Source organism: Paraburkholderia sp. BR14312 (assembly GCF_040948675.1).
GTDB classification, from domain to species: domain Bacteria; phylum Pseudomonadota; class Gammaproteobacteria; order Burkholderiales; family Burkholderiaceae; genus Paraburkholderia; species Paraburkholderia nodosa_A.
Genome location: NZ_JBFPKI010000016.1, coordinates 1 through 57,671 on the forward strand (window position 1 = coordinate 1; position 57,671 = coordinate 57,671).

Below are 57,671 nucleotides of genomic sequence, written 5' to 3' on the forward strand. Positions count from 1 at the left end.
GTACTGCGATCCTGTCGGGCTGCAATATCAGGTTGCGCCTCGGTGTAGGCCTCGTCGGTGGGGTGGCGAAGCTCGACGTGCTGTGCGACGACGAGTTTCAACTCGGCGACGATACGCGAACACTGACAGCGCCGAACGGCGTCGAGGTCAGGCTCGTCCCGGCCGAGCCTCGCATGAAGCAGCCTGTCAACAGACAGGAACTGGTGTTGTCTCGTGCGCAGGATGGGGCACCGTGGACCGTCGGTCGTGCGGGCCTGCGTTACCGCGACCTGCTGCCAAACCGGCACGGCGGCGCGTTTATCGCATCACATATTCGGATCCTCGGTGGCGGCCCCGTTCCCGATTACGTGCACTTCCACAAGATCCGCTTTCAGACGATTTTCTGCCGCAAGGGCTGGGTTCGGGTCGTCTACGAGGGGCAAGGCGATCCGTTCATTCTGGAAGCGGGCGATTGCGTGCTTCAGCCGCCGGAGATCCGGCACCGCGTGCTGGAAAGTTCGGCCGGGGCAGAGGTGATCGAAATCGGTAGTCCGGCCGAACATATCACGATGGCCGACCACGATATGGCGCTTCCTTCGGCTGTCTATGATCCCGCCCACGATTTCAACGGTCAGCGCTTTGTCCGGCATGTCGCAAAGAACGCCACGTGGAGTCCGTGGAAATCGCCGGGTTTCGTCGTAACGGACACGGGTATCGGTGCGGCAACGAACGGCCTCGCGGGCGTGCGCGTGGTGCGCCCGCAAGGCGAGGGCAAGCCCGTTTCGCGCATGCACGATACGGAGTTCTGCTTTTTCTTCGTGCTCGCAGGAACCCTCGATGTCGTGCAAGGCGACGACCAATGGCATCTTCGAGCAGACGACAGCATTGCGATCCCCGGCATGCTTCCCTATGCGTTCAAGCACTGCAGCGCCGATCTGGAACTGCTCGAAGTGACCTTGCCAGCCGATTTCTCACTCGCCTGAGCAGTCGCTCATGTTCGAGCACGAGATCGTTGCCTTAGTTTGAGCGCGTGATTCCCGTCGCGCTCGATGTGACCGGGGCGGGGGTGTGGCCACGCTGCGCGTTCCGCCCCGGTCTCGCGTTGCCTGTCACCAATGTGCGCGCATGAACCGCCTGCCGTCGTTTATCGCGGTGCAGAACACTGACGATGCGTGGGCCGATATGGAAGTCAATTACTTCGGCGTTGCGACACCAAACGCTTTCACTGCGCCGCACGCGTTCATGACGGACAAGCTCGCCGCGACGGTGTCCACTTCGCGCGCCTTGGCGCTATTGCGGAGCGTGCCCGATACGAGCGGCCGACCGTCTCTGTATGCGGACGTCGAGGAAGATGATCGATGCAACGCTGCCCTCCGATACATTGATGCACAATTGAGCGTTGAGAGAAGCCACGCCGATCTGAACCGAGGTTCGCGCTGTTTCAGAACGTGCGATGCGCGCGCCTTTTTTCGCGCGCGAAATAGGGATGGCACGGCGTGACGTTCAATTTCATGTGCGCTCGGTGGAAGCGCGCGTTGCCACCGTTGCCGTCAACGTTCGTGGCGGCTTTCAGCAGGTCCTGTACTTCGCTCGTTTCGAACGCCGTTCGCTATCCGCTTTTTCCGGCTCAGTGGCGTCAGAAATCACGGTCGGTGAATTGCCTTAATACGGCGCAGGGCAGCCCTATAGACAGGTTGCGCCGCGGAGCAGAAAAAGCGGATAGCGAACGGCGACCAGGCGGATAGCGCCAGTCTCGCATCGGGTATTCAATGCAGTCCATCAAGCACCTGGTCGCAAGACCGCTGAATGGCAGGAGGAGAATCCATCGTGAGAACAGAGAAAGTCACGTCACAATGGCAGGAATTCATCGGCGGATGCCTCGATTTTCGTCCAGCCGAGGGCGTCTATCGCATCGCACGAGAAATGTTTACCGAGCACCAATTGTTCGACCTGGAGATGGAGCTCATCTTCGAGAAGAACTGGATCTACGCGTGTCACGAGAGCGAGATTTCCCAACCGCACGACTTCGTGACAATACGTGCAGGTCGCCAGCCGATGATCATCTCGCGCGATGGCAACGGTCAACTCAACGCCATGATCAACGCGTGCCAGCACCGCGGTGCAACGCTCACGCGTATGGGCAAGGGCAATCAGTCGACTTTCACATGCCCGTTCCACGCTTGGTGCTACAAGAGTGACGGACGCCTCGTGAAGGTCAAGGCTCCCGGCGAGTACTGCGACGACTTCGACAAGTCGACACGTGGCCTCAAGAAGGCGCGCATCGCGAGCTACTATGGCTTCGTGTTCGTGAGCCTCGACGTGGATGGAACAGACACGCTCGAAGACTACCTGGGCGACGCACGCGTGTTCCTCGACATGATGGTGGCGCAATCTCCCACGGGCGAACTGGAAGTGCTGCCGGGCAAGTCCACGTACACCTACGAAGGAAACTGGAAGCTGCAAAACGAGAACGGTCTCGACGGCTATCACGTGAGCACCGTGCACTACAACTACGTCGCCACGGTACAGCATCGCCAGGAGGCGAACGCGAAGAAGGGCGGCTCGATCAACGGCACGCTCGACTACAGTAAGCTTGGCGCCGGCGATGCGGATACCGACGACGGGTGGTTTGCTTTCAGGAACGGCCATAGCGTGCTGTTCAGCGACATGCCGAACCCCGGCGTGCGCCCGGGCTATGGCACCGTGATGCCGCGCCTCGTCGAGGTGTACGGCCAGCAGAAAGCCGAGTGGATGATGCATCGGCTGCGCAACCTGAACGTCTATCCGAGCCTCTTTTTCATGGATCAGATCAGCTCTCAGTTGCGCATCGTGCGTCCAGTCGCCTGGAACAAGACGGAAGTCATCAGCCAGTGCATCGGCATAAAAGGCGAATCGGATCAGGATCGCGAAAACCGCATTCGTCAGTTCGAAGATTTTTTCAATGTCTCGGGAATGGGCACGCCCGACGATCTCGTGGAATTCCGTGAGCAGCAGCGGGGCTTCCAGGCGCGCCTCGAGCGCTGGAGCGACATCTCGCGCGGCTACCACAAGTGGGTGTCGGGTGAAACGGCGAATACGCGGTTACTCGGCATTGCACCTGTGCTCTGCGGCACGGAGCTGACGCAGGAGGGGCTTTACGTCAATCAACATGGCGCCTGGCAGGCGTTTCTCATGAGTGGCCTCGCACAACAATCGAACGTCGGGAAGGAGGCCTGAATCATGGCCGTCACGCAAACGCTGCAGCAATCGGTCGAACAATTTCTGTATCGCAAGGCCGAGCTTTGCGATGCGCAGAGTTGGGACGAGTACCTCGAACTCTTCGACGAAAACAGCACATTTCACGTGCCTCAATGGGACTCCGAGCACGTGTACACGACCGACCCGAAGCGCAGCATGTCGCTGATCTACTACGCGAACCGAACGGGGCTCGAGGACCGTGTGTTTCGGCTGCGCACTGGCAAGTCTGCGGCCTCCACGCCGCTGCCACGTACACTGCATCAGATCACCAACGTGCGTATCGCCGAATGTGAACACGGGAAACTGGAAGTGAAGGCCAACTGGGCGACCTTTTACACGCGGCACGGCGTAGCTGAACACTTCTTCGGGCGCGCTACCTACCAGCTGCAGCCTGCGGGCGGTAGCTGGAAGATCGCACGCAAGCACGTGCTGCTGCTGAACGACACGATCAACGCCGTGCTCGACTTCTATCATCTGTAGACGGGAGTGCGCACAATGAGCCATAAGGTCGCGTTCAGTTTTGCCGACGGCAAAACTGTGTTCTTCGACGTCCGTTCAGGCGAAATCCTCCTCGACGCCGCCCTCCGTAGCGGCGTGAACATTCCGCTCGACTGCCGCGAAGGTGTGTGCGGGACCTGCCAGGGACGCTGCGAGTCGGGCAGCTACACACAGGATTATGTCGATGAAGAAGCACTGTCTCCGCACGATCTGGCTGCGCGTAAGACCTTGTCCTGTCAGACGCGCGTGCAGTCCGACGCCTCGTTCTACTTCGACTTCGATTCGAGCCTTTGCGGCGCGGGGGGAAAGCGGTTGCTCACGGGCCAGGTTTCTGGCGTCAGGCAGGTATCCGAAACGACGGCGATCCTGGATCTGGACGCAGGCGCTCACGCGGGACGCCTTGATTTTCTGCCGGGGCAGTACGCGCGCCTGAAGGTGCCGGGCACGGACGTGTGGCGTTCATATTCGTTCGCCCGCCGGCCCGGCGACGACAACCAGTTGCAATTCCTGATTCGTCTGCTGCCCGACGGCGCGATGAGCAACTACATGCGTGAGCGCTGCACGCCAGGGCAGACGATTGATTTCGAGGCGCCGCTCGGCACGTTCTATCTTCGGCAGGTGGAGCGGCCGCTCGTGATGGTAGCAGGTGGAACTGGCCTGTCCGCATTTCTCGGTATGCTCGACGGTCTCGCTCACAAGGGTGATTGCGACCAGAAGGTGCATCTCTACTATGGTGTGACGAACGCGCGCGACCTGTGCGAACTCGATCGTTTGGCCTCTTACGCGCAACGCATCGCAAACTTCGCGTGCGACATCGTGGTGACGAATCCTTCTGACGGGTGGCAGGGAAGGACTGGCCTCATTCCGGAGCATTTCGACCGCGGGATGCTCGAATCAAACCCCTTCGACATGTACGTGTGCGGTCCGCCTCCGATGGTGGACGCCATCAGGGCATGGCTTGCGCGCGAAGGCATAGGCGACCACCGCCTCTACTACGAGAAATTCGCGGATAGCAACGGCGCGCAGCAGGTCCGGTGAGGTCGCGGCGCAGCACCCATTCAGGGTCTTTTTGTATTCTTTTCCGCGCCCGGGGTGGTTTACTATCGAGTGACCATCAGCCCTCAGTGACACGCAATGTACGCGCCTGCTCTCAACGACAGCCAAGGTATTGACGCGCTGCGTCACGACCTCGAAGGCGCGCAGGAATGGATGGCGTCGATCTGCGGACCGCATCGGTTGCAGGTACGGAGCCCGAAGAAACTGCAGTTCCACCATTCGGGCACGGTGTTGCGGTCGATGGCGAGCTCGTTGGGGTACGTGGAATACGGCACCGATGTCACCGTTTCCATACATAACGAGGCGCCGCTCAACTGCTATAGCGTGAGTCTGCCGCTTTCCGGGCAGCAGGAACTGGCCGCGCATGGTCGTTTGTGGCTATCGGACCGGGACAACGGCCTCGTGTTGTCGCCGCATGAGAGGCAGGACCTTACGATCATGGGAAACTGCCGGAAGATCATCGTTGCGATCCCGAGCCAGGCCCTGCGTCAGGTGCTTGAAAATCTTCTGCGACGGCCGGTTGGTGTCCCGTTGACGTTCGAGCCGCAAATGAATGCCGCCGACGGCGATCAGGCGGCCTGGTGGCGCATGGTCAAGTTTCTGCTGAACGAGATGGGCCACACCGCGCCGTTGCTCAATCATGAGCAGATGGTCGGAAATCTCGAGGAAGCGTTGATCAAGGGGCTGTTGCTCTCTCAGTCGCACAACTATTCGCAGGCGCTCGCGGGGGCCATGGGCCTCTCATGTCCGCACTATCTGTTGCGAGCGAAGCAGTTCATCCACGACAACGCCCGTGAGGACATTGCGCTCGAAGACATCGAGCGCGCGGCCGGTGTGTCGCGCTACAAGCTGTTTGGTGGCTTCCGGCAACACTTCGGGCATGCGCCCATGGCATATCTGAAGTGGCATCGGCTCGAAGCAGTGCGGCGTGAGATTCTTTCCGACTGCTCCGAGCGTAACGTTTCTTCCATTGCGATGAGCTGGGGTTTTTCGCATCTCGGACGCTTTTCCAACGACTACAAGGCCCGTTTCGGCGAAACACCGTCGCAAACACTCAAGCGGGTGACAAGACGCTAAGTGAATATTAATTGCGTGTAGATTGCCAACTGTGATGACTGAGAGACAGTAGAGACGTCGCTCCGACGTATACAGCGCCGTGGACCGCTCTGGCGTCATCCAGTACTGCTGGCTCGAGGAATTCGAAAATCATCATTGCGATTGATGAGGACAAGGACGAGGAAGCGTCAATTTTTTGGTAGCAGTCGTCGGCCTTTTCGGCGACCTCTTTCAGGCTGTGCCTGAGCTGGGGTAATCGTCCTTTTCGTGCATCTATGGACCCGACGCCTTTTGCAAGCTTCTTGTTCGTGATGCCGAAGCGGTCTGCATGCATGTATCCGGCTTCCCAGATGGGCGGTTGGCGAAGCACGCCCGCAGCCTTGATGAGATCCGCGCGCCCCGTCCTTGGTAAAATCGCGGCTTGCTACGAGTGGCAGCCGGCACGAAAAACAGGCTTAAGGATGCTGGTTCAAGCTATTTCGTCTTCACTTTGAGAAGCTTCGCAAACATGGGTGGGGGCTCCTTACCGGCGGCTTTGGGAGGTTATGTTGCCGCGCTTCTCGTCATAAAGTCGCTTCGCTGCTGAGCAGTGCCTGGATGATCCGCGCGTTCCTGTTGGCCAGTGGGACCGCTGCGCAGTTATGGCCCGCGTCGAGCCATCAGCTCTTGAAGCCAGATGATCAATTTTTTTCCGTGCATAGCGCGGAACAGCCCGAGCACCGTGAATGAGCAAGATCGGCAGGTATGTGTCGCCGCGTCGGCTGATGCCGTGCAGGCGAGGCTTGCCGCCAGACGAATACTGTCGAGGCACGAGGCCGAGCCAGGCGGACAGATGCCGGCCGTTGCGAAACTGCCTGGCATCCCCGACCGCGGCGACAACGGCCGTGGAAGTAATTGGGCCAATACCAGGGATCTCGGCGATCTTCCTGCAGAGCGCGGATTTCTTCATGAACGTCTGGATGGATGCCTCGATGAGATGAACACGTTCCTCTATGGCGCGCATGTGCTGCAGAAGGTCGGTGAGCAGCGTCTGGCAAAAGGAAGTCAGTTCGTCTGCGCTCGTACGTAGCAGTTCCGGTATCGCGCGCGTGAGGTCTTCCGATGAGCGCGAAATGGCCAGCCCGCGCTCGCCGAACAGCCCACGTATCTGGTTGTTCAGCGCGGTACGGGACGCAGCAGGATTGCGCGCATGCGGTGCGCCGCCTGGATGTCCTGTTGCTCAACCGATTTGATCGTCACGAAGCGCATGGTGGGCCGGCTGGCAGCCCCGACGATCGCCTCCGTATCCGTTGCGGTCGCTCTTGTTCGCCTTGACGAACGGTGCGACATATTGCGGGCTGATCAGCCTGACTTGAATACCGATCGACTGGAAACGCCTCCCCCAGTGGTGGGCCGCGCTGCATGCTTCCATGACGACCCACTTCGGGTTCAAGGCGCATACGGCTTCGAAGAACGAGCTGCGCGAGACCTTCGACCGATGCACAACACGACCGCGACGATCAACGCCGTGGAGCTGGAAGATCTGTTTCGCTAGATCAATGCCGAGAACGTCGATTTCCATGATGAACCTCCGCACGTCTGGGTGACTGCGTTAGTGTCTCCCGGTGGGAGGCGCGGGGTCCATCTCGGTAAAATCTGGCGGTTCCTCCTAGACGCCTTTAGCGGCACAACTCAGCCGGCGATCCCGACGGTTATCGGCAGTCCTGGCGGCGACCTGCGGTAACCGCCTGCGAATGGCGCGATTCCCCTCGAAGCGAGAGGCGCTTGACGACTGCGGATTCGGCCCTTCGAGACACGTCCCAACGTGTGGCCGCTAACCTGTGTTCAACGGCCGCCGCGCGTGGCGAGCTGTCAGCGTGCCGGCAATTGCCGTCGCGCAATCTCAGCAAAGTATCGCGATCCGACTGACAGTATGTCGTCGTTGAAATCGTAGGTAGCGTTGTGCAGAGGAACGCCGCCGTTTTGGGGCTCCGTTCCGTTGCCGATAAAGATGAAATTTCCCGGTACAACCTGCAGAAACGCACCGAAGTCCTCCGAGATCATCATAGGCTGAACGTTGGCGTCCACATTATCCGCGCCAACGACATGCGAAGCGGCTGAAACCGCTACATCGACAAGCTCTGGTGTATTCACGGTAGGGACGAACTCATGCGTGTACTGGAAGTCGCACTCGGCTCCGTGTGTCCGGCAGATGCCCTCACTGACTTCCCTCATCCGGATCGTCAGCAGCTTCTGCACTTCTGGGGCGTAGCTGCGCGTGTCGCCTTTGATGATGACATTCGAAGGAATGACGTTTCTAAGACCGTCCGTAACTATCTCAGTACACGAGATGACTGCGGACAGGCTTGGGTCCAAATTGCGCGAAATAATCGTCTGTAGACCGAGCACAATTTGCGAGGCAATGACAATGGGGTCGACGCCCATATGAGGTCGTGCTGCGTGCGTGCCTCTTGCCTTGATGTGAATTACGAAGTTGTCTTCGCTAGCCATTATGCCGTTCGGACGGGTTGCGAAGCTGCCTGCGGGCATCCCGGGCATGTTGTGCGCGCCGAAAATGGCGTCGACAGGAAACCGCTCGAACAACCCGTCTTGCATCATCGCTTTCGCGCCACGTCCGTGTTCTTCGGCGGGCTGGAAGATGAAGCGAACCATGCCGTCAAAGTCTTTTCGCTCCGCGAGAAGTTGCGCTGCGCCGAGAATCATCGCCATGTGTCCGTCGTGACCGCATGCGTGCATTTTCCCCGGAATACACGATGCGTAAGGTCTGCCGGGCGCATTCTCGGTGATGTTTAGCGCATCCATTTCGGCGCGAAGGCCGATAACCCGTGTCCCGTTGCCAATCTTCAAGTTGGCGACCATCCCGGTTCCACCAATGTTGCGATGAACCTCGAGGCCGAGTGTCTTCAGAACACTGGCAACGTAGTCCGACGTCTGTACTTCTTCGAAGCCTGTTTCGGGATTCTTGTGGAACTGATGACGCCAGTTCTTCAGGCGCTCTTGTAGGGACATTTCCATGGTGCGCTCCTCGACTTTGAGGCGGTGATTGGATGTCAGTGCTCGAGCGATTTTTGCCACTCGCTCTGGCGCGCAAGAACGGCTTCCGCCGACTCGCCAACGAGGTCTCGATACACTGCGGGCGCCGTGGCACCCTCGGTATTGATGGCCAGCACGTGTGAGTCGGGTCCAAGTCCTACCTGCTGGGCAAGTGCCGGGTTTTGCATGAGCACGCTCAGGCCCGCGAATCCCGCGGCACCGGACTCTCCAACCACTAAAGGAGCGTCACGGTCGCTGCCAGCGGCAAGTGAACGCATTGCTGCCACCGCGTCATCGTCACTGATGGTCATGAAATGGTCGACGCACCGCTCGAGAATTTTCCAGGCCAAGGGGGATGTCTCTCCGCAGGCGAGGCCGGCCATGACCGAATCAACGGAGCCAGTCGCTTTCGTGGCGTAGCCTGCGATGGCGCTTTGATAAAGACAGTCTGCCTGCTGAGGCTCGACGACAACGAATCGGGGCCGCCGCGCTTCGGCGTGCTCCCAGAGATAACTCGCGACGCCTGCTGCGAGACCACCGACGCCTCCTTGCAGGAATACGTGGGTGATTGGTTGCGAAAGGGTGGAACTGCCGAGCTGCCGTATTGTTTCAGCGGCAATCACGCCATATCCCTGCATCACATCCCGAGGAATCGCTTCGTAGCCTTCGTAGGACGTGTCTGAGACAACGTGCCAACCATTTTGGGCCGCCAGTGCTGCCGCATGCTCAACCGATTCATCGTAGCTACCCGCGATGCGAATATTCTTCGCGCCGTACAAAGCGATGGCCTGCTCCCGTTCTACGCTGACGTTGGCGTGAAGGACGATGACACACCGACAACCGATGTCGCGTGCGGCGGCTGCCAATGACTTTCCGTGATTACCATCGGTGGCGCTGATAACAGTCAGGTTCGAAAACATCCCGGCATATTGCCCGCGAAGAAGACCGGCCGGATTCAGGCTATGAGTGTGCCAGTGCCGAAGAATCAACCGCACGAGTGCGATGGGCGCGCCTAACGCTTTGAAGCTGCCAAGCGGCGAGCGGAAGCCTTCGTCCTTCAGGCTGATACGTGCGACGCCCAATGCTGCCGCGGCGTCCGGGAGGTCCCAGAGCGGCGTCGCTGAACGAGAGATCTGGTCCCAATCGGCTAGCCAGGCGCCGCTTTCGTCTGCTGCCCGAATGTTCAGAATGCTTTTGAGTTCATCTGGGTACGGCCCTTTGGACGCGCGGGAATTTGCAGTCAACATTGAGAAGAGCTCCAGGGAGGCATCCGATATGCCGTATTTCTATTGCCAAAGTCCAAGTGCTGGCTCGGAGGAACAGCAGGAATAATATTGCAATGCTTTGTTTATTTGGGATCTAAAACTCGACGCAAATCGAGAAAATTTCTCGCATGCGGTGCTGGAGGCATTATGGCACCGCCGCACCCAACTGCGCGTTCAGGTCAGCGGACTACCGACTTGTCGCTCCAGACGTTGTTGTCAAACTGCCGTACCGTGATTGCACCGTTGCGGATGTCACCTGCTTCATCGAACCGAATGGGGCCGGTCACCCCGTCAACCTTCACCGACCGCAATTGCGCCACGTAAACTTTCGGGTCAGTAGAGTTGGCTGCTTGCATAGCGGCTGCCATGGTCATGACTGCGTCGTACGCGTAGGGAGCATAAAGCTGAACCGGCGTCTTGAACCTTTGTTCGAACCGTTTGAAGAATGCCGGGCCGTGTGGCATCTGAGAAGGCGGTACGCCGGCGAGTGTGCAATACATATCGTTGGTCATTGATGAGCCGCCGAGGGCAATGAACTGCGGCGTGCACGCTTCGTCGCCAGCAATGAACTTGACTTTCATTCCGAGCCGACGCATTTGTTGTATAAAGGCGGCCGCCTGCGTGTCGCCACCCGTGAAAGCAACGGCATCAGGTCTGCGATTTTTGATCGTCGTGAGAACCGCCATCCAGTTGGTTGTCTTGTCGGTCCCGAATTCGCGGTCGACGACGGTACCGCCCGCGGACTGCACCGCCTTTTCAATCTGGTCAGCGAGGCCCTGGCCGTACGCTGTACGGTCGTCCACGATTGCAACCCTGGGAGCTTTCAGGTCTCGTACCAGATAAGTTCCGATGACCGAGCCTTGGCGGACATCGTTTGCGACCATTCGAAACACCGACTTGAGTCCTTGCTGGGTCAGCAATGGATTAGTAGCCGATTCGGTAATCATCGGAATTCCAGCGCCTGCGTAAATCCTCGAAGCGGGAATCGATGTGCCGGAGTTGGCATGCCCCACGACGCCGGCAACACGGTCGTCTACTAGCTTCTGCGCAACCGTCACTGCGGTCTTCGGATCGGCGGCGTCATCTTGCGAATCTAGCTCGAAGGTGACCGAGTGACCGCCGATTTTCAGCTTCCTGGTATTCAAGTCCTCGATTGCAAGCCGTACTCCGTTCTCGTCATCCTTTCCGATGTGTGCGAGCTCGCCAGTCAGAGGCGAAACCTGGCCTATTTTGACGGTAACGTCTGCGTCGGCCGCCGATGCAGATGCGGCAATTGAGACCGCCATCAACGTGTTGAAAAGTTGTCTGGTTTTCATGATCTTCGGTGGGAATACGAAACGGGGTGGGAGGGTGCCGAAGTCCCCAGCCGTCAGCTGCTCTAGCAGCGGTGACCGAAAGCGCTTGACATGAACAGTTTATTGCGAGTAAACCTTTATTATTTATTCTTTTGCGCCCACGTTTCGAGAAAATTTCTCATGTCGAATCTTCGTGATGTCGAGCTAGACGCTTTCGATTTGCGGATCCTCGCAATCGTGCAACGGAACAACCAGATGCCCCATCGTGAGATCGGGCATGAAGTGAACCTGTCCGTCCCGTCCGTGGCGCGAAGGCTTCAGAAGCTTAGAAGTGCTGGCGTCATTGCTGCGGACCGCAGCCTACTGAATCCCGATACGCTCGGTTCCCGGGTCACGATAATCACTCACGTTTCCGCGGAGAGTGAGGCGATAGAGTTGCTCGATGCGATGAAGGCACGGTTCGATGCCTGCGAGCAAGTCCAGCAGTGCTATTACGTGACCGGCGACGTTGACTTCATCCTTATTTTCTGCGCGCGGGACATGGCGGAGTACACGGCCCTAACGCGGGCGCTGTTCTTCGCGGAGGGCAACGTTCGAAGCTTCCGTACCTTTGTCGCGATGGAGCGGGTCAAAATAACGCTCGATGTGCCACTCGGTCGGGCGAAGTAGGCCTGTCTCCCGATTGGTCAACCGACACCCGGAAGTGCACATCTCTTCTTCAAGGTGAGCCATCTACGCAACGAATAGGCCCGTCAACACGAACTGCACGAGCTTCGGCAACACGACCAACCACTTGGCACACTGAGTTGGCCGATACCCTTAGTCTTGCGTCCGTAGACGGTGTGACGGTGCTTCTGCTCCCGCGTGTACGCGATGTTCAACGCGCTATCCATGCAACCAGATTTCTAAACGCGCTTACGCAGGCGGCCGACGAAGTTTGAAAAAAGATTGATTGAAGAATTAAGTACCCCTCGCTTGGTACGTGCAGCTCAACTACACGCGAGGCGCCAACATATCCCTGCGCTATACGCAGGACTAACTGTTACGTGAGCTACCGGTACGTGGTCTCGTTGAGTGCTCTCGCCAGCATGCGGTTGGCTGCGGAATTATCCGGCTCATTGTAGAAGGTGTGGCCATCGCGCGTGCGCTGGCGATGAATCCGAGCGTGCTGCTGTGCGACGAAATCACGTCGGCGCTCGATCCCGAAATGGTCGGCGAAGTCCTTAGCGTGGTTGAAAGCCCCGGACGCGAACACATGACGCTCATCATAGTGACGCACGAAATGCGCTTTGCGCGCGCGGTCAGCGACAAACTCGTGTTCATGCATCAGGGCCGCGTGTGGGAAAGCGGCACGCCCGAGGAAATTTTCGACCGGCCTTCGACGGTCGAATTGCGCCGCTTCATCCAATAAGGGCTGCCGGCGGCGCGGCGATTGCCCCAAGCCCCCGGGGCCGTCCGAGTTGCTCCGCGCCGCGCGAACACATACAGTATCGCCTCGTCGCGCACCCCGCATCGGCCGGCGCCCAACGGGCCGTGGGCGAACGCGGCTATTGCTGACCGATCACGGTTCTCATTTTTAGGCATAGATATCGGCGAGGGCATCCGCCGCGATGCATACGGGAGAGGGCAGTTGTCCTTGCGCCGCTCGCGAGGCCGATGCTGCGCAGCCTCGGCCGAAAGACGGCAGGCGCAGGGGTAGACGTGCGGGTAGGCGTGCGAACGTCTTCGGCGCTCGTTGCCCGGTTCGAGATCCTGGGCGAATCCGGTGCGGGTGCGCAAGCCGGATAGGGATTCCCTGACATAAAATTCAGCATTTCCCTTTCGTGTTTACCGTCGAAGATGACTGCAGGGTAGCGTCCGCCGGTACATGATGAAAGGTCAGCGGTCAAAGCTGAAGAGGCTGTACGCGATGAATGGCGGATAGCTGGACATGGGACGCGTTGAGGAAGTGAACACCGTCTGCGATGGACTGCTCGTCCTCGCGCCGCACTGGACTGACCGGTGCACTGCGGGGGCGGGCACGAGGTCGCAAGACGCCGCCTGCAGAAACTGATAAAGGTATTGCGTTTACATGCGGGCGAGTTTGACCTCCAGACTTTATCGACGACTGGCGCACCCGTGCACAGCTTCGATGAACGGATCGACCGGGCGGAAATGCCAGCGAGACGCCCGCTTGCCGGATTGAGGGAATCGCAGGTCGCGGGGATGACTGGAGCCAGCGACAGCTGATGTCGCCTTGCCACGGGACGGCTGAACGCCACGCAGGACCTGCGCGCTTGAGGCATCCGCTGATCTCTGGCTGGCAGATTGAAAAACGCTTGCGCGTTTGGCAAGAGTGCAGAACAAGAAATCCAGAACTGGAGCACTCATGGACATGCTGACTTCCAGCAGGATCGGGGCATGGCGGGGACCGTGCTATTGCCCGCGTCACGGTATTGTCGTCGGAATGCGGGCAGTCACGCATGCTATGGGCGGGACATCCCCATGAGCGACCACCCAGGCGAGGCAATTGGGCCGGACGATCCCTGCACGATCCTGGTCGCCGACGGTCCCCCGTCCGATATCAGCGTGATCGCGGAGCATCTTGCAAAGGAGGGGTTCCGGGTGCTGGCCGTGCACGACAGCGTTGAGGTGCTGGTATGCGCAAGTCAATCGCAGCCTGACCTGATTCTCCTCGATCAGGATATATCGTGCATTGATGGTCTTGCGACCTGCCGTCGCCTGAAGCGTGATGAGCGCACATGCAGTATCCCGGTGATCGTCATGACCCTGGCGCACGGCGGCCATGAACTTGCGGCGGGAATCGGCGCGGGTGCGGCCGACTACGTGCACAAGCCAGTGCGCATCGACGAGTTGATGGTCCGGGTGCGGACGCACATCGAATTGCACCTGACTCGCCAGCGGTGCATTTCCCAGCAGCATCAGTTGTTCAACGATGCGCGCACGCATCGTCTTGTGCAGGCCGAGCACGCGCGTGTGCATGCGGAACTCGAGCAGCGCGTTGCGCGGTGTGCCGACGAGCTGGCCGGTGTGCAGGCGAAGCTTGCAGCGCAGATCGACGAACGGCGGCATAGCGATGCACGCCTGCTGGCCTGCGAAGCACAGTTTCGAGCGATCGTCGATTCGGGCCCTGTCCCGATGTGCATCACCTCGATGCCCGACGGGCATCTGCTCTATGCGAATGCACGGCTGCGCGAGTTGTTGCGTCTCGACGAGCAGGCGTGCGGTACCATCGACATGGCTGAATTTTACGTTGTTCCAGCGGAGCGCGAACAGTTGATTCGCTGTCTCGCTGCAGAGCGCAGCTTCAGTGATGCCGAGGTCCGGCTGCGCCGTGCGGACGGGACACAGTTTTGGGCAATGGCGACCGCACGCCTGGCGAACTACGACGACAGGCCGGCAATCTATGTTGGCCTGCACGACATATCCGCGCGCAAGCGCAGCGAAGAGGAGCTCCTTCGTTCGCGCGAGCAGCAGCGCGAACTGTCGGCATACCTGGACGGTGTTCGGGAAGATGAGCGCAAACGGAGCGCACTCGAGATTCAGAACGATCTGGGCCAGTTGCTGGCCGCGCTGAAGATGGACGTGTCGTTGCTGAGGATGCGGCTCTCGGACGATTCCGAGGCCCTCGGGCGGGCCGATGACATGCGCGAGCTCGTAGAGGGCACGATCTGGATGGTCCGCAACGTAGCCAGCCGGCTGCGACCCGTGGCACTCGACTTTGGCCTGCTGTCGGCCCTCGAGTGGCTGACTGGCCAATCGGGCCAGCACGACGCAATCCAGTGCGAGTTGCACGTCGAAGGTAGCGAACCAGCACTGTCGGACATGCAGGCCACGGTGTTGTTCCGGATCGTGGAGGCTGCACTCACGAACGTTGCGCGCCACGCCGCTGCGCGGCGCGTCGACGTCACGCTCGCGACGCGCACGGGTTCACTTCATCTGAGCGTGCGCGACGACGGTCGCGGGTTCGATTTGAAGGCCGCGTATGCAGGCAGAGCGTATGGTCTGCTAGGTATGGCGGAGCGCGCACGGTTGATCGGCGGGACCCTGCGAATCGACAGCGAGCCAGGGAAGGGCACTACGGTGTCAATACATGTTCCAGAGGAAGTCGGTTGCAGTTCATGATCAGGATACTTATCGCCGATGACCATGCCATCGTGCGTGGTGGACTCAGGCAGATTCTCGCGACGACGTCCGACATTGTCGTGACGACCGAAGCAGGGGAGGGCCCGGAGGTAATCGAGAAACTGAGGACCAGCGAAATCGACCTGCTTCTTCTGGACATGAAGATGCCGGGCCTAAGCGGCGTCGATCTCATACGCCGCGTGCGTTCGGACCGGCCCACGCTGCCGGTGCTCGTGCTCAGTATCTACAACGAGGCGCAGGTGGCATCACGGGCGCTGCGCGCCGGCGCCACGGGATATGTGACGAAGGACAGCGATCCCCAAGTCCTGCTCGCGGCGATCCGCAAGCTCGCTGACGGCGGACGCTTTATCGACCCGAAGCTCGTCGACCCCATGGTGTTCGAGAAGTATGGGGTCGACGCGCCACCGCACGAAATTCTTTCGGATCGCGAGTTTCAGGTGCTTCAGATGCTTTCCGGTGGCAGGACCATCAAGAACATTGCCGATGCGTGTGCACTCAGCGCCAAGACTATCAGCACACACAAGATGCGGCTGATGCAGAAGCTCGGTCTTGCGAACAACGCCGAGCTAATCCGCTACGCGATCCGCCATCGCCTGATTACTGAATAAGCTGTGCAGGTCCTCGAGGGTCGATCACATGCAGGAAATCCTGACACGGGAATCAGCGATCCCTTGTGGAACTATCGGCCGTTCCCGATGGAGGCGTCCGTGAGAGCCGCCTACGATAGGATCAACGGGTGGGAGCGCAGCAATGGTGGTAGAGCAGTCCTTACGCATGGCGGTCGGTAAGTGGCTTGGCAGAGACACAAGCGGACTGCCCGGGTACGGGCGGTGCGTCGTTAGCGTTCGGTCCGGATTGTCAGCGTGTGCGTCGAGGCGCCGGGTCTGAATGGTCCCTGCGCGCTGTTTTTCTTCCAATGCGGAGCCACGGTTGGCACGTTCCCTCCCCCGAAGCGCGTGCGTCCTGCGGTGAGCGTCGAACGGCAAGCCGCATGAATGTGCGCCAACGAGGACGTAACGCCGCAAGAGGTGGAGGAACTGGCGTGCGTGGATGAGCAAGTGAGCCACCGATACAACCATGCCGTCGCGGCGGCCGTCATCGGGTGGCTTTTTTCTCGACGAAACAAAGGTCGAGCGCGTTGATAGTTGACGTTGGCTGGATGCCAGCGGAAGCTGTGCCAACGTTTTTTTTGGCACGCCCCACTGTTTCTGGCGTCACCTCGTGGCCCGGAAACGGAGAGGAGTTTTAGGACCGGAGGCCCGACGTGGCTGTCATATTCAACGATGTCTTCTGGGGGGTGTGGGGCAATCACCGGCCAGTGCAACAATGCAGTTCGCGACGCTTGCTGTCCAATTTCTCATGTTTTGGCACTTCCCTCGAGTGGCCAGAACCTTCGAGCCGTCTCCCTGGAGACGGCTTTTTTTCTATGGGCGGCGAGCTGCGCGTTTGCTCCTCTGCTGATCTGCGATCGCTGCCCCACGCTAAGCTCCATGCAATGACCGGTAATCAAAACGGATAGCCCGTTCTGCCGCGCATTATTGCGCCAGATTTCCGAACCGGCTCTCGAGGGTGATTGGGCATGAACAGGAACCTGGGTGCCCCGTTACCCGGCACGCGTATAGCGCGCCGAGTACAGCGGTGCAGGCGACAGCGCCGTCAATCATCTTGATGGTGATGGCGGTTTTTCCGGGGATGATAGCCGCGATCACAGCCAGTATGATTGAGTGCTCGCAGCGAGATAGCGCAAACTGGATCAAAGTAAGCGGCGTCACAGACGTAGATCCGTGGCCGCGTTTCCGACGCTCGAACTTTGCCCTCCCTGACATTCTCCTGCCGAGTGTTTCGGTAGAATAGGACCATTAAATTCGGGGCAGACGATCAGCGAAGAAACGTACCCACCGGCTCGCGATCAGCTGGACGGGGGGATGGTGCTCTCTTCCTTGAGGCAGTAGTCCTGATCTTTTGCGATACGACTCGCCGCGTTGGGTAGTTTAACGCTGTGTCACTTGCGTGGCGGCGTCAATATAGCATGGGGATATATAAAAGCTAACGCAAAGCGCAAAGTTCACGCTAATGTAAGTACTAGAAAATAATATAGAACAATTCGGACATCGAGAAGAATCCAATCGTGTTGAAAGTTTGCATTGAGAGCAACGAGCATGAGAGAGGGACCGGAATCGTGTCTGTTTGCCTGACAGTGGCGGCGTGACTGGGTTCGCGATGGCCCGTGCGCGGATGACATTGATGTGGCGACACCGCGGGCGCTGGACGTGGCCAAGGAGGGGCGCCATCAATACGTTACTCGATTATCCGCCGCCGGCCCAGCGAACGTGGCGTCAGTCAATTCCGACGGCGATCATGTGAAAGCCAGCAAGGTCAGCACCACGCCGTTCGACCGTAGCGACGAGAGTAAGGCGCTGCACATGGATCTGTCCTTTGCGCAGGACGGTGACGGCCATGGCACGCGTTGGGTATCGACCAGGCGCCTGCGGTCGGTGCCGTCGCGAAGTCGCTGATCCATGAGGTCAATCAGTGGCTCCCTGGGTCACTCTGCATCGCAGTCTTCGTGATCGCGATCCAATGGAGCTCAGGGCATCGCGCGACGCCTGCGAATCATCGACCCTGGTCACGAAGCGTATAACGCAGCTTCACCTGCATTTCCGTGACTGGTGAAGGCCCTCTCGTCAATGCAGCGACGAGCTTAAATGGCCGGAAGTCGACTCGGAAAACTCGACATAACGCTTTGATAATCTGCAGAAGTGCTGGGGAATAGATGGCGAAGTGGAAACCGTACAGGGACGTGACCGATGAAGAATGGGCGTTCGTAAGAGGCATGATTCCGGAAATGCGTCCGCGTGAGGACAAGCGCGGGCGAAAGGGCGCGGATGCGCGGGCGGTGTTCAACGGTGCGTTGTGGGTGTTTGCGAACGACATGCCATGGTCGGCGTTACCCTCGAGGTTCCCCCCGTATAAGACGTGTCATCGTCGATGGAGGCTGTGGAGCGAGTGTGGCGCATTCGAGCGAATGGCAAAGTTGCTGTTTGGTGCAGCAGCGGACGATCTATTGGCGACAGTCCGTCGACGACGCCGACAACTGGACGGTGATTCAATCGTGTGGCGCAGCGTAGGCGTAGACTGGAGGCGTTAGTGGGAAGGCGTCGTCGAATGCGATGGAGACGACAAAAGGGCCACTTGAAGAACGCCACAGACGGACGTGGACCGCATTCCTGCCATCACGGCCAATGTGAAATTCCCTGCGGCAACTGCACCGCAGGCTGGTCGCGGCAGAGTTCAATGGCTTTGCCGCTGCACTTGTCGACGTTCGTCCGTCACGCTAACCATAGGAAGATGCGCATTCGCCGAAATTCGTATTGGAGAGAAAAATCGCGGGCACGAAACACGCTGTCCATCGTGTGGTGCGACCTCTATGGCGCGTCCGTCGTCGAGAGGTCGGATCGGTGCTGAATGGGACGCCGCGATTGCCCACCCCTGCGCGGACGGCAGGAACATCGCCGTGCGGTTAGTGCAAAGTTTCGGTAGCGAAGGCAGATAGCAATCGATTGGGACCGCGCCTCCGAGGGGCTGCTCATGTTGGGTGACGAGGCGACGAGAGGCGCGAACGGCGCAATCTTACGAAAGATCCGAAGGCGATGCCTTGCGCGGTGTGTTCTCCCACAAAGCAACGGCGCAGGAAGCCCCTTGCTCCGATTTGGGCGAAGCCGCTGCGACCCAGTCAAAAATCGTCACGGTAATTCCCGCGGAGCCTCTTCCTAACGGGCAGCCCCTGTTTGCCGTTCTGCTCGGCACCAGTACTATCATTCGCCGGGCGCGATGGCTGACGGTCCGTCCGCATGTTGTTGGCGGCGTTCCGATGGACAATCACGAACGCCACACATATCGCACCGCCCGCCAGTACGTACCGGATCGCCTGCAGATGGTGCATCACGACTCCGGTTGATCACACGCGGCGATCGGATGCGCACATAGATTTGGAGACGAAAGCCCAAGAATTCGCGCGGTCCGGGCTCCCCGGGTTACTGCGCGGCTCACCTGGTAACGACGAGCAGCGCAAAAACGTGATTGAAAATGTAATCGGGCGACGAAGCGATGTTCTTCAAGCATTGCACATGAAACTCGGTCGAGGTGTTCCGCTGCGTGTCGTGACCAGTTGCCTCAGCAATTTTCCCCCCGTCTCGACGAGACCTTTGCAGTGAGAACGGGCGGCACGGTCGCAATTCCCCATGCCGTGAGGAGTGCATCAAAGCAGGGCTCAGTGGATCGCTGTTTCACGGCCGGTAGTGGCCGGCCAGTGAGTACGTACAGATGCAGCCCGGCAGAATTGCTTCCTCTAGCATTGACGCGTTTGAATACGCCGTGACGCTCGCAGTATGCGATGGCGTCCGCAGCCTCCCTGCGACTCATCATCCCTGTGGATGCGAGCTGGCCCGCGCTCGCGGGTTGATGCTCATTGAGCCAGTGCAGCGCCTTGTTGGCGTTAACGTGTACCTTCATTGCGCCTGCGACCGGTAGAGTGAGCTCATACCAGCAAATACAGGTTCAGCGCAATCGGAGGCGAAGGCACGCAGTACTCGACCTGTGACCGCTATCGCGGGCGTACCAGTCCGGCACGGTGTCATGTTGAAGGGCGAGACCGCTTCGCTCCAGTGAGCCCCACGCTTCGCAACGAAAGTCACCAGTGCGATGCTGAAAAGCGCAAGCACGATTGGCGAACAGGCGTAGAACAAACGGATGTCCATAAACCCTGACCGTCCAGGCAGACGACCAAACAAAAAAGAATGCCACGCCCGACGGGGCGGCGCTGAAGAGAGCGTGAGTTGACTCAAGCCCACGCCGACAGGATCAGTCATATTGAGTGCGGGCGCAACAAGGACGGACGGAATCATCGCCGACGAGCAACGTTTCTGTCATGAATCGTCAAATCTGACACTCCCTGAGAATTGCCCTGGATCGACCATGTCCTCAATCATGTAGCCTCGCCAGTTCTACGCGCTACTGAAACTCAAGTAGCGGGGAGCGCCCTGCAATCGGCTCGGCTTTATCTGGTATCGTCGGGCGCAGAGCAATGAACAATCGCTGTCGTTGGCTTCTCGTACGCAAGCTTTGGGAAATGCTCGTCGCCGTCATGGAGGTGGCCATCGCAGATGGCGAGACCCGGGGGGACGCAAGCGCGCCGTCTGAACAGCGCTGTATTACCCTGCTCGCCATCCGTCACGCCGCCTTTGCCGCGATGGGCTTTTTTGGTCTCACAAAGACGCTTTCCAGTGCGTAGATCGCGCCTTCGGGCGCACAGGCGCCGAACTTCGGCATCACTGCAAGCGGTTTGCCGTGGGAGCATGGTCAAACCGTGTCGCGCTGGCGTGTCACTTAACACTTATTCGCCCGTTATGAAAACCCTTCTTCTCATCGTCCTCTGTCTCTCGACGACCTCCAGCTTCGCTGCAAGCCAGGTTCTACTGGAGACTCCGGTGACCTATGCGCCGGACGCTAGCGTAGTTGAACAGATCCGGAACGAATGCCACATCGAAGACATGCTGACGCGCCACATCAGCATGGCGCTGCGCAAGATCAACAGAACCGGCGACGGTACCGTCGCATCGCAGACCGACGCGGGCGATGCAAAGGTTCTCCGATTGCAGATCACCCACGTGCTGGGCGTCGGCGGCGGCATGTGGAGCGGCCCCAAGGCTACGACGGTGACGGCGGATCTGATTGAAGACGGCAAGGTCACTCGTCATACGAAGATTAACCGCTGGTCGGTCGGCGGCGTATGGGGCGGGTTCAAGGGGAGCTGTTCGATTCTCGACCGCACGACAATTGCGATTAGCAAGGACCTGAGCCGTTGGGTGCGCGATCCATCCTACGAGATCAAGGAAGAGGCGCCTCCTAAAGAAGCTTCCGGGCCGGCGGATCAAGCTGATCCTGAGTAGACCGAATAAAGTGCAGATGAAGCTGTGACCGGCGAAGACACATGACGAACGAGGGGATGCCGGGTAAACAACGGGATGACCGACTTTGAATCGACTTTTCTGGTCCACTAATTCGTCCAGAACAGCGGGGCAGGTGGGCTCCATGCGCGCATCGATGATGGTCATCTGTGGGGTCTGTCTAGCGGGCAGATCGCGGGCACCAGCCAAGGGCTCGATTCCGTGGCGGTTGTGCACCCTCGTTTGGCCGTCCAACGATCACGTATGTGACGACGGGCATCAATTCCACGTGGGCAACTGCGACGCGCGAGCGCTCAGGTCAAATCCCGGGTCTCACGTCCGAACATCGCTAATCCGGTGGCGAATCTGGTTGGTCTTGAGATCATTAAGCGCGTGACACGGAAAGACGAAAGCCCCGGGCCGTGCGTGGGGAATCCCGGGGCTTTCTGGGTTCCGGTCGATGCGCTTTCGGAGAGTAACCGGAACTTGTCCACGATTCTATAGGGCTACCGCGGAACGCGATGTCAGACATTGTCAGAAAAAAACGCCGCGCTGGCAGCGGGCATACGCGACACTGTCGCTGATTTGTTCCAAGGCAGGCGCGGCACGTGCAATTTGCCGGCGGCTCGGCGAATGCGTATCCCGATTCAAATAACGTTGACTGCGGGCTCACCGATTTCGGCGAACGGGACTGCAGGCGCTGGACGTGACGGCTGAGCAGAGCGAGGGCGCAGCGCCGGCGATCGTGCGCTCGCCGCGGCGCTGTATGAGGCGGCCCGGCGGGCAGCCTTGACGGATTGAAGACGGCCTCTCGGCCATGCATCTGCGGCTCGCGGGCGCGCAGGTTGAAAACCTGCAGTGGCATGAGTGCATGACGCGCTATGTCCGTCCCTATACGTTCTTCCGCGGTGATGCCGTACCGCTAGATCGAGGGCTATTACTTGACTTTTCCTTCCAACGAATACGAGCGCATGGCGGCTTTTATGCGAAGGTGCCAGGGCAGGGTGATGCTCAGCATCGAGGATCACCTCGATATTCGACCGTGATAAATAGCAAGGGGTGGCCCGTCGACCAGCCTGACCTGGGTCATCACTAACCTCGAGCCAAGGACATGGACAGGCGGGCTTTTCTGAACGCGTTATCCGTCGCGACTGCCCGCAGGTCGTTAGCCTGGCGCGCCAGGGCGCTTTTCGCCTCGGGTTTGCCTGCCGCATTGCGCGCGACGCGCAGCCGCACCACCTCGTCGAACTCCCTCGCGTCCTTCTCGATCAACTCCCGCAGCCGGGATTCGAGGGCGTCCCTCTGGCCGAGGATGTGCCGCAGGAGCCGTTTCGACCGGCCGGCATTCGTCCTTTTCCAGACTTTTGAGGTACACGGTGCGGCTGAGCCGGGCAGCCAGCAATCCCATGCGCCGCCGCGCTGCCGGAGCCAGGCGAGGCGCGGCTGGCGCAGGACGACGGAACGCTGTTCCTGGCGCTGACGGGCGAGCCGAGCGGTCCGCAACTTGGGGAGCTGGTGCGGGATTACAGGGTCAACTCCAGGTTCCTGCCACCTGTTTCGTCACGCGATGGCGACGCTGATGCTGGAGAACGGGGCGGACGTGCGCTTCGTGCAGGTAATGCTGGGCCACGCTCAGCTCACGAGCACGTAGCAGCATACGCAGGTAGCGATCCGTGTGCCGAAGGACATCCATACGGCGAGACACCCGGTGCCGCTGGAGCGGCAGGAGGACACCGCGCGGATGAACGGGGAGCCGCAATGGCTGCAGCGGCGGATTTAGTGAAAACCGCGTTGCGCGCGAGACGAACGGCAAGTCAGCCTTCGGGCTGGCCTTTTTATGTCTTGGGCCTGACAAAGATTGACAGTGTGATGGTCTGAGCTTGCCTAGAATCAGCACGTCGAGCGCATGGTGGCGCGCTCGCGCTAATTAGCCTCGTCTCTGGTATAGACAATGTCCGCCGAACATCGAGCGACGTCTATGAAATTCAATGAGATAGGAAACACCATCCCGAATTTCACATCAGCCGACATGCTGAAAATATTAGTTGAAGCGGGCGGCGGTAAATAATTTACTCCGATGAAGAAGAATAAGAAGATGCTGGTACTGCTGCCGGTCGCAGACTTTGCGTCGCTCGCCTCGAACGCCCAGACCCCGCCCGACGTAGCGGCAGCGGCGCGCGCCAATGCCGAACAACAACAGCAGGTCCAGCAGCAGCGCGACGCGCACCAACGCGCGTCGAGCGTCGCTGCGGCGACTGTGCGTTCGACTGCGCCGATGGCGGGCGAATGGCCGGTTTTGCCCGTCGACACGCCATGCTTCCGTATCGACAAGTTTGACGTCGAGGTGCCCGACACGCTGCCCGAAATGAACCGCGAGATCCAGCGCGTGATCCGCCGCAGCCAGGGCGATATCCTGGGCCTCGAATTCCAGCTTATCAAGCGCTGGGGCGCGAGCTTCATCGCGGATACCGCGATTGCGCAGCAGGCCCGCAACAACACGTTCATTGAGGGCGGCCTGACCGATCGGCATTACCTCGGCGCTGCGCAGTTCAACGGCACGCTCGCCTATCGCCAGGGCGTTGGCGGGCTGGGCGCAACGGCTGACCCATACCCCACCGGACCGACCTATCGCCTCCACATGGCAACGCTCGACGCGAACCTTTCGGTGCCGTTCGCGATCGGCAAGCAGGCCCTGCGCTACGTGACGAGGCTGCACGGCCAGTACAAGGGTGACTCGCTTTTCTATCTGGATGATCTCACGATCGGCGGCCGCTACACAGTACGCGGGTTTGACGGCGAGAAGATGCTCGCTGCCGAGCACGGATTCTACTGGCGCAACGAACTGCAGTTGCCTCTCGGGCAGACGGGGCAAACTCTCTACGCGGGCATCGACTACGGCCATGTGTTCGTTCCAGGAACGGCGGTCCTCGCCAGCACGCAACGGGCCGGTGCGGTCATCGGCATCCGTGTCGGCATGCCCGCGAAGCATGCGGGCTTCTCATGACTTCTTCGCTGGCATGCCGGTCTACAAGCCGGCCGAATTCCATACGGCCCGCGTCACGCTGGGATTCCAGTTGACGGGACAGTTCTAAAACGCCCGATGCCGGGGCCAACATCGAGAACCCAACTATGCAATCATCGTTTCATCGGCCCTTTCTTTTCGCTGTTACCCTGATCATGGCGATCCTGTTCGCCTGTGGCGGGAGCGGCGATGGCGGGGCGCCGGCATGAGCACATCTGCTTCGTCGTCCTCCTCACCTTCTTCAACTTCCACGCCCTCGACGGCCGCTGGCCAGCCGCCGTCCGCCCAGGCAGCATGCAGGCAGGCGGGCAGCTTTACCTATTCCGGGTCGGCCGCGCAAGTGGCGTCGAACAATGGTGAGCTTGCCGTAGTGGTCGTACCCAGCTTGCCCGCCGCCTACCAGAAGAACCGGAATTTCAGGGCTCCTGCTGCGCCCGCGTCGCGTCAAGTGCAGCAAACGGGGGGTGGGTTTACAACGCTGGCGTCATCGGCTGCGGCGACTGACCGTCTGGGGCTCGCGCACGGCACGGTAACCGACATTCAGGGGGTTGGCAGCGATGTCGCGATTGGCCGTTGGATTCAGGCCGAGGACACAGACGGCAATACCTATACCAGTCAGCAGGGTCTTCACTATGCTGTCGGCACGCCCCTGTCGCTTTCGGCGACGAGCGGTGCGCTAGTCTGTACCCAGTCGATTGCAGACACGGTTGCGAACACTGAGAGCGGTCCCACCGGCACGCTCAGTGCGACCTCCCACGCTCGACCTGGGTGCGCGAACGCTGAACAATCTGAGCATGTCGATCAATGGGACCAGCCTCAACACCCTGACGAAATCGCAAATGCCGCTGAACGCCACTGCGACCGACGGGCAGCTGTCCATCCAGTCGGTGGTCGTGGGGCACGACGCAACTCACCCGCTGGTTGCTCTCGGCTACTCGGCCAACTTGCCGAATGGAGAAGGGATCGGCGGAGTCGTGGTGCTCTCGTGTCGCTGATGAACTACGTGGCGCATGACTTGTTCTTATCTCGACACGCGGTTTCTAGCGCGTTCGGGGCCGGCCCTCCAGGCAATGTCCGGCGATCTGCGTCAATCGTCACGCTGGGCTTCCAGATGAGGGCGCAATTTTGAGGATTTCCTTCGTGGTTGACCGCCACTGCGCTCGCAGCGTTGGCTCAAGTAGCGCCGGCCGTGAGGTTGACGTTTTGGGGGGGCACCAATGAGCAAGGCTCGACGGGGCAAAAGGGGGAAGGGCCGGCGCCCGTTGATGCGCGACATGCTGCTGCCGCTTCCCGTTCAGAAGGCGCGGGCGCTCTCGCTCGAATACCATCTTGCACTGTCGGTGCTAGCTGCGCGGCGGGGTGGCCAGGACGAGGCCATCAGACTCATGCAGGCGGTCTACCATGCACGCTTCATGCAAGGCTCCGGATCCGGGGATGCCGCTCTGCTCGGTATGGCGGAAACGGCGCTCGATGACATGGTGGCGCGTGTGGATGCTGGCGGAGCCTGGGTGGTTTCGGATGCCGAGCAGGTAGCCATCGCAAACGCGATCGCGATACACGACCGGCTGACTAACACCGTGCCCTATCATCGTTTTGCTGCAGCCTGGGAGCGGATGCAGTACTTCGGACGCCAGCTGCAGGAAGCTCAGGAAGCTGCGGCATGAAGCAGGGACTTGCTTTGGACCAACGGGGCCTGTGCCGCTTTGTCATAGACGGTTGGGCCGAGCCATACGGAATGGCGCGATCGTTCTAGGATCGCGTGGTTCAATTGATAGAGAGATGGATGAACAAAGGAAAATTGCTGGGTGTCATCGTTGCATGCCTGTCAGTGACGGCATGCGACTGGTTTCACAATGGACCGGGCGCAGGTGACATCGATGCCGCAGTGCGTCGCGCGCTGGACGCAATCAACAAAGGCGGTGTCAATGCGCTGATCGGCAATCCGTTGCCGACATCAGCGACCGTTGCGTCGGTCAAGCCCGATGGCGATTGCGTGAAAATAAGCAACATTGGCACCGAGACGTTCGACTGTAGAGTCAGCATATCCATGCAGGCAGTGGACGCGAACGATGTGGGCAAGGCCCTGCACGTCGATTTGCTGTTTTCGAAGGATAGCGGCGGCCAGTGGCAGACGTCGGATATCGACCAGGCGCTCGCAGTGGGGGCGGCAAAGTCACTGTTCGATCACGTAAACCACTCGCTACCGGGTCACGCGGCATCGCAGCCTTCATGACCACGACCTGATGAACAAGGGTACGTGCTGCCGCACCAGTTCGAAACCCCTGCAGGTAAAGGTCTGCATCGGGCGCGCGCACGGCGATCAACAAGTCCTCACGTCTGATGCATTGCCTTGGGTTATGCATTACGCACTGACATTGCCTGACAGTTTTTTCTGCCTGGTTACCTTAGCCTAGCGATGGCGGCTGCATCCGGTCCTTGCAAGTCGCCAAAGTGGGTGGAACTCTCGTTTGCGCGCCGGTGGCATGGCGCGCTTTTTTTCACATCCAGTGCATGAGCGACAAAGTCTGGATCCCCTTTGTGTGCATCGTTTATGTCAGGTAAATAGAGACAGCCTAACCCGTGAGCTACGACAGCAGTCACGTCCTGCGAGTTACCGGACGGGGCAACGCGCGCATGGGCCCTCGAAGGCGTTCTGCAAGGCTGGAGAAACTGTCGGGCGGCAGGCCGGTTCGCGCATAGCGAGAGACTGGCATGCTATTCGGGGGAGGGCGGACAGCTTGAGTGTAGTTCTACTGCATCTTTGACATTTTTTGACGATGTCAGATCCGGCGACCAGTAAGGTGCATCGCGGCACTTGACGACGCTTTGCACACAGTGCCTGGAGTGGAAAACGACGCGAGGAGGAGGGACGCAGTGGTTGGCGGACAGCAACCCCCTGGATGAGAGCCGCGCGCCCTAAATGATCCGCATAGCATGTTGTTTAAGGATAAACGAGTGCTTTGCCCAGAAAATTTACGGGCCGAGGAAGAATAAACACACGCCGTCCGGGGTCGAGAGCCCGCACGCTGCGGCCGCCGTTATCGTCAACCCCTATGCCTGATTTGTCGTGGACCATGCCCGTGGCGCGCTGGTCCTTCTGGTCTTCCGCATCGGAAAGTGTGCCTGAGGTTGCGTTCGTCGATCCGATGATGCGCCGCCGCCTGAGCGCGCTTTCGCGGATGGCGCTGAAGGTGGCGGGCGACTGCGTCGATGCGCAAACCAGGACGCGCGTGGTTTTCGCATCGCGGCACGGCGAGTTGCGCCGCACAACGGACATTCTGCGCGACATCGAGGCAAACAAGCCTGTTTCGCCGAACGCCTTCAGCCTTTCCGTGCTCAATGCGATGACGGGGCTGTTCGGCATCGTGCGCGGCGACCGTTCGCCGGCTACGGCCCTCTCGGCAGGGGCACAGACGCTGGGCTACGCGCTGCTCGAAGGCCATGCGCTGCATACGGAAGACCCCGAAAGCCCGGTCCTGATCGTCTACGCCGACGAACCCGCCGACGCGCGCTACGGCACGGTCGAGCAGGAGGTGCAGCGCGGCGCGTTCGCGTTGCTGCTCGATGCGAGCGAGGCGCCGCAAGGCCGGCTCGCCTGCTCCATCACAGAAAACAAGCAGGGCCCGGCAGCACAGGCGCGCGAATTCGCTACGCAAAGCGAAGCGCTGCATCACTGCCTGAGCGGCGGCGAAAGCGCCGCGTGGCAGGGCAGGGGCGGCACATGGCAATGGAGCTGGCATGTCGGCTCGGCTTGATCACGGCTGGCGGCTCTTCGCCACCGGCTTCTGTCTCGCGTTGTTCGGCGCGTGCGGGCTGCTCTTCTCGGTGATCTTATTTCCGCTCGCAGCGGTCTGGCCGCATCGCGCTTCGCGGCAGCGCGCGGTTACCACCGTCATTCACTGGTTTTTCCGCTCGCTCGTGGCCGCCTTGCAGCGCGCGGGCGTCATGAAGCTCGACGTGGCCGGCGCGAACGCGCTGCGCTCGGGCGCACCCGCCATCGTTGTCGCGAACCATCCCACCTATCTCGACGTGGTGGTGCTGCTCGCGCTCACGCCTTCGGCCTGTTGCGTCGTGAAGAATGCGCACTGGCGCAACCCGTGCTTCTGGGGCATCGTGCGCGCTGCCGAGTACGTGAGCAACGCCGATCCCGCAGGCTTTGTGCAGGACTGCGCGCGCCAGATCGCGAACGGCTACAGCATGATCATTTTTCCCGAAGGCTCGCGCAGCCCCGCGCCGAATCGCCTGCACGCGTTCTCGCGCGGCTTCGCGCATACGGCGCTCGAGGCCGGCGCGCCGGTTCTGCCCGTGCTCATGCACTGCGATCCGCCCGCCTTCACCAAGCAGATGCGCTGGTATCACGTTCCGCAGCGACCCTTCCGCATGAGCGTGAACGTGCTGGCGCCCATCGGCGTGCAGCCGCTCGCGCCGCGCGACATGCCTTCCGCACTCGCCGCGCGCAACGTCACGCGCACCATCGAGGCGCAAATCACACAGCACCTGTTTGACTATGGATACTTTAAAACTGGAAATTAAGCGGCTCCTGATCGAGGCGCTCGATCTCGAGCATCTCACGCCCGCCGATATCGACGACGACGCGCCGCTGTTCGACACCGACGGCGTGGGACTCGACTCGATCGACGCGCTGGAGATCGGCATTGTGCTGCGCCAGCACTATCAACTGACCATCAACGCCGACGACGAAAACGTGCGCGGCTACTTCCGGTCGATCAACACGCTCGCGGCGCTCGTCGCGGGCCAGGCAAACAAAAACGAGGCGCTGGAAGCCACTGCAGGGAAAGGGGATTGAATCATGAACGAAGCTGAAATTCTCGACCGTATTCGCGAGATCTTTCACGAGAACTTCGATATCGATCCGGCGCGCGTCACGCCGGAGGCGCATCTGTTCGAGGAACTGGATCTGGACAGTATCGACGCCGTCGATCTGGCCATCAAGCTCCAGGAAATGACGGGCCGCCGCATCAAGCCGGAAGAGTTCAAACAGGTGCGCACGGTGGGCGACGTGATCGCCGCGGTCGAGTCGCTGCTCGTGACCCAGGCTTGAGGCCATTCGTGACGGTTCTTCGCGAGCACGCCTCGGCTGAGCCTGACGCTGCGGGTGAAAGCAACGTGGCAGACAGCCGGGCGCGCAGCAAGTGGAAGCTGCTGGCGGGTCTCGCCTACCCGGTCGTGATTCTCTGCGCGTGGCGCTGGGATTCGCCGCGCTTCGTGGGCTTGTTGCTGCTGGTGCTGCTCTGGATGCAGCGCGTGGCCGGCACGGGCGCGCTCGCGGCAACGCTGCGCAAGCTCACGCCGGTGGACTGGGCCGTGGCCGTCATGCTCAATGTCGCCTCGGTGGCCATCGTCATCACCAATAGCGAACGGCTCATGCGCCTGTATCCTTCACTCGTGAATCTCGGGCTGCTCGTCGCATGCGGCGCGACCCTGGTAAAGGGGCCGTCGATGGTCGAAAAATTCGCACGTTTGACCTATGCCGATCCGCCCGTGCACATCGTGCGCTATACGCGCCGCGTCACGCAGCTCTGGTGTGTTTTCTTCGCTTTGAATAGTGTGTTTTCAGCCTGGACGGCGCTTGCCTGGCCCACTCGCGCCTGGTCGCTCTACAACGGCATGCTCGCCTATGTGATCATCGGCGCGCTGCTCGCCGGCGAGTTCGTCTGGCGTAAATGGATCATGCTGCCGCGTGGTGCGCGACGGGAGGCGGCGTGATTGCGTTGCACGAGCTTCTCGCGACGCGCTGCCGCGAGCCGCGCAGCGTGGTTTGCGTCGATGGCGCCAACGTGACGGCCTTCGCTACGTTCCGTGCGCATGCACTGGCCATTGCGACGCGCCTGCGCACGCGGCCGGGCCTGCGCTTCGCGCTCTGGAGCGACGACCCGTATCTGTTCGCCTGCGCTTTGTTCGGACTGCTTGCGGCCGGCAAGGTGCCCGTGATTCCGGCGAACGCGACGCCGGGCTATCTCGCCGAACTGAGCGACGCGTACGACGCGGTGCTCGACGAAAACGAGCTTGCGGCGTGGTGCGCCGACACGGCTGCGGTTCAACCCGTCGAACCCGGCATGGCGATCGACGCGAATGCGATGCTCACGCTCTTCACGTCGGGCAGCAGCGGCACGCCGAAGCCCGTACACAAGACGCTCGCGCAGTTCGACGCCGAAGTGCATACGCTGGAAGCCGCATGGGGCGCGCTGCTGGGCGACGCGGCCGTGCTCGCGAGCGTGCCGCATCATCACATTTACGGGCTGCTGTTCCGCGTCTTCTGGCCACTGGCCGCGGGAAGGCCGTTTGGCCGCGCGACCTGTGCCGACCCGGCGCAATTGCAGGGGCGTATCGCCGAATGTTCGGCGCAGTGTGACGCGACCGTCGTTGTTTCGACGCCTGCGCAGCTCTCGCGCTGGCCCGATCTGCCGGGATTCGCGACACTCGGTCCGCAGCCGCGCGCGTTTTTCTCGTCGGGCGGCCCGCTGCCGCTCGACACGGCGAAGCAATATGCCGCCACGTTCGGCGCCGCGCCACTGGAGATTTATGGCAGCACGGAGACGGGTGGCATCGCCTGGCGCAGACAAACCGAAGCGCAAGCGTGGACGCCCATGCCGGGCATCGCCGTGCGCGCAGGCGCAGCGGAAGAGGGCGGCGCGCTCGAAGTGCGCTCGCCGCATCTGAGCCACGACGGCTGGCATCGCACCGACGACAAGGCCGCGTTCGACGAGCACGGCCGCTTCGTGCTGCAAGGGCGTCTCGACCGCGTGGTCAAGCTCGACGGCAAGCGTGTGTCGCTCGGCGAGATGGAGAGCAAGCTGCTGCTGCATCCTGGCATTGCCGAAGTGAGAACGGTGCTGCTCGAAGGCGGCTCGCGCGAGCGCATCGGCGCGCTCGTGGTGCTCACCGCAGAGGGCCGCGAAACGCTGCGTCGCGACGGCCGCGTTCTGCTCCTGAAAGCATTGCGCCGCCATCTCGCCGCCTGGTTCGACACTGTCGTTCTGCCGCGCCACTGGCGCATTCATCGCGCGCTGCCAGCCGACTCGCGCGGCAAGGTTCAGGCACAAGCGGTTGCCCGCGCGTTCGCGGCCAGCGAAGAAGGGTTCGAGCTGCTCGCTCAATGGGACGACGCAGAAGGGCGGGCATTCGAATTACGCGTGCCGCACACGCTCGTTCATTTCGCGGGCCACTTTCCGGGCCTGCCGATTCTGCCGGGTGTCGTGCAGGTGGACTGGGCGATGCGTTTCGCACGCGATTGGGTGCCCGGCGTGCGCGCGCTCGCCTCGATCGATCAACTGAAATTCACCATGCCGGTGCCGCCGGGCGTGCTGCTCAAGCTCGTGCTCAAGCACGACGCCGCGCGCCGGCGCATAGCGTTCGCGTGGCGCGTCGGCGAGCGTGACTGCGCGTCCGGCGCTTTCGTATACAGGGAATGAAATGAACGCGTCCCACCCCGTGACCGAGTAGGAAGAAAAGGCAGGTGGATCCTCACGGGCCAACGGCATCGAAGTGCCCAAAGTGGAAAATACGAAGTTTTCCAAGGCAACCGGAGGATCCACTGGTTAATCGTACAGCAGTGGGGGTGGATATAGCGAAAAACGTGTTCCAGGTGCATTACGTCGATCAGGAAACTGGCGAAATCGTGAACAAGCCGGTCAAGCGGGCGAAGTTCCTCGAGCATTTCGCGAACCGCACTCCTTGCCTGGTCGGAATGGAGGCGTGCGGTGGGGCGCACCATTGGGCCCGACAACTGACGAAGATGGGCCACGAGGTGAAACTGATGCCGGCGGAGTTCGTGAAGGCATTCAACATCAGGAACAAGAACGATGCAGCGGACGCGAAAGCAATCTGGCTGGCCGTGCAGCAGCCGGGTAAGCCGGTCGCGGTAAAGACCGAGATGCAGCAGGCGATGCTCGCACTGCACCGGATGAGGCAGCAGCTTGTGAAGTTCCGCACGATGCAGGTCAACAACCTTCGAGGACTTCTGACGGAATGCGGCGAGGTGATGAGCAAGGGGCGGGCGAAGCTGGACAAGGAAATACCGGGTGTGCTCGAACGAATCGCAGAGCGCCTGCCTGCTGTGCTCATCGACACGTTACGCGAACAATGGAACGGGCTGGCGAAGCTGGACGAGCAAGTTGCGGAGATCGAGCGGCGCATGCGTGAGTGGAAGAAGGAAGATAAGGCGGTGAAAGCGATCAGCGAAATTCCCGGCGTCGGGCTGCTGACCGCGACGGCGGCAGTCGCGATGATGGGCGACGCGAAAGCGTTCAGTTCGGGGCGCGAATTTGCTGCGTGGGTTGGGATCGTACCGAAACAGACGGGTTCGGGCGGTAAGGTGAACCTGCACGGCATATCGAAGCGCGGCGATACGTATCTGCGCACGCTGCTGATTCACGGTGCGCGTAGCGTGATCGAGAACGCAAAGGAGCCCGGTGAATGGGTCGAGCAGATGCTCAAGCGCAGGCCAAAAAACGTCGTGATCGTCGCATTGGCCAACAAGATGGCGCGAACGATCTGGGCGGTATTGGCCCATGACCGGTCGTACCAGAAGGGTTACGTGGGCACAAAGCCGGTTTGATCGGTAAATGCCACGCTGAAGATTAACGTTTAACACAGGGTGAACGTCGAAAGGTTGCGCAGCAATCGAGTGTGATGACAAACCAGGTAGGACCGGGACTCGCTAAACCTGCATGCGATCTGGAGCTTCGAGCACGACCAGGGAATGAGGTGCGAGTCAGCGTATTTCATAGGGGGCCGTGGCAGTAATATTCGCCACAAGAAGCCCGGATATAGAGATGCAGCCCATCCTGTCAGTCGGAACACACGAGAACTGTTGCAAACGGGACGCGTTCATATAGAGCCCGCATGAGCCTCGCGGCCTGTATCGTCATTCCGATCTACAACCACAAGGACGCGATCGGCGGCACCGTGGCGAATCTGATGGTCCACGGCCTGCCGCTCATCGTCGTGGACGACGGCAGCGACGAAGCCACCCAGCAGGTGCTGGCGGACCTCGCGCGCCGCTACGCCGGCAAGCTCACGCTGCAGCGCCTGGCCGTGAACGGCGGCAAGGGCGCGGCGGTGATGGAGGGGCTGCGCGTCGCGCGCGACGCCGGCTATACGCACGCGCTGCAGATCGACGCCGACGGCCAGCACGACGCCGCGGACGTCCCGCGCTTTCTCGCGGCAGCGCAGGCCAATGCGCGCGCGGTCGTGATCGGCCAGCCCGTGTACGACGAGAGTGTGCCGAAAGCGCGCCTCTATGGGCGCTATCTGACCCACGTGTGGGTGTGGATCGAGACGCTCTCGTTCACGATTCGCGATTCGATGTGCGGCTTTCGCCTCTATCCGCTCGACCTCGCGTGCGCGCTGATCGACAGCGTGAAGCTGCCCGAGCGCATGGACTTCGACATCGAGATTCTCGTGCGCCTGCACTGGCGGCGCGTGGCGTTCGTCTCGATTCCGACCGCCGTCACCTACGCGGCCGATGGCGTCTCGCATTTCGACGTGCTGTGGGACAACGTGCGTATCAGCCGCAGCCATACGCGGCTCGTCGCAGGCATGCTCGCGCGTCTGCCGCTGCTCCTCGTGCATAAGGTCCTGCCGCAGGTTCTGGCACGGACGGCGGCTGCGGGCGACGGCAACGACCCGTGGTGGCGCACTGCCGAACGCGGCAGCCGGCTCGGCATGGCGCTGCTCGCCTGGAGTTGCGGCCTGTTCGGGCGGCGCTTCACCGCGCTTTGGCTGCATCCGATCGTCGCGTACTTCCTCGTGACGGGCCGCCCCGCGCGGGACGCCTCGCGGCGCTATTTCGACCGGCTGCAGCAGTGTTCGCCGGAGCGCGAGACGCCGCGCCCCGGCTGGTTCACGGCCTACCGCCATATGCTCTCGTTCGCGCAATCGGGCTTCGACAAGCTGGCCGCCTGGACGGGCCGCGTCGGTCCGGCCGACGTGGAGATCGACGACCCACGCGCGTTCGACGCGTTGATCGCGAGCGGCCGCGGCGCGCTCGTGATCGGCTCGCACCACGGCAACCTCGAGATGGCGCGGGCGCTGGCCGTGCGCGGCGCGCAGACGAAGGTGACGGCCATCGTCTACACGGAGCACGCGAAACGCTTCAACAGCGTGCTGGCTACCGCCCATCACGATTTCGCGCAGCATCTCGTGCCGGTGAGCGACTTCGGCCCGCAAACGGCGCTGATGATGCAGGAGCGCATCGAGCGCGGCGAGCTGCTCGTCATCGTCGGCGACCGCACGCCCGCGCGCGAAACGGGCCGTACCACCGAGGCGCAATTCCTCGGCGAGACCGCCGCGTTTGCTCAGGGACCCTATGTATTGGCGCATGCGCTCGCGTGCCCCGTTTATCTGTTGTTCTGCCTGAAAGAGCGCACGGGCTACCGGCTTTACTTCGAGCCGTTCGCCGAGCGTATCGAGCTGCCGCGGCGGGGCCGCGCCGAGCATATTGCGGCATGGGCGCAGCGCTTCGCGTCGCGCCTCGAACACTATTGCCGCAAGGCGCCTTACCAATGGTTCAACTTCTACGATTTCTGGGCGCGCCCCAGTGAGGACCGTGCGCTCGAACACGAACTGCGCGCCATGACGGAGCGAATCGCAACCGGCGAATTCCTCGGGCCGAACGCGGAGGGCACGCCATGAGCGAATCACGCAAGGTTGCGCCGATGTTGAGCGCGAGCGCGAATGTGGAAGTGCCGTTCCATGACGTGGACGCGATGAATGTCTGCTGGCACGGCCACTATCTGAAGTATTTCGAGTTCGGCCGCGCGGCGCTGCTGCGCAAGTTCGACTACGACTATCGCGAGATGCAGGCGTCCGGCTACGTGTGGCCCGTCGTCGAAGCGCATTTGAAGTATGTTCGGCCCGCCGTTTATGGGCAGCAGCTCGAAGTCTGCGCACATCTGCTCGAGTACGAAAATCGCCTGAAAATCGGCTACGAAGTCTACGATCGCGAATCGCGCACGCGGCTCACGAAGGGCTACACGATCCAGGTCGCCGTGAGCGCCGCCACGCAGGAGCTGCAGTTCGTCTCGCCGCCTGTCGTGTTCGAAAAGCTGGAGCGTGCATGGGCGCGTTGAAACGATGCGCGGCGGGGGCCGCACTGCTTGCGCTTCAGTCGATGTGGATGCCGGCGCAGGCCGCGACGGTACCTGCGAACGTGAGCACGGACGCCGGCGACGCGGCACTCGTCTCGCAGATCGCGTCGCGGCTTGCGCGCGCGAACGGCGTGCGTGCGCATTTCACGCAAACGCAGACGCTTGCCGCGATGAAAGCCCCGCTCGTCAGCACGGGCTCGCTGCTGTTCTTTCGCGAGCGCGGCGTGATCTGGCAGGTCGAAACGCCGTACAGGAAAACGTGGGTCATGCGCGACAGCGGTGTCACCGCGATCGATGCCAACGGTCAACCCGATCAGCGCACCCGGAACGGCGGCGCGCAGGGCGCGCGCGGTGCGGCAGAGATTGCGAAGATGATGCGGGCGATGCTCGGCGGCGACCTGAGCGGGCTGTACTCGCAATTCGACGTAGCGGCGCGCGGCACGCCTTCGCAATGGCAGATGCGCCTCGTGCCGCGCCAGCCGCAGATCGCGCAGGCGCTGCGCGGCATCGAGATGGAAGGCGGCGACTTCCTGCGCAGCTTGCGCATCACGTTCGCCAACGGCGACGTCACGCAGTATGACTTTAGCGGCAGCGCGCAGGTGTCCGAACTCTTGCCCGCCGACCAGAAACTTTTCGGAACGCCATAGTGAGTTCCTCGGAGCTTCGCACCGCAACCCAGCCGTGGCGGCAGTGGACGCTGCGCGCCATGTGGCTGCTGCTCGCGCTCGCGGCGGCGCTGTATTGCGCCTGGCGCTTTGCGGGGCCGACGCCCCTGCAGACGAACCTGCTCGCACTGCTGCCGGCAACCGAGGCCGACCCCGTGGCCGAAGAGGCCGTGGACCAACTCGCGAGCGCGCTCGGCAACCGCGCCGTGCTGCTCGTGTCGAGCAGCGACGCGGCGCACGCGAAAGCGGCAGCGGGCCAACTGGGCGCGGTGCTGAGCGCGAGTCACGCGTTCGCTTCGGTGACGGCGCAAGTCCCGCCGTTCGACTTCGGCCGCATCGCGCGTTTCTACCTGCCATACCGCTTTGGCCTGCTCACGGCGCAAGACCGTGTGCTTGCGTCCGGGAGCACCGAAACGCTGCGCGGCGCGCTCGCCGAGCGCCTCTATGGCCTGCCGAACGCGGGTCTCGCAACGTCGCTCGCCGACGATCCGTTCGGCTGGCTTCAGCAATGGCTCGCAGGGCTGCCGCTCGCGGCATCGAATCTCAGCATCGAGGACGGTTTCCTCGTTGCGCACCACGGCAACACCACGAGCGTGCTCTTGATCGGCACGCTGCCTGGGTCAGCCTACGAATCCGACGTTCAGCGAGGCGTGCTGCTTGCCGTCGCAAACGGCGAAGCGGCGCTCAAGACGTCGTGGCCCGACGTCACGGTCGCGCGCACGGGCGCCGTGTTCTATGCCGAGTCTGCGCGGCGCGCCTCGGAGCGCGACGTCCATGTGATCGGCATCGTTTCGGCGGTGGGCATCGCGCTGCTCATGCTCTGGATCTTCCGCTCGCCTCGGCTGATCCTGCTCGGTTTCGTTTCCACCGCGCTCGGCATCGTGTGCGCGCTCGCGGCCACGATGCTCGTCTTCGGCAAGCTGCATCTGCTGACGCTCGTGTTCGGCGCGAGCCTGATCGGCGAGGCGGTCGATTACTCCATTCAGTACTTCGTCGTCTACCTCGGCACGCGGCACGGCTGGGATTCGCGGCGCGGCGCGCGGGAGGTGCTGCCCGCGCTCACGGTGGCGCTCAGCACGAGCCTGCTTGGCTACGCCATTCTGACGTTCGCGCCGTTTCCGGCGCTCAGGCAGATCGCGTGCTTCGCCATCGTCGGCATCTTCACGGCTTTCGCTTCTGTTGTCTGGCTGCTGCCGAGCCTCATGACGCAGCCCGCGCGCCGCAGTCCGCATACGCTCTTCGCGGTGGCCGCGGCCTCGCTCGCGAAATGGCAGGCGCTGATCGGCGGCCGTCGCGCGTGGGGCGTCGCGCTGGCGCTCGTTGTCATCGCCGTGCCGGGCTGGCTGCAACTGCGAAGCGATGACGACATTCATCTACTGATCCAACGGGACCCGGCGCTCGTCGCGCAGGAGCGCGTGGTGTCGAGCGCGGTGGGGGCCGACAACAGCGCGCAGTTCTTCGTCGTGCGCGGCGCGTCGCCCGAGGCCGTGCTCGAGCGCACCGAGGCGTTGTGCGCGCGGCTCGGCACGCTCACGGGCGCGTCCGCGCTGTGCGGCTGGCAATCGGTGACGTCGTTCGTGCCGTCCGAAGCGCGGCAGCGGGCCGATCGCGCGCTGCTCGGCGCGCATGTGTTCGCCGATCCCGCCGCCTTGCGCTCGCTGCTGGGCGCAGCGGGCTTTCGTGACGAGGTGGCGCAAACGTGGCTCGATGCCTGGGCGCACTCGCGCGCTTCCATGCTGCACGTGGACGACTGGCTTGCCGAACCCTGGTCGCAGCCGTTCCGCCACTTGTGGCTCGGCCGTTCCGCGAGCACGCCCGGTGCATTCGCGGCGATCGTGATTCCGCAGGGCGTGTCCGCTGCGAATGCGCACGCGCTGCTCGACGTCGCGCACGCGTTGCCCGGCGTGAGCTTCGTCGACAAGGCGGCGAGCATGTCGCGGCTCTTCGGCGTGTATCGACAGGACGGCGCGATCTGGCTCGCGGGCGCGCTCACGCTCGTGTTCGCGCTGCTGATGTTCCGCTATGGCTGGCGCGGGGCGATCGCGGTCGCGCTTCCGGTATGGCTCGCCATCGGCGTCACGCTCGCAGCGTTCGGCTATGCGCACGTGCGCATCAATCTCTTCAACATGCTGGCGCTGATGCTCGTGCTCGGCGTGGGTGCGAACTATGCCGTCTTTCTGCGCGAAGGCGCGATGCGCGCTGCCACCGATCGCGGCGCCGTATGGACGGGCGTGCTGCTGTCCGCCGCGACCACGCTGCTCTCGTTCGGCATGCTCGGCATGAGTTCGATGCCCGCGCTCAAGAGCTTCGGCGCCACCCTGTCGCTCGGCATCATGGTGTCCGTCATGCTCGCGCCTATCGGCATAAGCGGAACAAGCGGCATGCCCACGAATCAACGGAGAAAGGCCTGATGGCGCTCCCTGTCTATTTGCATGCGCTCGGCATGGTCAACGCGCTCGGCGACGACGTCCCTGCGATCGTCGGTGCACTCACACGCGGCGAGGCGCCCGGCATGGGGCCGATCGCGACACGCACCGGTACGGCGTTCGCGGGCAGCGTGAAGGCGCCGCTCGACGTCGCGCCGCCCGCATCGCTCGCCTGCTACGACTGCCGCAACAACCGGCTTCTGCTCGCTGCACTGGCACAGATCCGCAGCGCCATCGAAGCCGCGCGCGAACGCTTTGGCGCGGGCCGTATCGGCGTCGTGCTGGGTACGAGCACGTCGGGCATCAGCGCCGCGGAAATGACGTTCACCCAGCCTGCGCAGCAAGAAGCCGCTTCGACGTTCGACTACCGCCAGATGGAGATCGGCACGGCCGCGCCGTTCGCCGCCGCGGCGCTCGATCTGCGCGGCCCGGCGTACACGATCTCCACGGCGTGCACGTCGAGCGCGAAGGCATTCGTCGCAGCGCGCCGTCTGCTGCGGGCGAACCTGTGCGATGCCGTCGTCGTGGGCGGCGTCGATTCGCTTTGCGAGCTCACGCTGCAAGGCTTCGCCTCGCTCGAATCGACGAGCCCCGTGCGAACCAATCCGATGAGCGCGCAGCGTCGCGGCATCAACATCGGCGAAGGCGCGGCGGTGTTCCTGATGACCCGCGAGGAAGGGCCGGTGATGCTCGCGGGCGCGGGCGAGTCGAGCGACGCCCACCATATTTCCGCGCCCGACCCGCAGGGCACGGGCGGCGAACTTGCATTGCGCGCGGCCCTCGCCGACGCGGGCATCGGCGCGGCCGCGATCGGCTACGTCAACCTGCACGCAACGGCCACGATCAAGAACGACCAGATGGAAGCGCATCTGATGGCGCGCGTGTTCCCCGACGGCGTGGCCGCGAGCGGCACGAAGCCGCTCACGGGCCATACGCTCGGCGCGGCGGGCGCGAGCGAACTGGGCCTGGCATGGCTCGCGCTCGCTCGCGACGACGTCGCGCTGCCGCGCCATCTGTGGGACGGACAAGCCGACCCGGCGCTGCCCGCGCTCGACCTGATCGAAGGCGTGCGGCATTTGCCGCGCAACGGCGTGCGCCAATACGTGATGAGCAACTCTTTCGCGTTTGGCGGCAGCAACGTGTCACTCATACTCGGACGGTGATCGAGGCCATGAATTCCGCTCTTTCCTCCCCGACGGATGCGTTCCCGCCGATCGAGACGATCATCCCGCACCGCGGCACGATGCTGCTGCTCGACTCGGTCGCCGCATGCAGCGACGAATCGCTCACGGCGCTTGCCGGCGTGCGCGCCGATGCGTGGTACGCCGACGAGCAGGGCGCGATGCCCGCATGGATCGGCATCGAACTGATGGCGCAGGCGATCGCCGCCCACGTCGGCCTGCTGTCGATGCGCGAAGGCAAGCCCGCGCGCCCAGGCGTGCTGCCCGGCACGCGCCGCTATGAGGCGGCTCAAGCTGCGTTCGCAGGCGGCGCGCCACTCAGCGTGACGGTTAGCGAACTGCTGCGCAGCGAAGAAGGCCACGGCGCATACGGCTGCACCATCAATCAGGAAGACAAACTATTGGCCGAGGCCACCGTGAAGGTGTATCAGCCGCGCGATTTCCAGACTTTCATCGAGGAGAATTCCAGATCATGAGCCGGCGTGTTCTCGTTACCGGCGCGAGCCGCGGCATTGGTCGCGCGATCGCCTACCATCTTGCCGCGGACGGCTTTGCCGTCACCGTGCATTGCCGCACGGGACGCAACGAAGCGGATGCCGTCACGGCAGGCATCGTCGCACAGGGCGGCACGGCCAGCGTGCTGCAGTTCGACGTGCGCGAGCGCGCCGCATGCCGCGCGGCGCTGGAAGACGACGTGGCGGCGCACGGCGCCTACTACGGCATCGTCTGCTGCGCGGGCGTGACGCGCGACGCCGCGTTCCCCGCACTGACCGACGAAGACTGGGACATCGTGCTCGAAACTGGCCTCGACGCGTTCTACAACGTCGTCCATCCGCTCGTCATGCCGATGGTGCGTGCGCGCAAGGGCGGCCGGATCGTAACGGTGGCCTCGGTGTCGGGCGTCACGGGCAATCGCGGGCAGGTCAACTACAGTGCCGCCAAGGCGGGGCTGATCGGCGCGACGAAAGCGCTCGCGGTGGAACTGGCCACGCGCAACATCACAGTCAACAGCGTCGCGCCCGGGCTCGTCGATACGGGCATGCTCGACGACGTGCCGCTCGAACACGCGCTCAAGGCCGTGCCGATGAATCGCGTGGGGCAGCCCGCCGAAGTCGCGGCCGTGGTCGGCTTCCTGATGTCCGACGCGGCGTCTTATGTCACGCGCCAGGTCATCGGCGTCAACGGCGGGATGGTCTGATGAAGCGCGTCGTCATTACCGGCATGGGCGGCGCGACCGCGCTCGGCGATCAGTGGGCGCAGGTCGAAGCCGCGCTCAAGGGCGGCGTCAACGCCGTCAAGCGCGTGCACGACTGGGACTATATCGAGGCGCTGCATACGCGCCTCGCGTGCCCGCTGCCGGCGTTCACTGCGCCTGACTATTACCCGCGCAAGAAAACGCGTTCGATGGGCCCGGTCTCGCTCTACGCCGTGCGTGCGAGCGAGCACGCGCTGGCCGACGCGGGCCTGCTCGACGATGCGTCGATCAAGGACGGCCGCATGGGGGTGGCGTACGGGTCCTCGGCGGGCTCGGTCGAGCCGGTGCGCGCGTTCGGCAAGATGCTCGAAACGGGCTCGATGAGCGATGTGACGTCGAACAGCTACGTGCAGATGATGCCGCACACCACGGCCGTGAACGTGAGCCTCTTCTGGGACCTCAAGGGGCGCATCGTGCCGACGTCGTGCGCGTGCGCTTCGGGCAGCCAGGCAATCGGCTACGCCTACGAGATGATCGCGAACGGCAAACAGACGCTGATGCTCGCGGGCGGCGCCGAGGAACTCTCGGGGCCCGGCGTGGCGGTGTTCGACATGCTCTATGCCACGAGCACGCGCAACGACGAGCCGCAACTCACGCCACGTCCGTTCGATGCCGCGCGCGACGGGCTCGTGGTGGGCGAGGGCGCGGCGACGCTCGTGCTCGAGGAATACGAGCATGCCGTGGCGCGCGGCGCGCGCATTCATGCGGAAGTGGTGGGCTTCGGCTGCAATTCGGATGGCGCGCATATCACGCAGCCCACGGCGGCGACGATGGCGGTCGCGATGCGCCAGGCGCTGGCCGACGCGCATTTGGCCCCCGAAGCGATCGCGTATGTGAATGCGCACGGCACCTCCACGGATCGCGGCGACGTGGCCGAAAGCCAGGCCACGGCGGAGACCTTCGGTGCACGCATGCCGATCAGCTCGCTCAAGAGCTATATCGGCCACACGCTCGGCGCCTGCGGCGCGATCGAGGCCTGGTGGACGATCGAGATGATGAAGCGCAACTGGTACGCGCCCACGCTCAACCTGACCCAGGTCGATCCGGCCTGCGCGCCGCTCGACTACATCCGGGGCGAGCCGCGCACGATAGACGCCGAACACGTCATGAGCAACAACTTCGCGTTTGGCGGCGTGAACACGTCGCTGATCTTCCGGCGCGCGCGTTGAGCATGCGGACATCGCTATCAGCGCGCAGCTTGCAGCGCGTCGTCGTGACGGGCATGGGCATCGTCTCGTGCCTCGGCAATACGCTCGACGGCGTTTCTTCGCGCTTGCGCGACGGACGCGGCGGCATCACGCGCGTTCAGGCGTGGCGCGAACGTGGTTTCGCGAGCCAGGTGGCGGCCGTGGCTTCGGTTGCGGGCGAAACACCGTTCGAGCGCAAGGCCGAACGCTTCATGGGCGACACGGCGCGCTTCGCTTGCCACGCCGCACACAGCGCCATCGCCGATGCCGCTCTCGACGCACACGCGCTGCTCAGCCCTCGGGCCGGCGCGGTGGTGGGCTCGGGCGTCGGAACGATGTCCGCGTACGACGCGGCCATGGAAAGCGCGAACACCCGAGGGGTCGACCGCGTGCCGCCCTATACGGTGCCGCAGGCGATGAGCAGCACGACATCGGCGAATCTTGCGCACGTGTTCGGAATGCAAGGCGTCACGTATTCGCCTTCGTCGGCGTGCACGACTTCCGCGCTCGCGATCGGCCAGGCCATGCAGCTGATCCAGACGGGCCGCCAGGACATCGTGCTCGCGGGCGGCGCCGAAGGCCTGCACGACAACATGACGCTGATGTTCGACGCGATGGGCGCACTCTCGCGCGGCTTCAACGACACGCCCGAACGGGCGTCGAGGCCCTATGACGCGCAGCGTGACGGCTTTGTGATCGGCTCGGGCGCTGGCATCCTCGTGCTCGAATCGCTCGCGCATGCGCAGGCGCGCAACGCGCGCATCTACGCGGAGCTGACCGGCTACGGCCAGTGCACCGACGGTGCGCAGATGGTCGCGCCGCAGGCGGGCGGCATTGCGCGCGCAATGCGCGAGGCGCTCGCCGAGGCCGGCTGCCGCCCGGACTACATCAACACCCATGCGCCTTCGACGCCATCTGGCGATGTCGAGGAGCTGCTCGCGTTGCGCGCCGTGTTTGGCGGCGAGGTGCCTGCGTTCTCGTCGACGAAGGCGCTCAGCGGCCATCCGCTCGGCGCGTGCGGTGCGCACGAAGCCATTTACACGCTGCTGATGATGCGCGATCGCCGGATTGCGGGTGCCGTGGGCATCGAGGCACTCGATGCGGCTGCCGCCGGCATGCCGCTCGTGCGTGAAACGCGCGACGCACGCATCGATACGGCGATGTCGGTTTCATTCGGGTTCGGCGGCAGTTGCGTCAGCCTGGTGTTTCGCGCCTGGAATGCAGTCTGAAGTTTCGGGCAACCCTGAAGATAATGAGGATTCCAATGAAAAAGACTTGCCTCACGCTGAGCACCGCCGCGATCGTCAGCCTGACGTTGGCCGCTTGCGGATCGCAGCGCCTCACGCTGCCGATCCAGCCCGCAGCTTCGCTCTCGACGGCGAAAGCCGCGTCCAGCGCGGACCCCGCCGCAAAGATCGCCGTGTATTTCGGTGCGCAGCCGCATCCGGAAGTGGTGCGCCACGTCGGTGATACCTCGCATCCCTTGCGTGTCGCCCGCGCGACCGACGGCGCCGAGGCCAGCTGCAACAAGGTGCTCGCCATGGCACTCGACAAGCTGCGCGCGGACGCCCACAACAAGGGCGCCAACGCCGTCATCAACGTGACCACGCGCTTTCACGGCAGCGAAACCGGGTCGGCCACCGAATACACCTGCGGCGTGAGCCAGAGTGCAGCGGCCATCGCCGTCACAGGCGATCTCGTGATCCTGGCAAACTGAAGTGACGGGGATCGCCAAACAGTACGAAAAACGGCGCGAAGCACGGTGCAGGGCGGCTCAGGCCGCCTCGAGCAGCTCAGGTCAACTTCGACGTTGACCAGCGTTTCACGCTTGCCGGGCTTCAGACGATGCAGCCCCTCACCCAGGTGTGAATCCAGGCCCCGGTGGTCTGGTGGGAGCAGAGAATGTCCGCGCTGGCCGTGGGTAGCGGGAGACTCGCGCAGTCGCCGTGCAGCAACTGGAACCCGGTGTGATCCGACGTAGCGCGGCGTACACATTGGGCTTACTGAACGCGCAAGACGCAGAGAAATAATGGACAGGAACTCTATGGTAAAGAGCCTCGGAGAAACAGTGACGAACGAACCAACCCAGTATGAAGCCGTCGACGTGGCGATCATCGGCGCAGGCCCGTCGGGCGCGGTTGCGGCGGCCCTTTTGCGCCGGGCCGGGCGTTCGGTGCTCGTGCTGGAGCGCCAGCACTTCCCGCGCTTTTCGATTGGCGAGAGCCTTCTGCCGCAAAGCATGGCGTACCTCGAAGAGGCCGGCATGTTGCAGGCGGTGGTGGAGGGCGGCTTTCAGTACAAAAATGGGGCTCACTTCGTGTGGCGCGATCACGCTTCGACGTACGACTTCCGCGACAAGCACTCGCCGGGCTGGGGCACGACGTATCAGGTGGAGCGCGCGAAGTTCGACGATCTGTTGATCGGCTGCGCCGCACAGCAGGGCGCCGAAGTGCGCTTCGGCCACACGGTGACCGGCATGCGCGCGGGCGACGCGCCGGTGCTGGAGGTGATCGACGAAAACCAGGCGCGCTATGAAGTGCACGCGCGTTTCGTGCTCGACGCGAGCGGATTTGGCCGCGTGCTGCCGCGCCTCCTGAATCTTGAGGCGCCCACCGGCATGCCGACCCGTGCCGCGATCTTCAGCCACGTGCGCGACGGGTTGCCGCTTGACGCCTTCGACCGCAACAAGATTTGCGTGGCGACCCACCCCGAGCACCGCGACGTCTGGTTCTGGATGATCCCGCTCGCGGGCGGGCGCTCGTCGGTGGGCTGTGTTGCCGATGCCGCTTTCCTCGATGTGGCGGAAGCCGGGCGCGAAGCGCTGCTGCACGCGCTGATTCGCGAAGAGCCGACGTTGAACCGTCTGATCGGCGACGCGCCGTTCCTCATGCCCGTGAACCGGATCGCCGGCTATTCGGCCAACGTCGAACGCTTGCATGGGCCAGGCTACGCGCTGCTCGGCAATGCGGGCGAGTTTCTCGACCCGGTGTTTTCATCGGGCGTCACCATCGCGCTGCGTTCGGCGCAACTCGCCGCGAAGGTGCTCGAGCGGGCACTCAATGGCGCGGAGGTGAACTGGCACGCCGACTACGACATGCCGTTGCGCAAGGGCATCGACGTGTTCCGCGCTTTTGTCGAGCGCTGGTACACGGGCGAGTTGCAGAACATCATTTACTACCCGCGACAGACACCCATGATCCGGCGCATGGTCAGTGCGGTTCTGGCAGGGTACGCGTGGGATGAGAGCAACCCGTTTGTGGCGGATCCGGTGCGCAGGCTCAATACGCTATATGAGGCGTGCAAGGGATAGGCGCGCAATAATCGCCCTTTTGATCGGGGCGGCGCCTTCTCCTCCGGCGCCACGGCAATTCCGCAGGCGCTGCCTCGCGGATTCGACAGCCTCAAAGCCTGGACCCACATGTCCCATCGGCCTCGAGATCGCTCAGGGATAAAAAGAATGCATGAGGATCGGTTACTGATTGAGCAGCCTCGATCAGACGATCGTTCCGGATTCCGGTAGCACGACATCCAGGACGCTCCTCCTCGCTACGTGAAGTACCTTGCGACAACGGAACCTGGGTTGCTGACGAACTCAAGCGCCGCGCGGATTCTCTGGTTGACGTCCGTGCGTCGCGGTAACGATCCGGAGATCCGCACCGTGCATTCGCCTGCGATATCAGCTGAAACTACGCATCTGGCGTTTGCCCGAAACTTGTTTCATACGGGCTGTTCATCAGGAAGGGTTACCTTGATCACAGTGCCCCTTCCCGGCGAACTGGCGATTTCAATGTGACCACCCAGCATTTGAACGCGCTCTTCCATTCCAGCCAGCCCGAACGACCTTTTTCTGGTGGGCAGTGGATCGAACCCCAGTCCGTCGTCGCGAATTTCGAGCACGCAGGCACCGTGCATTTGCTTCAGCGTGATGATTGCCTGCGTGGCTTCTGCATGACGGGCGACATTGGTCAACGCCTCCTGAGCTATGCGAAACAGCACGATCGCGCGCTGCTCGCTCACAACGATATTCTCATCATGTACGTTCAGCCGGCACACCGTGCGGTTGCTACGATTGAAGCCGGCAGTGAGCCACTCCAGCGCCGCCACGATGCCCGCGTCCAGCGCTGCAGGGCGCAGTGACGCGATGACGCCGCGAACCACCTGCATGGTTTCGTCCACGAGCGTTATCATTGCCTCCGACTGGTCGACCAATTGCGGGTTGTCCTTGCCAAGATGCATGCGCAGTAGCGACGCCCTCAGCCGAAGCGCTGTGAGATGTTGTCCGAGCTCGTCATGCATTTCCCGCGCGATGTGTTTGCGCTCCTCCTCGCGGGCCGTCTCACGACGGGAAGTCAGTTCCCTAAGTGTTTCGTAGGACTCGCACAGGCGGCGCTCAGCTTCCTTGCGCTCGCTCAGATCGACCACGAAGGCGACGCCGTCCTCTCCGCTCGCGTCGAAAGCAGCCCGACCGACGACAACGGGCACGCGAGTGCCGTCCTTTCTGATGTATTCCTTCTCGGCGGCCTGCACCCGCCCGGTCTGCGCCATCTGTACCAGCGCCCGTTCGGTGCTTTCGCGCCATTCCGGGGGCGTTAGATCTCGCCAGCGTACGCGACCTGAGACAAGATCCTCACGCTCGTATCCCACAATCTGCAGAAATGCGTCATTGGCCTCGAGAATGTCGCCATCGGCGTTCCACACAATGATGCCTATGATGTTTGCGTCAACGAGCCGTCGAATCCTCGCTTCGCGTTTTGCCAGATCGCGGTAGAGACGGGTGTTTTCGAGTGAGGTCGCCGCCTGTGAAGCAAGCAGCTGGAGCACGGCCATCCGGGCGGGCACAAACGCGCGGGCAGTCAGATTGTTTTCGAGGTAGAGTGCGCCAATGAGCTTGGCCTGATTCATCAATGGCAGGCAGAGAATGGAACGGGTCCGGTGGTGACAGATATAAGGGTCCATAGCATATGCCGGTACGCCCGCAGCATCATCGAGGATGACGGCTTCCCCCGTGCGCAGCACATGATAGAGCACCGACTCGGGCAGCAACGCTGAGTTCACTGGCACTTCGCGCAATCGTACGTTCGGCCTGTCTGCACCCGTCGTGGCTTCTGCTGCGATCCGTTGTTCGCCGCCGTCCGGAAGAATCAGCAAGCCTCGCTCGGCGCCCGCCTGTTCAATTGCCGTGCGCATGACGGTCTCGATCAACCTGTCAAGCACGATTTCACCTGAGATCGCCTGCGACACCTTGATCACGGTAACGAGGTCCAGGTGTTCGACCGGCGCTCCGATCGTATCCGTTGACCTGGTCGCGATCTCCTCACCGCTGAGATACGGGTATATCTCCTCCAGTTGCCGTGCCTTTCCGTAGGCGCCCCAACGGCGATAGCCTTGTCGTGCGTCATGCAGATACACGCGGGCAATCTTCTCGAATCCACGCGCCATATAGAATCGGCCCGCGAGTTCGTTGGCAAGCGCCTCGGTGTTAACGAAGGCGTTTGTGCGTGTCGAACGGATAGCTTCGTCATAGAGACGCATCGCGTCGATCTCGCGACCCTCGAGACGGGCTATCTCGGCGCCGACCAGTGTGGCGCGATTCTCGAAGTTTTCCGGGCAGGCGTGGGCTCGAAGTTGCAGATACCTGTGGTGAGCGCCGACAGTGTCTATGACCTTCTGGCGCTCACGTCTCGAAACTGGATCGTCGCACGCGGCTAACGACAAAGCGCTAAAAAAGTGATATTCCGTTTCCTCCAGATAGGACGCCGATGCCCACAAAAGGCCCTGTGCTCTCAACGATGCGTCTGCGGCCGCCGCATAGTCTCCCGAAAAGAAGCGCGCCTGCATTTTGCGAATCCAGTACCAGCAATGGGCAATTACCAGGTCCGGGTTTTCGAGGAAGTGGCGCTCGATATGCATCTCATCGAACGCTCCATCGTTAAATGAGCCGAATGCGGGCGTCAGACCGCGCAGCGTTCGCACCAGTGCAAGCTGAGTCGCGCTGACGTCGATGGCGAATCCGAAATGCGATTTTTTGGCGAACATGAGGCTGGACTCGGCCTCGCGTTGCACGTCTGCAAGCGGATCTCCACCGCTGAGAAGATTGGTCGTCATATGCGTATAGCAGTAGGCTTCGCAGACAAGGTCACCGGTATCTGTTGCTGCATCGCGCGCGCGGCGCATGAGTTCCCGGCCTTCCCGCAGATGTCTGGCCATGGGCAAAATGACATTGCCGAAATGCATATGGGTCCTCGCGCGGAACCGCATCAGCCCGCGCCGCTCGACAAGAGCGTAACCGAGTTGGCCGAATTGAAATGCAATCTCGTAGTGGCTGAAGCGCGCGCCGGCCATCATGCCGAGCCGGACATAGGCGGACGCGGAAGCGTCGCAATTGCCGCGTTCGAGGCTGAGATTGACGGCTTTCGAGACGACCAGGGACCACAGGTTGCCATCGGTGGCTAACGCCGCGGGCATAACCTTCGTCAGGACATCCATCGTCGCGAGCGATTCCATATCGGTCATGAGCGGCAGGTCGATGAGCGTGTCGATCGCGCGGCTTCCAAGCCGGGCCCAGATGCGCTCGTATTCCTCCCGCGCCGTTTCCGCTGCAGGATGCGGCGACCAGTCAAGGTCCAGATGTTGGAAATAGTCGAGTGTGACTGCAACGGCGCGGCTCGCCTGATCGAGTGTCGTGTGCAGATCGACATGCAGGCATGTCACACTCGCGCGTTCGGGCATGCTCGCAGCGTGACGCGAGAGCACGTTCAACCGCTCTTCTGCCGCGGATAGTCTACCCGTCAGGAATTCGCACTCGGCCCGGTTCAACTCGAGCTCGAAGAACAATTCACGCTCGTACTCCCAGCCTTCGTGCTTGATGAGTTCCGCCCCGGCGGTAAGGTAGGTAAGTGCCGATTGATAGGCGGTCGCCGCCTTCGCGCGCTGGCCGGCGATAAGATTGAAACTGGCCAGTTGCACCCGTTCCTCCCGTGAGGTCACCAATGCAGCGCCACGGTTGAGTTGATTGACGATCTCGAAGATCGCCTCGGCTCGTTGTGCGGCAGGGGTCCGCGCTGCAAGCGTGCGCCCGATACGAAGATGAGCCTCAACGCGAGAGCTTTCCGCGATCAGCGAATAGGCGGCTTCCTGTACCCGATCGTGCGCGAATCTGTACGCTCCTCCCGTGTCCTGGACCAGTTCCAGACGGATTGCGGACCGTAACATAGCGCGGACCTGCTGCTTCGGGCGCCGCAATACCTTCGACAGCATCCCAATCTCTGCCGAGTTACCAAGGCAGGCGAGCTGTTGCAGCGCCCGCTGCGTGTCGGCGGGCAGGCGGGCGAGCTTCGCGATCATCAGGTCCGCCACATTGTCGGTATAACCTTTGCTCTGAATGCGACGAAGATCCCACGTCCAGCGAACCGTCTTGTGATCGAACGTGAGCAAGCTTTCGTCTGCGAGCGCATGAAGGAACTGGACGACGAAGAAGGGATTGCCGCCAGTCTTTTCATGCACAAGCTGTGCGAGCGGTAAGGCACGTTGCGGTTGGTCGTGGAGGGCGTCCGCAATCAGTTGATTTACGTTTTCGCGATCGAGCGGCGCGAGCGCGATTTCATCGATCCTGACACCCGTTTTCCTGATCGCCTGAAGCTTGCGCATTAACGGATGGATGTCATCGACCTCGTTGTGACGATAGGCGCCGACCAGCACCACGTGTCGCAGATCCGGGCGGGTAAGAAGATCCTCCAGCAGGTCAAGCGTCGCGGTGTCGAGCCACTGCAGATCATCGAGAAACAGCGCAAGCGGATGTTCGCGTCGGGCAAATACCCCCATCAAGCGCCTGAAAACTAGCTGGAAGCGGCGTTGTGCCTGATTCGGCTCGAGCGCCGGAACAGCCGGCTGATCGCCGATGATGTGTTTGAGCTCCGGGATCAAGTCGGTCATGAGCCGTGCGTTCGGCGCCAGTGCCTCCATCAATGCGTCGCGCCAGATCGCGAGTTCTGCCTCACACATGCCGAGAAGCGGCCGGACCAGGCACTGAAACGACTGCACCAGCGTTGCGTAAGGTATATCGCGTCTGTGCTGGTCAAACTTGCCTGAAGCAAAGAGTCCTCGGGATGGAACCAGCACCTTGTGCAATTCATTGACGACGGCGGACTTGCCAATACCGGAATAGCCTGAAACCAGGACCAGTTCTGGCGTGCCGTTCCTGACAACTCGGTCGAATGCAGCGACCAGCGTCCCGACCTCCTGCTCCCTTCCGTAGAGCTTCTCGGGAACAAGCAGGCGATCGGGCGTGTCGTGCTCACCTGGAAGGAAGTCATCGATGCGGTGCTGACGCTGCCATTCGGCAAGACAGTGACGCAGGTCCCACTCGACGCCAGCCGCAGTCTGGTAGCGTTCCTCAGGTGTCTTGGCAAGCAGTTTCATGACGAGTTCCGATAGCGCAGGCGGGACCGTCGCTACCCGCGTGTTGGGCGGTATCGGTTTTCGGGCGACATGGCAGTGCACCCACTCCATGGGGGCGGCGGCAATGAATGGCAGCACGCCGGTCATCATCTGATACAGCACGACACCGAACGCATAGAGGTCGCTGCGTGAATCGATTGTCCGATTCATCCGCCCCGTCTGCTCGGGCGACATGTAAGCCAGCGTGCCAGCGATCGTATCCGGCGGCTCGGCGGGTTGACGCTCACGCGGCAGCCGTGAGGCGATGCCGAAGCCGGTGAGCCGCACCTGGCCATCCACGCAGTTCACGAGGATATGCGCCGGCTTGAGATCCCTGTGGACCATGCCGCACTGGTGGAGCTTGCCTAATGCTGCCGCAATGCCCACGGCGAGGCGCAGGACGCTTTCCACCTCCATCGGAGTGCCAATCTGCCACTCGAGCAGCTCGCCACCTGGATCTTCGAACACGAGTACGGTCCGGCCGTCCGCACACACCAACTCCCTTGGCACGACTGCCCACGTGCCGTGTAGTTGGTCCTTCAGCGCGAATTCGTGCGTGAGGCGCTCGAGGCAGGGGAGCGCTGGGTGGTCGCTGGCGGTCCTCGCAATCAGCACGCTATCACTGCTGCCTGGCGGCCGAACCCGACAGAACACGCGCTCTGCATCTTCCCAAAGGATCTGGAGGCTGCGACTCGAGTCGAAACCTTGTGTAGCACTCATCTGACGCACTCTGCCATCCGCGTTCTGTTTGCCGTTCGGTGAAAGGGGGCACCCGCATTTGTTCTGTCCCAAGTGCCCCCCCGGCGCGCATGCATTGTCGGTACGAGGCAAGCTTCTCGCAGTTGACAACGAGTGCAGCAAGCAGTAGCCGCTACCACGATACACCTCTTCAGCCGCGACGAGATAATGGTCTGGGTGGGCCAGATAACGCGCTTGGCGTTCCGGCTTTGATCACTGTCCGCTCCACGCGTCGCCGGGGAAGGGCCCGGCTGTCCTGGCAAGTCGCAGCTGCCGCCTGAGCCGCACGCGAACATGGCAACGGCATTGACGCTCTGTCTTGACCGTGGTCGGCGAGAGCGGTGGAAAAGAAGCTTGAATGCGTGTGCCTGCTGTCTCAGCGCATCGTCTGAACAATGATCGTGGCTGTGAAATAGAGCAGCATGGACCTAGCGCTTTTTGCGGGAAAGGTGTGACTACCCCGGAGCAGTTCCCGGCGGATTCGCCGGTGAGCGCAGGCACTCCCAGAAAATCGTACCCGTGAGGACCGGATCATACTGACGCTGGAATTCGGTCGGGGCGCGAGATCGTCGGGTGGGGTGCGCTCCGCTGGCTACGACGACTCCTGACACGGGGCGTCCGCCTCGCCGCAAGTTCGGTCGTTCCCATATAAGGCGCGAGATCCCAACTGTCAAATCTTGTCAGATGTACTGATCGGCAATCCACGTTGCTAGCCGGTCGCGCTATCGTGCGGGTTAACCGTCGGATGGTCCGTTCGCTAAACATCAGGAGCCACCTTATATGAAAAGCCATATGGGCAGGACCTCGCGCTTTGCATTGAACCGTTTCCTGAGCGCGTGCGCGTTCATGAGCGCCGCGACCAGCTTTTCGGGCGGGGCGCACGCGGTCAATCTGGACGTCCATATCGGCACGCCGGCGCCAGTCGTTGTCACACCAGCAACGGTGGTCGTGAGACAAGGCTGGCAGGGCGACCGCTACTGGGACGGTCATCGCTATTGGGAGCGGCGTGAATGGGAAGAGCACGAACGCTATGTCGAGCGGGACCCTGACCGTGAGCATCGATTTTACCATTGCCCTCCCGGACATGCGAAGAAGGGCGAATGTTGACCAACTTCAGTTTTGCTTGCGCTGGACAGCTTGAGTGTTTCACGGCGGTCACTATTTGCACGCGGGTGGATCGCCCTGATCTGATCTGCAGCGAGAGGCATCGGTAAGCGGGCCATCGACACAGCCTTCCCTTCGAGATTCCTATGAAAATGTCGTACTTGCGCCAGAAATCTGCGTGGCAGATTTTTATGGCTTGCGTCGTCGCGAATGCGCTCGTCGGGTGCGCGTCCTTTTCAACGGCAAGGTCGCCATCCTGTACAGACAATGCAACTGCATTTGCATCCGGAACGCAGTCGGTGCGAGGGGGTTATTACCGCGTTAACCCGGGCGACACGCTGACGGGCATCGCAACCTCGTTCGGAAGAGATGTCGCGTCGGTGGCACGATGGAATCATATATTGCCCTCGGACACGGTCCTGGCCGGACAGGTTCTGCGTGTAGCTCCTGTTGCGGAAACTTCGGTTACGGGCGACGATGCTTCCACGCGCGGTTTGGCCGTCCACGACGGAGTCGGGTTCCAATGGCCGGCGCGCGGGCCAATCATAACGCCGTTTGCGGGCGGGCGTTCGAAGGGCATTGACATCGGTGGCACTGCCGGCGAGCCTGTCAAGGCAGCGCAAAGCGGGCGTGTTGTCTACGCGGGCGAGGGCATCAAGGCTTATGGCCTTCTGGTTATCATCAAACACAACGCTCATCTCCTGACGGCCTATGGAAACAACCGCCGATTACTTATCAGCGAGGGTGCAGTTGTGAACGCTGGGCAGGTCATCTCGGAAATGGGCGCAGGTGCAGACGGAGAGGGTTCCCTCAGATTTGAAATTCGGAAGGATGGCCGAGCCGTTGATCCGCGGGATTATCTGCCAAAGCAGTAAGGGAAATCGTCACGATGGACCGCGTCGGTTGAGGCAAAATTCGCATACTCAACGCCACTGTCCGATTGAAAGCCGAGAATCCGGAGTGGGAGGAGCGTCAGCATCGCGCCCAGCACAGGTGGCATGTGCTCGCGCGCGACGAATTCGACGCTGGCCGCCCGTCACTGCCTGACGCCTCCGGCGCGGATGCTCGACGCATGGCAATAGTCGAGCCTTTTCGGATCGGTTCGCGTTGTGCCGAGCCCCGTACTCAGCCGAGCGGCGCAGGTTATAGAGGTGCGAACGTGACAGGCGGTGCAGATTTACGGGGCGCTCATCGCGATAGTCGCGGTACACGCGCCTGAGCGCGGCCACGGTAGCAGGCTCAAAGAGGCGGCCATCCTCGCGCTCGGCCTCGCCCAGCACATCAAGATCAGCGTCCCTGTAGCGCCGGGCAAAGGCATTCGACGGCGTGCCAAAGATACAACAAACGCATGCCGTCCAGCCACCTCGGCGCGAGTCTCGTGACGTGCGCGCGACTGAAGCCACTGAAGCGGCGCAGACAGCTCAATACGAGGCCCCTTTCAGTGCGCTTGGCGCAGCCTGCAGCGGACCCGGTTGAGCATCGATTCAATCTGCCGCAACGGGCACGCGACTCCCCCGCAGGTACAAACGCCAGAGCCTCTATGCCATCAAGGATGGCGCGCACCTGCTCCAGCTGCGGATCCTGGTTTTGTTCAGGTCAATGATCAGCCGTGGATCATCGACCACCGCGACGCGTTTGCCGCCTATGGGCAAACCGCCTATCCGAGCCGCATCGCTGCTTCAGGCACTTGTTTCGCTGGAAATGCGCCTCGAATTGGCGTCAAGGCCGCCGCCCGCTCAGGTGTCGGTGGACAACGCGAATTGTCAGATCTTGTCAAATGAAGCGCTTCAGGCTCCTCAACGTGGTCCGCGTTGCTGATAATCGCGTTGGATTAACCGTGGGACAACGCCCTGGATGGTCTGCAGGTTGTCGCACGTAGAAGTCCGTGTCCTGGCGCTTGGGCGGAGGATGATGAAGCAGTGGGGCGAGGCCTGCTTTCGCTTTGCGTGCGGTTCTCGCAGAGGCGTGTGCCTCTCGACATTAACGATGCAGCAGTTCCTGCGGCAGATTCCTAAAGGAATGAGCAACGTGACGGCGAAGTTCTTCGATGAAATGCTCGAGCAGGAGGCTTGGGGCATCCACCCGCTGATCGAGGCAGGGCGAGTAACAGTTGGCGATGTGCGCAGCCACTACTGGCAGTTTGCGGACTGGCTCGCACGGCAGCCCGAAAGCGCGATGAACAACAAGCGCGCCGAAGCAGACCTCATGTTTCGCCGCGTCGGCATCACATTCGCCGTGTACGGCGAAAACGATGAGTCAAATACTGGCACGGAACGCACTATTCCGTTCGACGTCATACCACGCATTTTTCCTACAAGGGAATGGGCCACGCTCGAGCGTGGTCTGCGCCAGCGCGTGACAGCGCTCAACCGGTTTGTCCACGATGTATACCACGACCAGGACATCGTTCGCGCCGGCGTCATTCCTGCCGAACAGATCGTCAACAATGCCCAGTATCGCCCCGAAATGCGGGGCATAGACGTACCAGGTGATGTATACGCGCATATCGCCGGTATCGACGTGGTGCGCGCGGGCGCGGGCGAGTTCTATGTACTCGAAGACAACCTGCGTGTGCCTTCCGGCGTGTCATATATGCTGGAAAACCGCAAGATGATGATGCGCCTGTTTCCCGAGTTGTTCGCGCGCAACCGTGTTGCACCCGTTGCACACTATCCGGATGTGCTACTCGAAACGCTGCGCGGCATGTCGCCCCAGTCTGCGGTCGATCCCACAGTTGTGGTGCTCACGCCGGGCATGTACAACTCCGCCTATTTCGAGCACGCGTTCCTCGCGCAACAGATGGGTGTGGAACTGGTTGAAGGCAGTGACCTGTTCGTCGAAGATGCCTATGTCTACATGCGCACCACACAAGGGCCGCAGCGTGTGGACGTGATCTACCGACGTGTTGATGACGATTACCTCGATCCGCTGGCGTTTCGTCCGGACTCCACACTCGGAGCAGCGGGGCTGCTGTCGGCCTACCGGGCCGGCAATGTCAACATCTGCAACGCGATCGGCACGGGCGTGGCCGACGACAAGTCGATCTATCCGTATGTGCCCGACATGATCCGCTTCTATCTCGGCGAGGAACCGATCCTTTCGAACGTGCCGACCTACTTGTGTCGACGTCCTGATGACCTGCAGTACGTCCTCGACAACATGGAGCACCTGGTGGTGAAGGAGACCCACGGTGCAGGGGGCTACGGGATGCTGGTCGGGCCGGCATCGACGCGAGCGGAGATTGAGACTTTTCGCGAGGTCGTGCGGTCGCGACCCAGCCAGTACATCGCCCAGCCTACGCTTGCCCTGTCGACCTGCCCTACGTATGTGGAAGCAGGCATCGCCCCGCGCCACATCGACCTGCGTCCCTTTGTGCTGTCAGGCAAGGAGGTGCGAATGGTTCCGGGAGGTCTCACACGCGTGGCGCTGCGCGAAGGGTCGCTTGTGGTCAACTCATCGCAGGGCGGCGGGACGAAGGACACCTGGGTACTGGAGGACCATCTGTGCACCGGGGACACGCTGAGCTGACCCATACCAGCTCTCGCCAGCCGAAATCGCTCCAGCGCCTTGCGCGCAGAACTGAAGGAGATCACCATGCTGAGCCGTACCGCAGACCATCTGTTCTGGATGGCACGCTATACCGAGCGCGCGGAAAACACCGCGCGCATGCTTGACGTCAACTACCAGACGTCCCTGTTGCCACAATCGGTGGCGGAAGCCCAACAGGGGTGGCGTGCAATGCTGGACATTTGCGAATTGACGATTGCGTTCGGCTGCAAGCACGCGTCATTCGCCGCCGGAGACGTGATCGATTTCATGGTTTGTGACCTCGGCAATCCATCGTCGATACTTAGCGCATTCAGCGCTGCGCGTGAGAACGCACGTGCGGTACGCGGCTCACTGACCACTGAGGTGTGGGAAACCGTCAACACGACCTGGCTCGAGACCCAACGTCTGATCGCCAGCGGTATGCTGCGGGACGAACCATCGAAGTTCTTCGAATGGGTCAAGTTTCGTTCGCACCTGATGCGTGGGGTGCAACTCGGAACCATGCTCAGGGATGAATCCTTCTATTTCATGCGACTGGGGACTTTCGTTGAGCGTGCTGACAATACGGCGCGTATCCTGGATGTAAAGTCTCGCCTGGTCGAGACGGACGAAGGAGACTTCAATCGCAGCCACAACGACTTTTACTACTGGGCGGCCGTACTGCGCTCCGTATCCGGCTTCGAGGTTTTTCGCAAGATTTACCGCAGCATGGTGTCGCCTCAAAGTGTGGCCGAGTTGCTCATTCTTCGCCCTGACATGCCGCGTTCGCTGGTCGCAAGCCTGAGCGAGGTCGTGTCCATCCTCGGCAAGGTCGGAAACCAGCATTCCGAACAGACTGAGCGTCTGGCTGGCAAGCTCCAGGCGGACCTGAAATATGCGCGAATTGACGAACTGTTTGCTGTCGGTCTGCACGTCTGGCTCACGACCTTCCTGCAGAGCATCGGCGATCTGGGTAACGGGATCAGCCGGGACTTCCTGGTGCCACTGCTAAATGCAGCCTGACCGAGCAAACATCGGACGAGATAACGATGACCTACTGTATAGCCGCCCGACTCGATACCGGTCTGGTATTCCTGTCCGACACGCGCACCAATGCCGGTGTCGACGCCATTGCAACTGCACGCAAGATGATCGTGTTCGAAGAGCCGGGCGATCGCATGATGGTGCTGCTCACAGCGGGCAACCTCTCGATCAGCCAGTCCGTGCGACAGGTTCTGGACCATGGAGGGGAAGGGACGCGCTCCCTGTGGGCGGCTCGCGACATGTTCGACGCGGCCACAATCGTGGGCGACGCCGTGCGTCAGGTGTATATGCGCGACGCGCCGGCGCTGCGTGAGGCGGGAATCGACTTTAACGTGAGCATTATTTTTGGCGGTCAGATCCGCGGAGAGCCCGTGCGGCTGTTCAACGTGTACGCAGCCGGCAATTTTATCGAGGCCACACCTGAGAACTGCTACTTCCAGATCGGTGAAGCCAGATATGGCAAA

Annotated in this window: 45 protein-coding genes and 3 pseudogenes (1 of these 48 running past the window's edge); 42 read left to right on the top strand and 6 right to left on the bottom strand. The window is 61.8% G+C overall.

Going from position 1 to position 57,671, the window contains the following annotated elements; translation table 11 throughout:
• The 7 genes from AB3X98_RS35270 to AB3X98_RS35300 form a co-directional block, all read left to right on the top strand.
• Nucleotides 1–962: cupin domain-containing protein (locus AB3X98_RS35270; RefSeq protein WP_368610387.1), on the top strand; the 962-nt coding region annotated here is incomplete at its 5' end.
• A gap of 142 nt (nucleotides 963–1,104) precedes the next feature.
• Entirely contained in the window at nucleotides 1,105–1,479 is a 375-nt protein-coding gene (locus tag AB3X98_RS35275; RefSeq protein WP_368606818.1) for a hypothetical protein, read from the top strand.
• Nucleotides 1,466–1,645 carry a hypothetical protein gene (locus AB3X98_RS35280; RefSeq protein ID WP_368606819.1) on the top strand — a complete coding sequence of 60 codons (180 nt, stop codon included), beginning with the start codon at nucleotides 1,466–1,468 and terminating at the stop codon, nucleotides 1,643–1,645. The genes AB3X98_RS35275 and AB3X98_RS35280 overlap by 14 nt, the downstream gene beginning before the upstream one ends.
• Before the next feature lie 140 nt (nucleotides 1,646–1,785).
• Nucleotides 1,786–3,195, top strand: coding sequence for an anthranilate 1,2-dioxygenase large subunit (antA, locus tag AB3X98_RS35285; protein ID WP_368606820.1), 1,410 nt, complete (start codon nucleotides 1,786–1,788; stop codon nucleotides 3,193–3,195).
• Between the two features lie 3 nt (nucleotides 3,196–3,198).
• On the top strand, nucleotides 3,199–3,696 hold the full coding sequence (gene antB, locus AB3X98_RS35290) for an anthranilate 1,2-dioxygenase small subunit (RefSeq protein WP_368606821.1): 498 nt from the start codon (nucleotides 3,199–3,201) through the stop codon (nucleotides 3,694–3,696).
• A gap of 15 nt (nucleotides 3,697–3,711) precedes the next feature.
• Complete coding sequence (gene antC, locus AB3X98_RS35295) at nucleotides 3,712–4,752, top strand: anthranilate 1,2-dioxygenase electron transfer component AntC (RefSeq protein WP_368606822.1); 1,041 nt, start codon at nucleotides 3,712–3,714, stop codon at nucleotides 4,750–4,752.
• 171 nt (nucleotides 4,753–4,923) lie between these two features.
• Nucleotides 4,924–5,847: an AraC family transcriptional regulator gene (locus tag AB3X98_RS35300; protein WP_368606823.1), complete on the top strand. Its 924-nt coding sequence runs from the start codon at nucleotides 4,924–4,926 to the stop codon at nucleotides 5,845–5,847.
• 542 nt (nucleotides 5,848–6,389) lie between these two features.
• Here AB3X98_RS35300 and AB3X98_RS35305 read toward each other — a convergent pair.
• From AB3X98_RS35305 to AB3X98_RS35320, 4 genes and pseudogenes are all read right to left on the bottom strand, one after another.
• Nucleotides 6,390–7,387, bottom strand: a pseudogene (locus AB3X98_RS35305) (IS110 family transposase).
• 290 nt (nucleotides 7,388–7,677) lie between these two features.
• Nucleotides 7,678–8,841, bottom strand: a complete 1,164-nt coding sequence (locus AB3X98_RS35310; protein WP_368606824.1) for a M20 aminoacylase family protein — start codon at nucleotides 8,839–8,841, stop codon at nucleotides 7,678–7,680.
• 35 nt (nucleotides 8,842–8,876) lie between these two features.
• Nucleotides 8,877–10,106: a diaminopropionate ammonia-lyase gene (locus AB3X98_RS35315; RefSeq protein ID WP_368606825.1), complete on the bottom strand. Its 1,230-nt coding sequence runs from the start codon at nucleotides 10,104–10,106 to the stop codon at nucleotides 8,877–8,879.
• A gap of 197 nt (nucleotides 10,107–10,303) precedes the next feature.
• Nucleotides 10,304–11,440 carry a branched-chain amino acid ABC transporter substrate-binding protein gene (locus AB3X98_RS35320; RefSeq protein ID WP_368606826.1) on the bottom strand — a complete coding sequence of 379 codons (1,137 nt, stop codon included), beginning with the start codon at nucleotides 11,438–11,440 and terminating at the stop codon, nucleotides 10,304–10,306.
• 159 nt (nucleotides 11,441–11,599) lie between these two features.
• On the opposite strand from AB3X98_RS35320, the gene AB3X98_RS35325 reads away from it, so the two are divergent.
• From AB3X98_RS35325 to AB3X98_RS35355, 7 genes and pseudogenes are all read left to right on the top strand, one after another.
• On the top strand, nucleotides 11,600–12,088 hold the full coding sequence (locus AB3X98_RS35325; protein WP_368606827.1) for an Lrp/AsnC family transcriptional regulator: 489 nt from the start codon (nucleotides 11,600–11,602) through the stop codon (nucleotides 12,086–12,088).
• A 454-nt stretch (nucleotides 12,089–12,542) separates the two neighbouring features.
• Nucleotides 12,543–12,830: pseudogene (locus AB3X98_RS35330) on the top strand (amino acid ABC transporter ATP-binding protein); the annotation flags it as partial.
• 1,073 nt (nucleotides 12,831–13,903) lie between these two features.
• Nucleotides 13,904–15,544 carry a response regulator gene (locus AB3X98_RS35335; RefSeq protein ID WP_368606828.1) on the top strand — a complete coding sequence of 547 codons (1,641 nt, stop codon included), beginning with the start codon at nucleotides 13,904–13,906 and terminating at the stop codon, nucleotides 15,542–15,544.
• Nucleotides 15,541–16,173, top strand: coding sequence for a response regulator (locus AB3X98_RS35340; RefSeq protein ID WP_368606829.1), 633 nt, complete (start codon nucleotides 15,541–15,543; stop codon nucleotides 16,171–16,173). Before AB3X98_RS35335 ends, AB3X98_RS35340 begins: the two co-directional genes overlap by 4 nt.
• 2,165 nt (nucleotides 16,174–18,338) lie before the next feature.
• Complete coding sequence (locus AB3X98_RS35345) at nucleotides 18,339–18,713, top strand: transposase (protein ID WP_368606831.1); 375 nt, start codon at nucleotides 18,339–18,341, stop codon at nucleotides 18,711–18,713.
• Nucleotides 18,714–20,648: 1,935 nt separating this feature from the next.
• Complete coding sequence (locus tag AB3X98_RS35350; RefSeq protein ID WP_368606832.1) at nucleotides 20,649–20,855, top strand: hypothetical protein; 207 nt, start codon at nucleotides 20,649–20,651, stop codon at nucleotides 20,853–20,855.
• Nucleotides 20,856–21,051: 196 nt separating this feature from the next.
• Complete coding sequence (locus AB3X98_RS35355) at nucleotides 21,052–21,513, top strand: hypothetical protein (protein WP_368606833.1); 462 nt, start codon at nucleotides 21,052–21,054, stop codon at nucleotides 21,511–21,513.
• 1,089 nt (nucleotides 21,514–22,602) lie between these two features.
• Here AB3X98_RS35355 and AB3X98_RS35360 read toward each other — a convergent pair.
• The gene (locus AB3X98_RS35360) at nucleotides 22,603–23,013 is read right to left on the bottom strand and encodes a hypothetical protein (RefSeq protein WP_368606834.1); all 411 of its coding nucleotides are present in this window, start codon (nucleotides 23,011–23,013) and stop codon (nucleotides 22,603–22,605) included.
• 1 nt (nucleotide 23,014) lies between these two features.
• Here AB3X98_RS35360 and AB3X98_RS35365 point away from each other — a divergent pair, with 1 nt between their 5' ends.
• The 23 genes and pseudogenes from AB3X98_RS35365 (at nucleotide 23,015) to AB3X98_RS35475 (ending at nucleotide 45,667) form a co-directional block, all read left to right on the top strand.
• A complete protein-coding gene (locus AB3X98_RS35365; protein WP_368606835.1) occupies nucleotides 23,015–23,161 on the top strand; it encodes a tyrosine-type recombinase/integrase in 147 nt (48 codons plus the stop codon).
• A 444-nt stretch (nucleotides 23,162–23,605) separates the two neighbouring features.
• Nucleotides 23,606–24,602 (top strand): annotated as a pseudogene (locus AB3X98_RS35370) (ShlB/FhaC/HecB family hemolysin secretion/activation protein).
• A gap of 724 nt (nucleotides 24,603–25,326) precedes the next feature.
• The gene (locus tag AB3X98_RS35375; RefSeq protein WP_368606836.1) at nucleotides 25,327–25,527 is read left to right on the top strand and encodes a hypothetical protein; all 201 of its coding nucleotides are present in this window, start codon (nucleotides 25,327–25,329) and stop codon (nucleotides 25,525–25,527) included.
• A 270-nt stretch (nucleotides 25,528–25,797) separates the two neighbouring features.
• A complete protein-coding gene (locus AB3X98_RS35380) occupies nucleotides 25,798–26,196 on the top strand; it encodes a hypothetical protein (protein WP_368606837.1) in 399 nt (132 codons plus the stop codon).
• Between the two features lie 119 nt (nucleotides 26,197–26,315).
• Nucleotides 26,316–26,765, top strand: coding sequence for a hypothetical protein (locus AB3X98_RS35385; protein WP_368606838.1), 450 nt, complete (start codon nucleotides 26,316–26,318; stop codon nucleotides 26,763–26,765).
• A gap of 820 nt (nucleotides 26,766–27,585) precedes the next feature.
• The gene (locus AB3X98_RS35390) at nucleotides 27,586–28,287 is read left to right on the top strand and encodes a beta-ketoacyl synthase chain length factor (protein ID WP_368606839.1); all 702 of its coding nucleotides are present in this window, start codon (nucleotides 27,586–27,588) and stop codon (nucleotides 28,285–28,287) included.
• Nucleotides 28,271–29,065, top strand: coding sequence for a lysophospholipid acyltransferase family protein (locus AB3X98_RS35395; protein ID WP_368606840.1), 795 nt, complete (start codon nucleotides 28,271–28,273; stop codon nucleotides 29,063–29,065). Before AB3X98_RS35390 ends, AB3X98_RS35395 begins: the two co-directional genes overlap by 17 nt.
• Nucleotides 29,040–29,339 carry a phosphopantetheine-binding protein gene (locus AB3X98_RS35400; protein WP_368606841.1) on the top strand — a complete coding sequence of 100 codons (300 nt, stop codon included), beginning with the start codon at nucleotides 29,040–29,042 and terminating at the stop codon, nucleotides 29,337–29,339. Before AB3X98_RS35395 ends, AB3X98_RS35400 begins: the two co-directional genes overlap by 26 nt.
• A gap of 3 nt (nucleotides 29,340–29,342) precedes the next feature.
• Nucleotides 29,343–29,594 (top strand): acyl carrier protein, encoded by a 252-nt coding sequence (locus AB3X98_RS35405; RefSeq protein ID WP_028208535.1) that lies wholly within the window; start codon nucleotides 29,343–29,345, stop codon nucleotides 29,592–29,594.
• A 65-nt stretch (nucleotides 29,595–29,659) separates the two neighbouring features.
• Nucleotides 29,660–30,259, top strand: a complete 600-nt coding sequence (locus tag AB3X98_RS35410) for a hypothetical protein (protein WP_368606843.1) — start codon at nucleotides 29,660–29,662, stop codon at nucleotides 30,257–30,259.
• Complete coding sequence (locus AB3X98_RS35415; protein ID WP_368606844.1) at nucleotides 30,256–31,965, top strand: AMP-binding protein; 1,710 nt, start codon at nucleotides 30,256–30,258, stop codon at nucleotides 31,963–31,965. The genes AB3X98_RS35410 and AB3X98_RS35415 overlap by 4 nt, the downstream gene beginning before the upstream one ends.
• Nucleotides 31,966–32,087: 122 nt before the next feature.
• Nucleotides 32,088–33,110, top strand: coding sequence for an IS110 family transposase (locus tag AB3X98_RS35420; protein ID WP_368606845.1), 1,023 nt, complete (start codon nucleotides 32,088–32,090; stop codon nucleotides 33,108–33,110).
• A gap of 287 nt (nucleotides 33,111–33,397) precedes the next feature.
• Nucleotides 33,398–35,188: a glycosyltransferase gene (locus tag AB3X98_RS35425; RefSeq protein WP_368610388.1), complete on the top strand. Its 1,791-nt coding sequence runs from the start codon at nucleotides 33,398–33,400 to the stop codon at nucleotides 35,186–35,188.
• Nucleotides 35,185–35,625 (top strand): acyl-CoA thioesterase, encoded by a 441-nt coding sequence (locus AB3X98_RS35430; protein ID WP_368610389.1) that lies wholly within the window; start codon nucleotides 35,185–35,187, stop codon nucleotides 35,623–35,625. Before AB3X98_RS35425 ends, AB3X98_RS35430 begins: the two co-directional genes overlap by 4 nt.
• Nucleotides 35,626–35,666: 41 nt before the next feature.
• Nucleotides 35,667–36,290: an outer membrane lipoprotein carrier protein LolA gene (locus tag AB3X98_RS35435; protein ID WP_368607169.1), complete on the top strand. Its 624-nt coding sequence runs from the start codon at nucleotides 35,667–35,669 to the stop codon at nucleotides 36,288–36,290.
• Between the two features lie 59 nt (nucleotides 36,291–36,349).
• Nucleotides 36,350–38,719: an MMPL family transporter gene (locus AB3X98_RS35440; protein ID WP_368610397.1), complete on the top strand. Its 2,370-nt coding sequence runs from the start codon at nucleotides 36,350–36,352 to the stop codon at nucleotides 38,717–38,719.
• Complete coding sequence (locus AB3X98_RS35445; RefSeq protein WP_368610398.1) at nucleotides 38,716–39,897, top strand: beta-ketoacyl-[acyl-carrier-protein] synthase family protein; 1,182 nt, start codon at nucleotides 38,716–38,718, stop codon at nucleotides 39,895–39,897. The genes AB3X98_RS35440 and AB3X98_RS35445 overlap by 4 nt, the downstream gene beginning before the upstream one ends.
• 8 nt (nucleotides 39,898–39,905) lie before the next feature.
• Nucleotides 39,906–40,391, top strand: a complete 486-nt coding sequence (locus tag AB3X98_RS35450; protein ID WP_368610390.1) for a hotdog family protein — start codon at nucleotides 39,906–39,908, stop codon at nucleotides 40,389–40,391.
• On the top strand, nucleotides 40,388–41,113 hold the full coding sequence (locus tag AB3X98_RS35455) for a 3-ketoacyl-ACP reductase FabG2 (RefSeq protein ID WP_368607191.1): 726 nt from the start codon (nucleotides 40,388–40,390) through the stop codon (nucleotides 41,111–41,113). The genes AB3X98_RS35450 and AB3X98_RS35455 overlap by 4 nt, the downstream gene beginning before the upstream one ends.
• Nucleotides 41,113–42,339: a beta-ketoacyl-ACP synthase gene (locus AB3X98_RS35460; protein ID WP_368610391.1), complete on the top strand. Its 1,227-nt coding sequence runs from the start codon at nucleotides 41,113–41,115 to the stop codon at nucleotides 42,337–42,339. The genes AB3X98_RS35455 and AB3X98_RS35460 overlap by 1 nt, the downstream gene beginning before the upstream one ends.
• Before the next feature lie 2 nt (nucleotides 42,340–42,341).
• Nucleotides 42,342–43,586, top strand: a complete 1,245-nt coding sequence (locus AB3X98_RS35465) for a beta-ketoacyl synthase N-terminal-like domain-containing protein (RefSeq protein ID WP_368610392.1) — start codon at nucleotides 42,342–42,344, stop codon at nucleotides 43,584–43,586.
• A 35-nt stretch (nucleotides 43,587–43,621) separates the two neighbouring features.
• Entirely contained in the window at nucleotides 43,622–44,074 is a 453-nt protein-coding gene (locus tag AB3X98_RS35470; RefSeq protein ID WP_368604626.1) for a signal peptidase, read from the top strand.
• A 327-nt stretch (nucleotides 44,075–44,401) separates the two neighbouring features.
• A complete protein-coding gene (locus AB3X98_RS35475; protein ID WP_368610393.1) occupies nucleotides 44,402–45,667 on the top strand; it encodes an NAD(P)/FAD-dependent oxidoreductase in 1,266 nt (421 codons plus the stop codon).
• 407 nt (nucleotides 45,668–46,074) lie between these two features.
• On the opposite strand, the gene AB3X98_RS35480 is transcribed toward AB3X98_RS35475, so the two are convergent.
• Nucleotides 46,075–51,513: an AAA family ATPase gene (locus tag AB3X98_RS35480; protein ID WP_368604624.1), complete on the bottom strand. Its 5,439-nt coding sequence runs from the start codon at nucleotides 51,511–51,513 to the stop codon at nucleotides 46,075–46,077.
• Nucleotides 51,514–52,377: 864 nt separating this feature from the next.
• On the opposite strand from AB3X98_RS35480, the gene AB3X98_RS35485 reads away from it, so the two are divergent.
• The 5 genes from AB3X98_RS35485 to AB3X98_RS35505 all read left to right on the top strand — a co-directional run.
• A complete protein-coding gene (locus tag AB3X98_RS35485; protein WP_368604644.1) occupies nucleotides 52,378–52,638 on the top strand; it encodes a hypothetical protein in 261 nt (86 codons plus the stop codon).
• A gap of 143 nt (nucleotides 52,639–52,781) precedes the next feature.
• A complete protein-coding gene (locus AB3X98_RS35490; protein WP_368604623.1) occupies nucleotides 52,782–53,510 on the top strand; it encodes a peptidoglycan DD-metalloendopeptidase family protein in 729 nt (242 codons plus the stop codon).
• A 1,177-nt stretch (nucleotides 53,511–54,687) separates the two neighbouring features.
• Entirely contained in the window at nucleotides 54,688–56,163 is a 1,476-nt protein-coding gene (locus AB3X98_RS35495; RefSeq protein WP_368604643.1) for a circularly permuted type 2 ATP-grasp protein, read from the top strand.
• A 66-nt stretch (nucleotides 56,164–56,229) separates the two neighbouring features.
• Nucleotides 56,230–57,186: an alpha-E domain-containing protein gene (locus AB3X98_RS35500; RefSeq protein ID WP_368604622.1), complete on the top strand. Its 957-nt coding sequence runs from the start codon at nucleotides 56,230–56,232 to the stop codon at nucleotides 57,184–57,186.
• 26 nt (nucleotides 57,187–57,212) lie between these two features.
• On the top strand, nucleotides 57,213–57,671 hold the 5' portion of the coding sequence (locus AB3X98_RS35505; RefSeq protein ID WP_368604621.1) for a peptidase. 405 nt of this gene lie beyond the right edge of the window; only the first 459 of its 864 coding nucleotides appear in the window; its start codon is at nucleotides 57,213–57,215; its stop codon lies beyond the right edge, outside the window.

Bases quoted from the DNA above. Each gene is read 5' to 3' on its own strand.
- AB3X98_RS35335 (WP_368606828.1), top strand. From the start codon at position 13,904: ATGAGCGACCACCCAGGCGAGGCAATTGGGCCGGACGATCCCTGCACG.
- AB3X98_RS35375 (WP_368606836.1), top strand. From the start codon at position 25,327: ATGTCGATCAATGGGACCAGCCTCAACACCCTGACGAAATCGCAAATG.
- AB3X98_RS35490 (WP_368604623.1), top strand. From the start codon at position 52,782: ATGAAAATGTCGTACTTGCGCCAGAAATCTGCGTGGCAGATTTTTATG.
- AB3X98_RS35380 (WP_368606837.1), top strand. From the start codon at position 25,798: ATGCGCGACATGCTGCTGCCGCTTCCCGTTCAGAAGGCGCGGGCGCTC.
- antA (WP_368606820.1), top strand. From the start codon at position 1,786: ATGGCAGGAGGAGAATCCATCGTGAGAACAGAGAAAGTCACGTCACAA.
- AB3X98_RS35480 (WP_368604624.1), bottom strand. From the start codon at position 51,513: ATGAGTGCTACACAAGGTTTCGACTCGAGTCGCAGCCTCCAGATCCTT.
- AB3X98_RS35400 (WP_368606841.1), top strand. From the start codon at position 29,040: ATGGATACTTTAAAACTGGAAATTAAGCGGCTCCTGATCGAGGCGCTC.
- AB3X98_RS35395 (WP_368606840.1), top strand. From the start codon at position 28,271: ATGTCGGCTCGGCTTGATCACGGCTGGCGGCTCTTCGCCACCGGCTTC.
- AB3X98_RS35340 (WP_368606829.1), top strand. From the start codon at position 15,541: ATGATCAGGATACTTATCGCCGATGACCATGCCATCGTGCGTGGTGGA.
- AB3X98_RS35310 (WP_368606824.1), bottom strand. From the start codon at position 8,841: ATGGAAATGTCCCTACAAGAGCGCCTGAAGAACTGGCGTCATCAGTTC.
- AB3X98_RS35460 (WP_368610391.1), top strand. From the start codon at position 41,113: ATGAAGCGCGTCGTCATTACCGGCATGGGCGGCGCGACCGCGCTCGGC.
- AB3X98_RS35495 (WP_368604643.1), top strand. From the start codon at position 54,688: ATGCTCGAGCAGGAGGCTTGGGGCATCCACCCGCTGATCGAGGCAGGG.
- AB3X98_RS35475 (WP_368610393.1), top strand. From the start codon at position 44,402: ATGGTAAAGAGCCTCGGAGAAACAGTGACGAACGAACCAACCCAGTAT.
- AB3X98_RS35350 (WP_368606832.1), top strand. From the start codon at position 20,649: ATGAACAATCGCTGTCGTTGGCTTCTCGTACGCAAGCTTTGGGAAATG.
- AB3X98_RS35470 (WP_368604626.1), top strand. From the start codon at position 43,622: ATGAAAAAGACTTGCCTCACGCTGAGCACCGCCGCGATCGTCAGCCTG.
- AB3X98_RS35440 (WP_368610397.1), top strand. From the start codon at position 36,350: ATGTGGCTGCTGCTCGCGCTCGCGGCGGCGCTGTATTGCGCCTGGCGC.
- AB3X98_RS35435 (WP_368607169.1), top strand. From the start codon at position 35,667: ATGTGGATGCCGGCGCAGGCCGCGACGGTACCTGCGAACGTGAGCACG.
- AB3X98_RS35430 (WP_368610389.1), top strand. From the start codon at position 35,185: ATGAGCGAATCACGCAAGGTTGCGCCGATGTTGAGCGCGAGCGCGAAT.
- antC (WP_368606822.1), top strand. From the start codon at position 3,712: ATGAGCCATAAGGTCGCGTTCAGTTTTGCCGACGGCAAAACTGTGTTC.
- AB3X98_RS35275 (WP_368606818.1), top strand. From the start codon at position 1,105: ATGAACCGCCTGCCGTCGTTTATCGCGGTGCAGAACACTGACGATGCG.
- AB3X98_RS35385 (WP_368606838.1), top strand. From the start codon at position 26,316: ATGAACAAAGGAAAATTGCTGGGTGTCATCGTTGCATGCCTGTCAGTG.
- AB3X98_RS35455 (WP_368607191.1), top strand. From the start codon at position 40,388: ATGAGCCGGCGTGTTCTCGTTACCGGCGCGAGCCGCGGCATTGGTCGC.
- AB3X98_RS35315 (WP_368606825.1), bottom strand. From the start codon at position 10,106: ATGTTGACTGCAAATTCCCGCGCGTCCAAAGGGCCGTACCCAGATGAA.
- AB3X98_RS35405 (WP_028208535.1), top strand. From the start codon at position 29,343: ATGAACGAAGCTGAAATTCTCGACCGTATTCGCGAGATCTTTCACGAG.
- AB3X98_RS35325 (WP_368606827.1), top strand. From the start codon at position 11,600: ATGTCGAATCTTCGTGATGTCGAGCTAGACGCTTTCGATTTGCGGATC.
- AB3X98_RS35345 (WP_368606831.1), top strand. From the start codon at position 18,339: ATGGCGAAGTGGAAACCGTACAGGGACGTGACCGATGAAGAATGGGCG.
- AB3X98_RS35300 (WP_368606823.1), top strand. From the start codon at position 4,924: ATGGCGTCGATCTGCGGACCGCATCGGTTGCAGGTACGGAGCCCGAAG.
- AB3X98_RS35425 (WP_368610388.1), top strand. From the start codon at position 33,398: ATGAGCCTCGCGGCCTGTATCGTCATTCCGATCTACAACCACAAGGAC.
- AB3X98_RS35485 (WP_368604644.1), top strand. From the start codon at position 52,378: ATGAGCGCCGCGACCAGCTTTTCGGGCGGGGCGCACGCGGTCAATCTG.
- AB3X98_RS35320 (WP_368606826.1), bottom strand. From the start codon at position 11,440: ATGAAAACCAGACAACTTTTCAACACGTTGATGGCGGTCTCAATTGCC.
- AB3X98_RS35465 (WP_368610392.1), top strand. From the start codon at position 42,342: ATGCGGACATCGCTATCAGCGCGCAGCTTGCAGCGCGTCGTCGTGACG.
- AB3X98_RS35390 (WP_368606839.1), top strand. From the start codon at position 27,586: ATGCCTGATTTGTCGTGGACCATGCCCGTGGCGCGCTGGTCCTTCTGG.
- AB3X98_RS35450 (WP_368610390.1), top strand. From the start codon at position 39,906: ATGAATTCCGCTCTTTCCTCCCCGACGGATGCGTTCCCGCCGATCGAG.
- antB (WP_368606821.1), top strand. From the start codon at position 3,199: ATGGCCGTCACGCAAACGCTGCAGCAATCGGTCGAACAATTTCTGTAT.
- AB3X98_RS35500 (WP_368604622.1), top strand. From the start codon at position 56,230: ATGCTGAGCCGTACCGCAGACCATCTGTTCTGGATGGCACGCTATACC.
- AB3X98_RS35280 (WP_368606819.1), top strand. From the start codon at position 1,466: ATGGCACGGCGTGACGTTCAATTTCATGTGCGCTCGGTGGAAGCGCGC.